This window comes from Streptomyces sp. NPDC031426 (genome assembly GCF_055581585.1).
In genome coordinates, this window is the sequence record NZ_JBVIJE010000031.1 from 54,226 (window position 1) to 96,626 (window position 42,401).

General features: G+C 72.0%; 38 protein-coding genes (1 of these 38 running past the window's edge). 16 read left to right on the forward strand and 22 right to left on the reverse strand.

The features are described 5' to 3' along the window. A protein-coding gene (locus ACZ5NH_RS38350; RefSeq protein WP_451557714.1) for an AIM24 family protein crosses the window boundary here: on the reverse strand, positions 1–122 show its beginning. The gene continues 556 nt to the left of window position 1, outside the view; 122 of the gene's 678 nt are visible here — the first part of the coding sequence; it begins with the start codon at positions 120–122; the stop codon falls past the left edge of the window. 206 nt (positions 123–328) lie between these two features. Here ACZ5NH_RS38350 and ACZ5NH_RS38355 point away from each other — a divergent pair, with 206 nt between their 5' ends. Continuing rightward, positions 329–955: a cysteine hydrolase family protein gene (locus ACZ5NH_RS38355; protein ID WP_468782046.1), complete on the forward strand. Its 627-nt coding sequence runs from the start codon at positions 329–331 to the stop codon at positions 953–955. A 296-nt stretch (positions 956–1,251) separates the two neighbouring features. Here ACZ5NH_RS38355 and ACZ5NH_RS38360 read toward each other — a convergent pair whose 3' ends face one another. Then, positions 1,252–2,427, reverse strand: coding sequence for a serine hydrolase domain-containing protein (locus ACZ5NH_RS38360; protein ID WP_468782048.1), 1,176 nt, complete (start codon positions 2,425–2,427; stop codon positions 1,252–1,254). Positions 2,428–2,745: 318 nt separating this feature from the next. On the opposite strand from ACZ5NH_RS38360, the gene ACZ5NH_RS38365 reads away from it, so the two are divergent. Both ACZ5NH_RS38365 and ACZ5NH_RS38370 read left to right on the forward strand, forming a co-directional pair. Then, on the forward strand, positions 2,746–4,533 hold the full coding sequence (locus tag ACZ5NH_RS38365) for a M4 family metallopeptidase (RefSeq protein ID WP_468782050.1): 1,788 nt from the start codon (positions 2,746–2,748) through the stop codon (positions 4,531–4,533). Between the two features lie 285 nt (positions 4,534–4,818). Further along, the gene (locus ACZ5NH_RS38370) at positions 4,819–6,174 is read left to right on the forward strand and encodes an SGNH/GDSL hydrolase family protein (protein ID WP_468782052.1); all 1,356 of its coding nucleotides are present in this window, start codon (positions 4,819–4,821) and stop codon (positions 6,172–6,174) included. Here ACZ5NH_RS38370 and ACZ5NH_RS38375 read toward each other — a convergent pair. Genes ACZ5NH_RS38375 through ACZ5NH_RS38385 form a run of 3 tightly spaced genes read right to left on the reverse strand, consistent with a single transcriptional unit; the run spans position 6,095 to position 9,598 of the window. Next, positions 6,095–6,448 carry a UBP-type zinc finger domain-containing protein gene (locus tag ACZ5NH_RS38375; RefSeq protein ID WP_468782054.1) on the reverse strand — a complete coding sequence of 118 codons (354 nt, stop codon included), beginning with the start codon at positions 6,446–6,448 and terminating at the stop codon, positions 6,095–6,097. The genes ACZ5NH_RS38370 and ACZ5NH_RS38375 overlap by 80 nt on opposite strands. After that, positions 6,445–7,905, reverse strand: coding sequence for an ATP-binding protein (locus ACZ5NH_RS38380; protein WP_468782056.1), 1,461 nt, complete (start codon positions 7,903–7,905; stop codon positions 6,445–6,447). The genes ACZ5NH_RS38375 and ACZ5NH_RS38380 overlap by 4 nt, the downstream gene beginning before the upstream one ends. A 16-nt stretch (positions 7,906–7,921) precedes the next feature. After that, entirely contained in the window at positions 7,922–9,598 is a 1,677-nt protein-coding gene (locus ACZ5NH_RS38385; RefSeq protein ID WP_388634364.1) for an NAD(P)/FAD-dependent oxidoreductase, read from the reverse strand. A gap of 237 nt (positions 9,599–9,835) precedes the next feature. On the opposite strand from ACZ5NH_RS38385, the gene ACZ5NH_RS38390 reads away from it, so the two are divergent. Then, entirely contained in the window at positions 9,836–10,702 is an 867-nt protein-coding gene (locus ACZ5NH_RS38390; protein WP_468782058.1) for a universal stress protein, read from the forward strand. A gap of 1 nt (position 10,703) precedes the next feature. Here ACZ5NH_RS38390 and ACZ5NH_RS38395 read toward each other — a convergent pair whose 3' ends face one another. The 3 genes from ACZ5NH_RS38395 to ACZ5NH_RS38405 form a co-directional block, all read right to left on the reverse strand. Further along, positions 10,704–11,939 carry a DUF4032 domain-containing protein gene (locus ACZ5NH_RS38395; protein WP_388634369.1) on the reverse strand — a complete coding sequence of 412 codons (1,236 nt, stop codon included), beginning with the start codon at positions 11,937–11,939 and terminating at the stop codon, positions 10,704–10,706. Between the two features lie 31 nt (positions 11,940–11,970). Beyond that, a complete protein-coding gene (locus ACZ5NH_RS38400) occupies positions 11,971–12,717 on the reverse strand; it encodes an MBL fold metallo-hydrolase (RefSeq protein ID WP_388634372.1) in 747 nt (248 codons plus the stop codon). A gap of 78 nt (positions 12,718–12,795) precedes the next feature. Continuing rightward, positions 12,796–13,425, reverse strand: coding sequence for an alpha-ketoglutarate-dependent dioxygenase AlkB (locus tag ACZ5NH_RS38405; RefSeq protein WP_468782060.1), 630 nt, complete (start codon positions 13,423–13,425; stop codon positions 12,796–12,798). 104 nt (positions 13,426–13,529) lie between these two features. On the opposite strand from ACZ5NH_RS38405, the gene ACZ5NH_RS38410 reads away from it, so the two are divergent. Beyond that, a complete protein-coding gene (locus ACZ5NH_RS38410) occupies positions 13,530–14,201 on the forward strand; it encodes a TetR/AcrR family transcriptional regulator (RefSeq protein ID WP_451557370.1) in 672 nt (223 codons plus the stop codon). Between the two features lie 57 nt (positions 14,202–14,258). Then, complete coding sequence (locus ACZ5NH_RS38415; RefSeq protein ID WP_468782062.1) at positions 14,259–15,932, forward strand: FAD-binding dehydrogenase; 1,674 nt, start codon at positions 14,259–14,261, stop codon at positions 15,930–15,932. A 2-nt stretch (positions 15,933–15,934) separates the two neighbouring features. On the opposite strand, the gene ACZ5NH_RS38420 is transcribed toward ACZ5NH_RS38415, so the two are convergent. Then, positions 15,935–16,282, reverse strand: a complete 348-nt coding sequence (locus ACZ5NH_RS38420) for a DUF488 domain-containing protein (RefSeq protein ID WP_468782064.1) — start codon at positions 16,280–16,282, stop codon at positions 15,935–15,937. Positions 16,283–16,441: 159 nt separating this feature from the next. Here ACZ5NH_RS38420 and ACZ5NH_RS38425 point away from each other — a divergent pair, with 159 nt between their 5' ends. From ACZ5NH_RS38425 to ACZ5NH_RS38445, 5 genes are all read left to right on the forward strand, one after another. Then, a complete protein-coding gene (locus tag ACZ5NH_RS38425; protein WP_468782066.1) occupies positions 16,442–17,851 on the forward strand; it encodes a M1 family metallopeptidase in 1,410 nt (469 codons plus the stop codon). A gap of 42 nt (positions 17,852–17,893) precedes the next feature. Then, entirely contained in the window at positions 17,894–18,643 is a 750-nt protein-coding gene (locus tag ACZ5NH_RS38430) for a L,D-transpeptidase family protein (protein WP_468782068.1), read from the forward strand. A gap of 11 nt (positions 18,644–18,654) precedes the next feature. Continuing rightward, positions 18,655–19,359: a response regulator gene (locus ACZ5NH_RS38435; protein WP_468782070.1), complete on the forward strand. Its 705-nt coding sequence runs from the start codon at positions 18,655–18,657 to the stop codon at positions 19,357–19,359. 677 nt (positions 19,360–20,036) lie between these two features. Beyond that, entirely contained in the window at positions 20,037–21,872 is a 1,836-nt protein-coding gene (locus ACZ5NH_RS38440; protein WP_468782103.1) for a sensor histidine kinase, read from the forward strand. Positions 21,873–21,940: 68 nt separating this feature from the next. Beyond that, positions 21,941–22,390 (forward strand): DUF6098 family protein, encoded by a 450-nt coding sequence (locus ACZ5NH_RS38445; protein WP_468782072.1) that lies wholly within the window; start codon positions 21,941–21,943, stop codon positions 22,388–22,390. Positions 22,391–22,413: 23 nt separating this feature from the next. On the opposite strand, the gene ACZ5NH_RS38450 is transcribed toward ACZ5NH_RS38445, so the two are convergent. Together ACZ5NH_RS38450 and ACZ5NH_RS38455 are read right to left on the reverse strand one after the other, a co-directional pair. Further along, positions 22,414–22,665 carry a WhiB family transcriptional regulator gene (locus ACZ5NH_RS38450; RefSeq protein WP_468782074.1) on the reverse strand — a complete coding sequence of 84 codons (252 nt, stop codon included), beginning with the start codon at positions 22,663–22,665 and terminating at the stop codon, positions 22,414–22,416. 364 nt (positions 22,666–23,029) lie between these two features. Next, positions 23,030–23,917 carry a LysR family transcriptional regulator ArgP gene (locus ACZ5NH_RS38455; RefSeq protein WP_468782076.1) on the reverse strand — a complete coding sequence of 296 codons (888 nt, stop codon included), beginning with the start codon at positions 23,915–23,917 and terminating at the stop codon, positions 23,030–23,032. Positions 23,918–23,983: 66 nt separating this feature from the next. Here ACZ5NH_RS38455 and ACZ5NH_RS38460 point away from each other — a divergent pair, with 66 nt between their 5' ends. Beyond that, positions 23,984–24,601 (forward strand): LysE/ArgO family amino acid transporter, encoded by a 618-nt coding sequence (locus ACZ5NH_RS38460; RefSeq protein WP_468782078.1) that lies wholly within the window; start codon positions 23,984–23,986, stop codon positions 24,599–24,601. A gap of 109 nt (positions 24,602–24,710) precedes the next feature. Further along, positions 24,711–26,012, forward strand: a complete 1,302-nt coding sequence (locus ACZ5NH_RS38465; RefSeq protein WP_468782105.1) for an MFS transporter — start codon at positions 24,711–24,713, stop codon at positions 26,010–26,012. A 1-nt stretch (position 26,013) separates the two neighbouring features. Here ACZ5NH_RS38465 and ACZ5NH_RS38470 read toward each other — a convergent pair whose 3' ends face one another. Next, entirely contained in the window at positions 26,014–26,472 is a 459-nt protein-coding gene (locus ACZ5NH_RS38470; protein WP_388634402.1) for a cyclic nucleotide-binding domain-containing protein, read from the reverse strand. Between the two features lie 281 nt (positions 26,473–26,753). Beyond that, positions 26,754–26,996 (reverse strand): hypothetical protein, encoded by a 243-nt coding sequence (locus ACZ5NH_RS38475; RefSeq protein WP_388634405.1) that lies wholly within the window; start codon positions 26,994–26,996, stop codon positions 26,754–26,756. A 136-nt stretch (positions 26,997–27,132) separates the two neighbouring features. Between ACZ5NH_RS38475 and ACZ5NH_RS38480 the strand changes: the two genes are divergently transcribed. Both ACZ5NH_RS38480 and ACZ5NH_RS38485 read left to right on the forward strand, forming a co-directional pair. Next, positions 27,133–27,564, forward strand: a complete 432-nt coding sequence (locus tag ACZ5NH_RS38480; protein ID WP_468782080.1) for an ATP-binding protein — start codon at positions 27,133–27,135, stop codon at positions 27,562–27,564. Positions 27,565–27,803: 239 nt separating this feature from the next. Further along, on the forward strand, positions 27,804–28,658 hold the full coding sequence (locus tag ACZ5NH_RS38485; RefSeq protein WP_468782082.1) for a SigB/SigF/SigG family RNA polymerase sigma factor: 855 nt from the start codon (positions 27,804–27,806) through the stop codon (positions 28,656–28,658). Positions 28,659–28,676: 18 nt separating this feature from the next. On the opposite strand, the gene ACZ5NH_RS38490 is transcribed toward ACZ5NH_RS38485, so the two are convergent. The 4 genes from ACZ5NH_RS38490 to ACZ5NH_RS38505 all read right to left on the reverse strand — a co-directional run bounded on the left by ACZ5NH_RS38490 (position 28,677) and on the right by ACZ5NH_RS38505 (position 35,093). Next, positions 28,677–30,899, reverse strand: coding sequence for an FUSC family protein (locus ACZ5NH_RS38490; RefSeq protein ID WP_468782107.1), 2,223 nt, complete (start codon positions 30,897–30,899; stop codon positions 28,677–28,679). A gap of 119 nt (positions 30,900–31,018) precedes the next feature. Continuing rightward, a complete protein-coding gene (locus ACZ5NH_RS38495) occupies positions 31,019–32,395 on the reverse strand; it encodes an NAD(P)/FAD-dependent oxidoreductase (protein WP_468782084.1) in 1,377 nt (458 codons plus the stop codon). Positions 32,396–32,594: 199 nt separating this feature from the next. Further along, on the reverse strand, positions 32,595–33,029 hold the full coding sequence (locus ACZ5NH_RS38500; protein WP_388634412.1) for an ATP-binding protein: 435 nt from the start codon (positions 33,027–33,029) through the stop codon (positions 32,595–32,597). Positions 33,030–33,194: 165 nt separating this feature from the next. Continuing rightward, complete coding sequence (locus tag ACZ5NH_RS38505; protein WP_468782086.1) at positions 33,195–35,093, reverse strand: AMP-dependent synthetase/ligase; 1,899 nt, start codon at positions 35,091–35,093, stop codon at positions 33,195–33,197. 148 nt (positions 35,094–35,241) lie between these two features. Between ACZ5NH_RS38505 and ACZ5NH_RS38510 the strand changes: the two genes are divergently transcribed. After that, entirely contained in the window at positions 35,242–35,475 is a 234-nt protein-coding gene (locus ACZ5NH_RS38510) for a DUF6480 family protein (RefSeq protein ID WP_468782088.1), read from the forward strand. A gap of 10 nt (positions 35,476–35,485) precedes the next feature. Here ACZ5NH_RS38510 and ACZ5NH_RS38515 read toward each other — a convergent pair whose 3' ends face one another. From ACZ5NH_RS38515 to ACZ5NH_RS38535, 5 genes are all read right to left on the reverse strand, one after another. Further along, a complete protein-coding gene (locus ACZ5NH_RS38515; RefSeq protein WP_468782090.1) occupies positions 35,486–36,574 on the reverse strand; it encodes a glutamate--cysteine ligase 2 in 1,089 nt (362 codons plus the stop codon). A gap of 90 nt (positions 36,575–36,664) precedes the next feature. Next, on the reverse strand, positions 36,665–38,866 hold the full coding sequence (gene glgB / locus ACZ5NH_RS38520) for a 1,4-alpha-glucan branching enzyme (RefSeq protein WP_468782092.1): 2,202 nt from the start codon (positions 38,864–38,866) through the stop codon (positions 36,665–36,667). A 4-nt stretch (positions 38,867–38,870) separates the two neighbouring features. Beyond that, positions 38,871–40,235, reverse strand: a complete 1,365-nt coding sequence (locus ACZ5NH_RS38525) for a maltokinase N-terminal cap-like domain-containing protein (protein ID WP_468782094.1) — start codon at positions 40,233–40,235, stop codon at positions 38,871–38,873. 31 nt (positions 40,236–40,266) lie between these two features. Then, positions 40,267–41,985 carry a maltose alpha-D-glucosyltransferase gene (treS, locus tag ACZ5NH_RS38530; RefSeq protein WP_468782096.1) on the reverse strand — a complete coding sequence of 573 codons (1,719 nt, stop codon included), beginning with the start codon at positions 41,983–41,985 and terminating at the stop codon, positions 40,267–40,269. Beyond that, the coding region (locus ACZ5NH_RS38535; RefSeq protein ID WP_468782098.1) for an alpha-glucosidase C-terminal domain-containing protein at positions 41,982–42,401 on the reverse strand (420 nt) is incomplete at its 5' end. The genes treS and ACZ5NH_RS38535, both read right to left, overlap by 4 nt.

Consider the following 42,401-nt stretch of genomic DNA (forward strand, 5'->3'; position numbering starts at 1 on the left):
CCCTGGCGGGCGTACATCTCACCGTTCACCGCGTACCTGATGCACTTGGCGTTCTCGACGGACATGCCCGGCTCCACGGCCGGCTGCACCACATGCGCACTGGAAAAGAGATCACCCTTCATGCGGGGCATGGTGTCCCGGAGGGTGTCGTTCCGCCAAGATCACGGAAAGTGCGTGCTCCACCACGCGAACGACCGGGCGCGACCGCACGGCCGGGGCCCGATTTGCGGGGTCTGATGGCGCGGCGGAGCATGGGCTGCACGGGCGGAGGCCGGCCCGGCGACATGACCCCGCCTCAGGAATCCCTCCGCAACCGGTGAGGACCATCATGCCCGGAACCTATGACCTCGCCCGCACCGCGATCCTCCTGGTCGACCCCTACAACGACTTCCTCTCCGAGAACGGGAAGGTCTGGCCCGCGGTACGGCACGTGGCTCTTGAGGTCGGGCTCCTCGACCATCTGCGCGCCGTCGTCGCCGCCGGCCGGGAGAGCGACCTGCGGATCTTCTTCGTACCGCACCGGCGCTGGGAGCCGGGCGACTACGACGGCTGGGACCACCCGAACCCCACGCAGCGCAAGATCCAGGAGGCGCACCACTTCGCCAGGGGTTCCTGGGGCGGGGAGTTCCACCCCGACTTCCAGCCGCGACCGGGTGACGTCATCGCCCACGAGCACTGGGGGTCGAGCGGGTTCGCCAACACCGACCTGGACCTGCTGCTCAAGCAGCACGGCATCACCCACGTGGTGGTCGTCGGCCTGCTGGCCAACACCTGCATCGAGGCCACCGCCCGCTTCGCCATGGAGCTGGGCTACCACGTGACACTGGTCCGTGACGCCACCGCGGCCTTCAAGCCCGAGATGATGCACGCCGCCCATGAACTCAACGGGCCGACCTACGCGCACCGCATCACCACGACCGAGGAGCTCCTCCAAGGGCTGAAGAACTCCGGGTAGCCGGCCGGGAGGAGGCACGAGGGACACAACGGTGGTGGTGCCCTGGTCCACACCTGGTCGGCCGTCTCCCGGGCTCGCGGCCGGACTGCCCCGGGTGTGCCGCCTGCAAGGCAGCCCAGTGGTCGTTGACGGCTCGGCGACTTCACCGACGCGCCGAAGACCAGCGCGGCCGACGTGGCGGAGCAGACCATGGAAGCCCTGGTGAACGACCGGATCGAGGTCCTCACCGACGAGCGGACCAGACACGCCAAGCGCGCCCTGTCGCAGCCGCCCGAACGGTGAGCGGACGCCGGTCCCTACCCCTTCGCCGCCTTCCTCCCGCAGAACGCCGAATCCAACGCCCCGGCCAACGCGTCCGAAACTTTCCCGTTGTTGGACGTGTTGGCGACGGCCGTGAGACTCCGCCTGCCGTCCTTCGTGGCGAAGGCGTACGTGGAGTACCCCTGCACCACCCCCGTGTGCCCGTACACGGAGATCCCGCACGGCAGATCACGCCGCCGCAGCCCCAGCCCGTACGCCGTCGTGCCGTTGACCGGAGTGAAGCGTTCCATCTCCGCCAACCGTGCCGAGGACAGCAGCCTGCCCCCGAGCAGCGCGCTGTAGAACGCGTCCAGATCCCGCGCACTGGAGATGATCGCTCCCGCGCTCTGCGCCCATGACACCGTCTGCTCGGTGGAGTCCACCAGCGGGTCGCCGACCTTGTCCGGGGTGAGGTATCCGCGGGCGTACCGGCCCGGGATGCCCGTCGCGGGATGCACGTAGAAGGTGTCCCGCAGCCGCAGCGGCTTGAAGACGCGGTCCTCGTACTCGGTCCGCACCGAGTGCCGGGTGAGCTTCTCGATGAGCATGCCCGCCACCACGAAATTGGTGTTGGAGTAGGAGTACGCGGCGCCCGGTGCGTTGGTGCGGGGCTTCTTCAGGGCGAGGCCGACCAGCTGACGGTAGGTGAAGACCTTGTTCCGCACCGCCTCGAAGCCGGACACGCTGTCGGCGAACAGGCCGTCGGTGTAGTCGTACAGGCCGCTGCGATGACCGAGCAGCTGGCGGACCGTGATGCGGTCGTCCGGCAGCAGCTTGGGCAGATAGCGGTTGACCGGCGCGTCGAGGTCCAGCCGGTGTTCGTCGGCGAGCTGGAGCAGGACGACGGCCGAGAAGGTCTTGGTGACGCTGCCGACACGGAAGCGGTCGGCGGCGCTGATGGCCCGTCGCGTGCTCCGGTCGGCGACTCCGCTCGTCGCCTCGTACGTCCGGCCGTGGTCGTCGATGCGGGCCAGGGCGCCCGGCGCGCCCCGGCCCACCGCGGACCGCACCACCGCGGTGAGGCCGGCGGTGTCGGGTGCCGGCAGGGCCGCCCGAGGGCTCGCGGCCGCCCGGGCGGCCGGCTCTCCCGTCGCGGCCCGCGCCGGGAGCGCGAGGAGCGACAGCGCGACGGCTCCGAGGACCGCGCCTCGCCCCACCGTTGCCGTGACCATCCGTCACCCCCTTTCAGCGATACGAACCGGTACGAGGCGTGATGCGACATCGGTCACATTCCGGCTTCGGAACCTAGGGGATTCAGCGCACGTCTCCACAGCCGACACACAGTTGGTCAGGCAGTGATCACTCTATGGCGCGCATTCGTAAAGGATTGCCATAGAAGGTTGCGAAATCGATCATTCCGCCTTTACGTGGACATGACTGATCCGTAAGGGTTACGCCTTGGGGCCCGACCAGCCCCCGTGACGCGAACGGCGTCATGTCTCAAGGCGGTTGGTGATCCCCGCTGCCTTCGAACGAAGGAACCCTGATCCTTGCGTAGACCGCACATACGCAGCGTTGCCGTCGCCATCGCGGTGACGACCGCTGCCACGGGCCTGGCCGGTACGGCTTTCGCGGGTCCCTCCACGGGGGTGGAGCGGTCCTCGGCGTCCGCCACCACGAACGCCACGGCGGTGGTTGAGGCGGCGCGCACCGCGGCCTTCGCCCACGCCACGGCGACCGGCGTCTCCCAGGGCGACGAACTGCACGCGCAGGACGTGATGATCGACCCCGAGGGCGCCCGGCACGTCCGGTTCGTCCGCACGCACGACGGCATGCCCGTGCTCGGCGGCGACCTCATCGTCCACCTCGACCACAAGCTGGCGTACACCGGCGTGACCCGCGCCGCCGGTCACGCCGTCGAGCCGGCCACCACCGAGGCCAAGCTCACCGCGGACCAGGCCGCCGCCAAGGCCGCCCAGGCCGCCAAGGGCGACGCGGGCACCGCCCAACTGGTCGTCGACGCGCGCGGCGGCTCCTCCGCCCTCGCCTACCAGGTGACCGTCACCGACCAGAACAGCACCAACACCGTCGTCATCGACGCCGTCACCGGCAAGGTGCGCAGCAACACGCCCGACAGCGACGAGTTCCTCTCGCCGAAGCTGCTGGAGAGCCTGCGCAAGCACGGCGAGACCATCGACCCGGCCGCCGGCACCGGCTCCGCCTCCCCGGAGGCCGGCCTGCTCGGTTCCGTCTCCTCGGGCGCCACGACCTACCCGTCGGCCGCCAAGGGCACCGGCAAGACCCTCTTCGTGGGCAGCGTCGGCCTGACCACCACGGCGACCTCGCGCGGCCACTACCAGCTCAAGGACCCGAGCCGGTACGGCACCGAGACGCGGGACGCCAAGGGCTCGTACACGGAGAAGTTCAGCGCCGGCGCGAAGTTCACCAGCACGACCAACGTGTGGGGCAACGGCACGACCAGCAACCGTGCCAGCGCCGCCGCCGACGCCCAGTACGGCATCACCCAGACCCTGGACTTCTACAAGAAGACCTTCGGCCGCAAGGGCATAGCCAACAACAGCAAGGCCGCCCAGGGCATGGTCCACTGGGGCAAGAAGGTCGCCAACGCCTTCTGGGACCCGACCTGCAACTGCATGCTGTACGGCGACGGCGACGGCCAGACCTTCAAGAAGCCGCTCGTCGTCCTCGACGTCACCGGCCACGAGCTGACCCACGGTGTGGTGGACGCGACCGCGAAGCTGGCGCCGACGTACGTCGACTCCGACGGCAACCAGTACGGTGAGCCCGGTGCGCTGAACGAGTCGCTCGCGGATATCTTCGGCTCCAACGTCGAGTTCTTCAGCAACAACAAGAACGACACGCCGGACTACCTGATCGGCGAGAAGCTGGGCCTCGCGCAGAAGTTCCTGCGCCGTCTCGACCACCCGTCGCTCGACAAGCTCGAGGGCACGATCGACTACTGGTCGCCGGACACCTACTACACCGAGGTGCACGCCGGTTCCGGTGTCTCCTCGCACGCCTACTACCTCCTGGCGGAGGGCAGCGGCAGCAAGACGATCAACGGGGTCAAGTACTACTCGCCGACCTACGACAACTCCACGGTCACGGGCATCGGCCGCACCAAGGCCACCGCGATCTTCTACCGTGCGCTCACCCGCTACATGGTCTCCACGACCTCCTTCCACGACGCGCGCGTCGCGACGCTGAAGGCGGCCAAGGACCTGTACGGCGCGAACAGCACCGAGTACAAGACGGTGGACAAGGCGTGGGCCGCGGTCAACGTCACCGCCGCCAACACGCCGGCCGCCCGTCACTGACGCGGCCGCAGCAGCACCGGATGCCCCGCCTCGCGCGGGGCATCCGCATGTCCGGGGTGCGCGCGAACCGCCTCCCGCCGGAGGCGCGCATGCCCCCGATGTCCCCGGCCACCCACCTCCGGCGAGACCACCCACCGTCGCCGACCTGCACCGGCCGGACCGGAAACCCACCGAGGTGCGCATCCGCGGCGGCGGCGGGACCATGACCTGCGTGGGATACGCAGGCCCGTCCCGGACGGTCCGCATGCGACCCGGTCCGTCCGTCGCACTCCGGGACCTCGCGCGATGACCGGCCGGTTCGGACGCGTCCGCCGCGTCGCCGCCGTCCTGCTCATGGCCGTCGTCTGCCAGTCCGCGCCCGGCCGGGCGGCCGCTCTGCCCGCGTCCGCCGAGCATGCCTCAGGGGTCGTCACCTGGGCGGCGAGCGCCGACCGCCTGGGCGAGGGCACCGCCGGACAGGACTACCGGATGATCGTGCGCACCAGCGTCGGCGGCGACGATCTGCGCGTCCGCCTGAGCAACGCCTTCGGTGACCGGCCGCTGACCGTGGACGGCGTCTACGCCGGAGTGCGCGGCGAGGGAGCCGCCCTGCGGCCGGGCAGCAACCGCCGGCTGACCTTCGGCGGCGCCCGTACGGTCGTCGTCCCGGCCGGTGCCACCGCCTGGAGCGATCCGCGGTCAGGCCGGCTGCGCCCCGGCACCGATCTGGTGGTCAGCCTGCACACCCCGGCCGCGGCAGGACCGGCGACCGGTCACGGGCTGGCGATGCAGACCTCCTACACCGGCCAGGGCGACCACACCGCCGAGGAGAGCGCGACCGACTGGACGCAGACCACCGGATCCTGGTGGTACCTCGACGCCGTGTCCGTACGTCCGTCCCGCGGCGCCGGCGCGGCCGTGGTCGCGCTCGGCGACTCCCTCACCGACGGCTGGCACTCCACCGTGGACCTGGACCGCCGCTGGCCCGACTACCTGGCGCGGCGCCTGAACACCGCCCGCGCGGCCGTCCGGGGCGTCGCCGACGAAGGCGTCTCGGGCAACCAGGTGCTCGCCGACGGCGCCGGGCAGAGCGCGCTGCACCGGCTGGACCGGGACGTGCTGTCCCTGCCCGGAGTGCGCACCGTCTTCCTCTTCGAGGGCGTGAACGACCTCAAGGCGCACACCGGCGTCACCGCGCAGGACCTGATCGCCGGGTACCGGAAGATCGCCGAGCGGGTGCACGCGGCGGGGAAGTGCGTGGTCGCCGCGACCATCGGCCCCTTCGAAGGCTGGCCCGAATGGGACCCGGCCGCCGAGGCCGTACGCCGGGAAGTGAACCGGTTCATCCGCACCAGCGGGGTGTTCGACGCGGTCAGCGACTTCGACCGCGCCCTGCGCGGCCCCCACGACTCCGCACGGCTGCTGCCGTTCCTCGACGGCGGTGACCACCTCCACCCCGACGACAACGGCATGCGGGCGCTGGCCGACGCCGTCGACCCCGGCAGCCTCGACTGCCCCCGCTCACCGGCGCTCCGGCCGGCTCACCGTGCCCGACTGGAACGCCCGGAGGGGGCGGGGGCACTCAACCCCGCAGCATCTCCGCCCAGTTCTCCGGCACCCGCCCGGCAGGACCCGGCACCGGCTGTTCGGCGGGGTGACTGACGGGCGGGGCCAGCTGCGGACCCGAGGCGTACATCTCGTCCGTCGCGTAGTCCCAGAACCACTCCTCGCCCGGCTCGAAGCTCCGGATCACCGGATGCCCCGTGGCGTGGTAATGCGCGGTGGCATGCTTCGCGGGGGAGTCGTCGCAGCAGCCGATGTGCCCGCACTGCGCGCACCGGCGCAGATGGAACCACCAGCCGCCGGCCTCCTCGCACTCCACGCATCCCGGACCGCTGGGCGGGACGCCCGGGTCGACTCCGTCGACAGTGGTCATGCGATTTCCTCCACTTCCTCCGCCGGCGTCTCGGCGGTCAGCGGCAGCAGCACCTGGAAGCGGGTGTCGCCGGGCACCGACTCCACGCGCAGGCTGCCGTGGTGCTTGTTGACGACGATCCGCCAGGAGATGTCCAGGCCCAGCCCGGTTCCCTCGCCGACCGGTTTGGTGGTGAAGAACGGGTCGAAGATCCGGTCCTTGATCTCGGGCGGGACACCGGGCCCGGTGTCCTGGAACTCCACCAGCAGCCGCTCGTGGTCGAGCGCGGTCCGCACGGTCAACCTGCCCGTGCCGCCGGCGCTGTTGATGGCCGACACCGCGTTGTCGATCAGGTTGGTCCACACCTGGTTCAGCTCCGCCGGATAGGCGGGCACCGGCGGGAGCGTGCGGTCGTACTCCTTCACGACCTCGACACCGGGGCCGATCTTGCCGGACAGCATCAGCAGGGTGCTGTCGAGGAGTTCGTGCACGTCCACCACGCGGTAGGGCGCCCGGTCCAGCTGCGAGTACTGCTTGGCCGCGTCGACGAGATGCGAGACCCGGGTGGTGGAGTCCTCGATCTCGTTCATCAACAGTTCGGTCTCGATGGTGTAGTTGAGCCAGCCGATCGCACCGGCCAGGATCTCCTCGTCCACGGCCGCCGCTACCTGCTCCAGCCAGTCGACGTCGAGGCCGGCCTGCACGAAGGTGGGCGCCACCTGCCAGCCGGAGTCGATGCCGTGGTCGTCCAGCCAGTCGCTGAGCAGGTCCTCCCGGTCGGCGGTCTCCATCGGACTGAGCACGGGGGCCTTGGCGACCCGTTCGGCGGTGCGCTCCTGGATCTCGATCAGGCTCGCCAACACGTCACGGGAGAAGGGGCCTTCGGCGATCACGGCGAGCTTGCGGCGCATCTTCGCCACCCGTTCGCGGAGCGTGGCCGTCGCCCGTACGGCCGCCGCGGCGGGGTTGTTCAGCTCGTGCGTGAGCCCCGCCGACAGCGAACCCAGCGCCAGCAGCCGCTCCTGCTGCCCGACCGCCGCCTGGGTGCGCTTCGCCCCGAAGAACAGGCCCTCCAGCAGATGCACGGCCATCGGGAACCACTCGGTCATGACGTCCGCGAAGATGTCCGCCGGCAGCACGAAGAACCGCGACGGTTCCGTCACCCGCATCGAGTTGTTGTAGGCCTGCCGCACCCGGTCGCCGAGATAGGCCTGCATCGCGCCCGCGTACACCCCGCGCTGCGAGGTGCGGCTGACCTCCACATCGTCGCCACCGACCCGGCGGGAGAGCACCGCCGTCCCCTCGATCATCACGAAGAAGCAGGTGGCCGGGTCGCCTTCGGTGTACACCGGGCCGGGCTGGAACAGCTCGATCCGCCCCTCGGCGCACAACCGGCCCAACTGTTCGGGACTCAGCTTCTCGAAGAGGAACAGCGAGCCGATCTCCTTGGGATTGCACGGCATGATCTGCCCGCTCATGACTGCTCCAGATCGTTCATGACTGTTCCAGATACCGGTGGACGAGCATCACGGCCATGGCCCCCTCGCCGACGGCGGACGCGACCCGCTTGGCGGACTCGGCACGGGCGTCACCCGCCACGAACACGCCGGGCACGCTGGTCTCGAGGTGGTACGGCGGCCGGTCCAGCTCCCAGCCGGCCGGCGGCCGCCCGTCGGCGGTCAGATCGGGCCCGGCCAGGATGAACCCGCGCTCGTCGCGCAGCACCGCGTCGCCCAGCCAGTCGGTCAGCGGGGCGGCGCCGATGAACACGAACATCCAGTGCGCGTCGACCCGTTCGGTCTCCCCGGTCACGGTGTCACGCAGCGTCAGCTGCTCCAGGCGGTCCGCGCCGTGCGCCGCGTCCACCACGGTGTGCGGGCGCACCGAGATGTTCGGCGCCTCGTTGATCTGCTGGATCAGGTAGTGCGACATGGAGGCCGACAGGTCGGGTCCGCGCACCAGCAGGGTCACCGACTTCGCGCCCCGGGAGAGATACATCGCGGCCTGGCCCGCCGAGTTGGCGCCGCCGACGATGTAGATGTCCTGCCCCTGGCAGGAGGCGGCCTCGGTCAGCGCCGAACCGTAGAACACCCCGCAGCCGGTCAGGTCCACGCAGCCGACGGCCTCCAGCTGCCGGTACTGGACGCCGGTCGCGAGGATCACGCTGTGCGCGGCGATCGCCGTGCCGTCCGCGAACCGTACGACCCGGGCGGCGCCGTTGACCTCCAGTCCGGTCACCTCGCGGGTGGTGAGGATCTCCGCGCCGAACTTGGCCGCCTGCCGACGCGCCCGGTCGGTGAGCTGGGCGCCGGAGACACCGTCGGGGAAGCCCAGGTAGTTCTCGATCCGGGAGCTCTGCCCGGCCTGCCCGCCGGTCGCCGACCGCTCCACCAGCACGGTCCTGAGCCCCTCGGAGGCTCCGTACACGGCCGCACCGAGCCCGGCCGGCCCGCCGCCGATCACGATCAGGTCGTAGAAGTCGGCCGTCGGCATGGTCGCCAGTCCCACTCGCGCGGCCAGTTCCGGCGCCTCGGGCTCGACCAGCGTGGTGCCGTCCGGCGTGATCACCAGCGGCAGCCGCCGCCCGTCCTGCCCGGCGGCCGCGAGCAGCCGCTGCCCCTCGGGTTCCTCCACGGAGTACCAGCGGTACGGCACCTGGTTGCGGGCGAGGAACTCGCGCACGTCCGACGATCGCGCCGACCAGCGGTGCCCGACGACCTTGGTGCTGGGCACGGGCCGGTAGGCGCTGGTGCGCCAGGCCTGCAGCAAGTCGTCCAGGACCGGGTAGAGCTTCTCCTCCGGCGGGTCCCAGGGCTTGAGCAGATAGTGGTCCAGATCGACCACGTTGATCGCGTCGATCGCCGCGTTGGTGTCCGCGTACGCGGTCAGCAGCACCCGGCGCGCACCCGGGTACACGTCCAGCGCCAGTTCCAGGAACTCGATGCCGTTCATCTGCGGCATGCGGTAGTCGGCCAGGATCACCGCCACCAGGTCGCCGCGCAGCTTCAGCTCGCGCAGGGCCTGGAGCGCGGACTCGCCGGACTCCGCGCGCACGATCCGGTACGACTCGCCGTAGCGCCGCCGCAGATCGCGGGCGACGGCACGGGAGACCCCCGGGTCGTCGTCCACGGTCAGGATGACGGTCCGCGCTGCGTCGGCGGCCTGTGCCATACGTCTCCCCACCCCGGGCGTCGGTTCCACGGCTCGGGGTCGTGGGGACCACCGCACCGGTTCGCAGCCATCGTATGTTCGATCCCGCCGGCTCGCCCTGGGATACGTCGGGCAGTGCGCGCAGACCGGCCCGGGGACCGCCGACGGCTCGTGGAGGAGGTCGTCGTGCGCGTGCGCGACCGTGACCGATAGTGGGCACCAGCACCACGAGAGCGGCGACGACGAGGAGGCCCGCGCATGACACGCCCGATCACGGCAGGTGTGGACGGCACCGAGGAGAGCCTGGCCGCGCTGGACTGGGCGGGCCGGGAGGCCGTACGCCGTGGGCTGCCGCTGCGCGTGGTGCACGCCTGGCGGTACGCCGAGTCGCTCCCCACCGCCGACCGGAACACCCAGCGCGGATGGGTGTCGGAAGGGGTGGCGGAGGCCGTGCGGGCCGTCGCCGAGCGGCATCCGGAGCTGGACGTGGGCGTCGACGTGGTCGAGGGCGAGCCCGTGCACGCGCTGGCCCGTGCCGCGGCGGACGCGCAGATGCTGGTGCTGGGCTCGCGCGGGCAGGGGCCCGTCCTCGGTTTCCTGCTGGGCTCGGTCGGCCAGCAGGTGATCGCCGAGGCGACCCGGCCGGTGGTCCTGGTGCGCGCCGGGGACCGGCCGGCGGCCGAGGCCGCCGGGCGGGACGTCGTCGTCGGCCAGCACGGCAACCCGGAGGACAGCGCGGCCGCCCTGCGGTTCGCGTTCGAGACGGCGGCGGCCCGCGGCGCGGCCGTCCGGGCCGTCCGGGCGTGGACCCTGCCACCGGTCTTCGCCTACAGCCCCGGCTCGCTCAAGCTCCTCGACGACGCGGGCGGCCTCGAACCCTACGAGAAGCAGGCCCTGACGGAGGCGCTCGGGCCGTGGCGGGAGCGGTTCCCCGAGGTGCCCGTGGCCGAGCAGGTCGAGATGGGCAGCGCGGGCCAGGTGCTGCTGTCGGTGGCCGGCCGGGCCCAGCTGATGGTCGTCGGGCGCCGGGCGCACCGTACGGCCGTGGGCGCCCGGATCGGCTCGGTCGCGCACGGGATGCTGCACCACGCCGAGTGCCCGGTCGCCGTGGTCCCGCACGAGTGAGCTACTCGGCCTCGGTCGGCTCCAGGCCGGCCCGCGCCGTGGGCAGGACGTTCTCGATGTAGTCCTTGACGGCCGTGTCGAGGCCTATGTCGTGCTGGGCGCGCTCGGACAGGTACCAGCGGTGTTCGAGGAGTTCGTGGTAGATCTCGGCCGGGTCCATCGAGCCACGCAGCTGAAGCGGTACGGCCCGCACGGTGGGCCGGAACACGTCCCGCACCCAGCGGTGGGCCAGCACCTCCGGGCGGGCGGCGAGGGGGTCGCCCGGGGCGTAGTCGTCCTGGGTGGCCATCCAGCTCTCCAGGTCGTTCAGCAGCCGCCGCGCCTGGTTCTCCTCCGTGTCCAGGCCGGTCAGCCGCAACAGCTGCCGTTGGTGGTGTCCGGCGTCGACGACCTTCGGCACGAAGGTGACCGTGTCGCCGTTCGAGGAGTGCTCGATCTGCATCTCGGCCACGTCGAAACCGAGGTCGTTCAGCCGGCGGATCCGGCGTTCGATGTAGTGGTACTTGCCCGCCGGGTACACCGAGGTGCGGGTCAGCTCCTGCCACAGGCCCTGGTACCGGGTGCAGATCTCGTGCCCGAACTCCACCGGGTCCACGGACGGGTGCAGCGCACCGGACGCCTCCAGGTCCAGCAGCTCCCCGCTGATGTTCACCCGGGCCAGATCAAGGTCGTACTCCCGCTGCCCGGGGCTCAGCCGCGGGTGCAGGTCGCCGGTCTCGGCGTCGACCAGATAGGCGGCGTAGGCGCCCGCGTCCCGCCGGAACAGGGTGTTGGACAGCGAGCAGTCGCCCCAGGCGAACCCGGCCAGGTGCAGCCGGACCAGCAGCACGGCGAGGGCGTCCATCAGCCGGTGCATGGTCGCCGGGCGCATGGTCGTCTCGAACATCGAGCGGTACGGCATCGAGCCGCGCAGATGCCGGGTGATCAGCACCGGCTCCAGCGGGGCGCCCGAGCGGTCGGTGCGGCCGGTGACCACGGCGAGGGGGTCGACGGCGGGGATGCCGAGCCGGTCCAGGTCGCGCAGCAGCTGGTACTCGCGCAGTGCGGGGCGCTCGGCGAGCTCCTTGACGGCGATCACCTCGTCGCCGGCGTGCGCGTACCGCACGACGTGCCGGGAGATGCCCCTGGGGAGCGGCACGAGGTACTCCTCGGGCCACTCCTCCAGGGGCACGTCCCAGGGCAGGGCGAGCAGGAGCGCGGGGTGCTCCGGGTTCGTGGCGCTGATCTGCAAGGCCATGGCACGAACCCTAAGGCCCCGTGCGGGTGTTCTAGGAGGCCCGGTCCCGGGCCTGCTCGGCCGCCGCGCGCACCGAACCCCGGTGGACCGGCCCGTGGCCCGGCAGCAGGGTGTCGCCGTCCAGCGCGCCGATCGTCTCCAGGGAGGCCACGACCCCGGCCCGCTCGTGGTGGAAGAAGTCGAGCAGGATCTGCGGCCCCTTGACCCGCGAGGTCGCATGGCCGCTGACCAGGGCGTCGCCGGAGATGACGATGCCCGCGTCGGGGAGGTGGTAGACGCAGTGGCCGCCGGTGTGGCCCGGGGTGTGCACGGGCACGGGGCGGCCGGGCAGGTCCAGCGGCCCCTCGCCGGGGAACGGCTCGGGAGCGGTGACGGGGTTGTGGTCGGTGCCGCCGACGCGGATCACATGGGCCGCCCAGGGAAGGACGCCCGGCCGCCAGGCGTTGCGCACCACGTCGCCGATGGCGGCCTGCTGCAGGAAGTCCCGTCGCGCGTGCGGCACTTCGGCCGGGTGCAGATACACGGGGGTGCCATGGGTGGCGCGCAGGTACTCGGCCGAGCCCAGATGGTCGTTGTGCGCGTGGGTGATCAGCACGGCGGCGACCGCCTCCGGTGAACTGCCCACCTCGGCGAGGGATTCGAGGACTCCCTGGCGGTCTCCCGGATAGCCGGTGTCCACCAGGGTGACGGCGTCCCCGTCCTTCAGGATCACCCAGTTGACGTGGTTGCCGTGCACCAGATGGATGCCGTCGGCGACTTGGTGTACCTCTGCCCGCATGATCTCCCCGAACCCTGTGCGGCTGACCGTCCGGGACAGCCAACCAGATGTGCCGGTGCCCCGCACCGGCGGGGCGCGTCACTGCACGCCGTGCGGCCGGAACTGGATGCTGATGCGCGGCCCCGCGGCCCGGGCGGTCTTCGGCACGCAGTGCTCCCAGGTCCGCTGGCAGGAGCCGCCCATCACGATCAGGTCGCCGTGACCGAGCGGCCGCCGCAGCGTCGTACCGCCGCCGCCCACCGGACGCAGCAGCAGGTCCCGGGGCGCGCCCACCGAGAGAATCGCGACCATGGTGTCCTCGCGGGCACCCCGCCCGATCCGGTCCCCGTGCCAGGCCACGCTGTCCCGGCCGTCCCGGTAGAAGCACAGCCCGGCGGTCGTGAACGGCTCGCCCAGCTCCTCGGCGTAGTGCCGGGACACGGCGTCACGGGCCTCGTCCAGCACCGGATGGGGGAGCGGGTCGTGCGCCGCGTAGAAGGCCAGCAGGCGCGGCACGGCCACCACGTTGTCGTACATCTTGCGGCGCTCCGCGCGCCATGGCACGTCCGCCGCCAGTTTCTCGAACAGGGCGTCGGCCCCGCTCAGCCAGCCCGGCAGGACGTCGATCCAGGCGCCGGCGCCCAGCTCGGTCCGGCGCAGCCCGTCCAGCGGTCCGAGCCGCGGCTCGTCGGTCTGGTCGAACAGGGAGCCCTGGAGTTGCGTGGACATGAACCCAGCGTACTCCTTAATCGAAAGCATGTTCCCTTGTGCTTGCCTGAGGGCATCCGGCTGCGTCACGCCCCTTTCGATACACCGGTGTATCCGATACGTTCATGTATCGAACTTCGGAGGTGGCTGCTGCCATGGAGGAGACGGCCAAGCGCGTCACCCGGCGCCGGGTCCGCACCCGGGCCAGGCTGCTGCAGGCCGCGTTCGAGGTGTTCGCCGCCAAGGGCTTCGGGCGCGTCTCCATCGAGGAGGTCTGCGAGGCGGCGGGCTTCAGCCGTGGCGCCTTCTACTCGAACTTCGCCACGCTGGACGAGCTGTTCTTCGCGCTCTACCAGGAGCGCGCCGAGCTCATCGCCTCCCAGGTGACCGAGGCGCTCTCCCAGGACGGGCCCGGACTCGACGTGCCGACGGCCGTCGACCGTGTCACCGAGGTACTGCTGCTCGACGTGGACTGGCTGCTGGTCAAGACCGACTTCCTGGTGCACGCCGCCCGCGACCCCGAGACCGCCCGGGCCCTCCTCGACCACCGCGCCCGGCTCCGCGAGGCGGTCGCCGACCGGCTCTTCCGGGCCCGCGGCAACACCGAACTGCCCGCCGTGCTCGGCGACGTGGACGGCGCCGCGCACGCGGTGGTCGCCGCGTACGACGGCGTCACCGTCCAGCTGCTGCTGGACAAGGACGTCGAGGCCGCCCGGGCCTGGCTCAAACAGCTCATCACCGCCCTGCTCACGGACGGCAGCACCCCGCACGGCCCCGGCGCGGCCACCCCCGCATGACCCCGCACCGGCCCGCACGACCCCCGCAAGAGGACTTCCAGGAAGGACACAGTCACGATGGACGCGGACGTCATCGTCGTCGGAGCGGGCCTCGCCGGCCTGGTCGCGGCGCATGAACTCACCGGCCGGGGCCGCCGGGTGGCCCTGGTCGACCAGGAGAACGCGAACAACCTCGGCGGACAGGCGTTCTGGTCCTTCGGCGGGCTCTTCCTCGTCGGCTCGCCGGAGCAGCGCCGCCTCGGCATCAAGGACTCCTTCGACCTCGCCTGGAACGACTGGCAGGGCAGCGCGCAGTTCGACCGGCTCGACGACGAGGACTCCTGGGCGGTGCGCTGGGCCCGCGCCTATGTCGAGTTCGCGGCCGGCGAGAAGCGGTCCTGGCTCAAGGGACACGGCATCGAGCTGCTGCCGACCGTCGGCTGGGCCGAGCGCGGCGACCTCAGGGCGACAGGGCACGGCAACTCGGTACCCCGCTTCCACATAGCCTGGGGCACCGGCACCGGCGTGGTCGAGCCGTTCGTGAAGTACGCCCGCCAGGCCGCCCGGGACGGACTGCTGACCTTCCACCACCGCCACCGGGTCGACGAGCTGGTCATCGCGGACGGCACCGCGCGCGGAGTGCGGGGCACCGTCCTGGCCGAGGACCGCTCGCCGCGCGGAGTCGCCTCCAACCGCGACCGCGCCGGCGACTTCGAACTCACCGCCCAGGCGGTCGTCGTCACCACCGGCGGCATCGGCGCCGACCACGACATCGTCCGCCGCTACTGGCCCGCCCGGCTCGGCACCCCGCCGGCCGAGATGGTCACCGGCGTCCCGGCCTACGTCGACGGCCGGATGCTCGACATCAGCGCCGAGGCCGGTGTCCGGCTGGTGAACCGGGACCGCATGTGGCACTACACCGAGGGCCTGCAGAACTGGGACCCGATCTGGCCCGGTCACGGCATCCGCATCCTGCCCGGACCGTCCTCCATCTGGCTGGACGCCCTCGGCCGCCGGCTGCCCGACCCCTGCCTGCCGGGCTACGACACCCTCAGCACCCTCAAGTACCTGCGCACCACCGAGGACATCGCCGGGTACGACCACTCGTGGTTCATCCTCAGCCGGAAGATCATCGAGAAGGAGTTCGCGCTCTCCGGCTCCGAACAGAACCCCGACATCACCGCCAAGGACCGCAGGGGCGTCCTGCGCGACCGGCTGGTCGGCAAGGGCGCGCCCGCACCGGTCAAGGCCTTCCTCGACAAGGGCGCGGACTTCGTGACCGCGGGCAACCTGGAGCAGCTGGTCGGGAAGATGAACGCGCTGACCGACAAGCCGCTGCTGGACGCGACCGAGGTGCGCCGCCAGATCGAGGCCCGGGACCTGCAGATGGCCAACCCCTACAGCAAGGACTCCCAGATCCAGGGCATCCGCAACGCCCGCCGCTACATCGGGGACCGGCTGGGCCGGGTCGCCGCCCCGCACCGCATCCTCGACCCCGCCGCGGGCCCCCTCATCGGCGTCCGGCTGCATGTGCTGACCCGCAAGACCCTCGGCGGCATCCAGACCGACCTCGACTCCCGCGCCCTGGCCGCCGACGGTACGCCGATCGAGGGTCTGTACGCGGCGGGCGAGGTGGCGGGCTTCGGCGGTGGCGGGGTGCACGGCTACAACGCGCTGGAGGGCACCTTCCTCGGCGGCTGCCTGTTCTCCGGCCGGGCCGCGGGCCGGCACGCGGCCGAGCACACCGGCTGACGTCAGCCCTTCAGCAGCTCCAGCAGGACCTGCGCGTGGCTCTGCTCCGGCGTCTTGGACGCGGTCAGCAGGGTCACGCGCTTGCCGCGGGCCGCCTTGCGCAGGCCGTCCAAAAGCTCGGCGGCCTCCGGAGCGTCGAGCTCCGCCTCGTAGCGGCCCCTGAACTCCTCGTAGGAGCCGCCCCCGTGGAACCACTTGCGCAGTTCGTCGGACGGCGTGAGCGCCTTCGGCCACTCGTCCACCCGGGCCGCGTCCTTGGCCAGGCCGCGCGGCCACAGCCGGTCGACCAGGACGCGCAGGCCGTCGTCGGCCTCGGGCGGGTCATAGATGCGGCGCACACGCACGCTCACGGTCGGGCCCCTCTCGGGTCGCGGACGGTCCAGCGAGCGTACTGCGGCTGCCCCCGGCCACCCGGTCACGACGCGGGGCGAGATGACCTGAACAAGACAGTAACCGGGCGCTCGCCACCCCTACTCTGTATCACCCGCCACTTCCTCCAGGAGCCGCATGTGACGCCACCCGGCAGACAGCACCTCCGACGCCCTACCGCGGTCCTCGCCACCGTCCCCGTCGCCCTCGCGGCACTCGTCGGCGCCGCCGGACCCACGGCGCCGGGAACGGCCGGCGCCCCCGGCGCGGGCGACCCCTACTTCCCGCTCAGCGGCAACGGCGGCTTCCACGTCCGGCACTACGACCTCACGCTCCGATACGACACATCCTCCCGGCATCTCGACGGCAGGGCCGTCCTCGACGCCCGCGCCACCCAGCACCTCGGCCGCTTCGACCTCGACCTGAAGGGCCTGAAGGTCACCGGCGTCACCGTCGACGGCACGCCCGCGGCGTTCCGGCGCGACGGCCAGGAACTCGTCGTCACACCGCGCCACACCCTGCCCGCAGGCCGGGGGTTCCGGGTCACCGTCAGCTACGACGGCACCCCGAGACCGGTCACCGACCCCGACGGCAGCGCGGACGGCTGGATACCCACCGACGACGGCGCCTTCGTCGCCGGCGAGCCCCAGGGGGCGATGACCTGGTTCCCCGCGAACAGCCACCCCAAGGACAAGTCGTCGTACGACATCACCGTCACCGTCCCCCAGGGGCGCACGGCCGTCTCCAACGGCATGCTGCTCGGACAGCGCACCGAGCACGGCCGGACGACCTTCCACTGGCGCGAGACCCGGCCGATGGCCGCCTACCTGGCCACCGTCACCGTCGGGGCCTTCAAGGTCGAGCAGTACACCACCCACGACGGCATCCGCGTGTACAACGCCGTCGACCCGCGCGAGGCGAACGCGGCCGCACCGGTGCTGAGGAAGCTGCCGTCCGTACTCGCCTGGGAGAGCAAGCTGTTCGGGCCGTACCCGTTCCGCTCCGCCGGTGCGATCGTCGACCACGCCCCGGCCGTCGGCTACGCCCTGGAGACCCAGACCCGGCCGCTCTACGACTCCGCGCCCGACATCGGCACCCTCGTCCACGAGAGCGCCCACCAGTGGTTCGGCGATTCCGTCTCGCTGACGGCCTGGAAGGACATCTGGCTCAACGAGGGCTTCGCCACCTACGCCGAGTGGCTGTACACCGAGCAGCACGGCGGCGACAGCGCCCAGAAGACCTTCGACGCCCTCTACGCCCGCCCGGCGAGCGACCACCTGTGGGCCTTTCCGCCCGGCGACCCGGGCAGCGGCAAGAACATCTTCGACACGCCCGTCTACGCCCGCGGCGCCATGACCCTGCACGAACTGCGCAAGGCCGTCGGCGACCGGGACTTCTTCCGCATCCTGCGCGCCTGGTCGGCCGCACACCGCGACGGCCATGGCACGACGGCCCAGTTCACACAGCTGGCGGAGCGGATCTCGGGGAAGCGTCTGGACGGGCCGTTCCACACCTGGCTGTTCACGAAGGGCAAGCCGAACAGCGCCTGAACCCTTACCGGTTCCAAACATGTGTCGGCCAGAGTCGACACCATGATCCATCGCAGAACCGCCGTCGCCGTCCTCGCCTCCCCGCTGCTGCTCACCGGCTGCGGCGGCGGAGCCGAGGCGACCGAGCGCCGGACACCCCCCACCGGCCCGGCACCCACCGCCGCGCCCACCCCCGCGGTTCAGGCGGAGCAGGCGCGCCAGGGCATACCAGGTCTCGGCCCTGCCAGGTCGGCGGCCATACCCGACCGCTGCGAGCAGGCCGTCGTGGTCACCGGGCGCGGCATGGACTCCCCGCTCTGCACGGTCGTCCTGCACCAGCGGACCGCCGCCGGCTGGCAGTCCGGCCCCGTCTGGCCCGGCCACAACGCCCTGCGCGGCTGGAGCGCCCACCACGTGCTGGGTGACCTGCGCTCCCCGCTCGGCGTCTACACCCTTTCCGACGCCGGCGGCCTGCTCGCGGACCCCGGCAGCAAGCTCCCGTACCATCGGTCCGGCGGTTTCCACTCGCCGGGTACCGGCTTCGAGGGCGAACCGCTCGAAGGCTGCTTCGACTACGTCATCGCGATCGACTACAACCGCGAGCCCGGCACCTCCCCGCTCGACTGGACCCGGCCGCTCGGCCCGAAGCGCGGCGGCGGAGTGTGGCTGCACGTCGACCACGGCGGACCCACCCACGGCTGTGTCAGCCTCGCCAAGGCCCACATGAGGGAACTGCTGCGCACCCTCGACCCGGAACGGCATCCGGTCGTCGTCATGGGGTACGCCGACTGGCTCGCCGCCTCGGCCGCCTAGGATCCGAACTCGTGTGCGCACATGTACTGGTCGCCGAGGACGACGAGAAGCAGGCCGAACTGATCCGCCGCTCCCTGCTGGCCGAGGGACACTCCGCCACGGTGGTGCACGACGGCGCCGCCGCGCTGGAGGCGGCCCGCCGTCTCCAGCCCGACCTCGTCGTCCTGGACCTGATGCTCCCGGTCCTCGACGGCTTCGGCGTGTGCCGGGCGCTGCGCGGCGGCGCGGACCCGGAGATACCGGTGGTCATGCTCACCGCCCGCGCCGCCGAGGACGATCTGCTGCTCGGCCTCGAACTGGGCGCCGACGACTACATGACCAAGCCGTACAGCCCGCGCGAGCTGATGGCCCGGATCCGTACGGTGCTCAGGCGCAGCGGGCGCGGCGTCGCCACCCGGGACGAGGACCCCGTGGTCCGGGCGGGCGGGATCAGCGTCGATCCCGTACGGCACGAGGTGCGCTGCGACGGTGCGACGGTGGACTGCACGCCCGCCGAGTTCCAGATCCTGCTGGCCATGGCCGCGGAACCGGAACGGGTGTTCACCCGGCGGCAGTTGCTGCAGTACACCCGCGGCTTCGACCGGGCCTCGACCGAGCGGGCCGTCGACGTGCACATCATGAACCTGCGCCGCAAGATCGAGACCGACCCGCGCCGCCCGGTACGGCTGCTGACCGTGTTCGGCGTCGGCTACAAGCTGAGCGGCACCCGGCCATGAGGCGTGGGGGCGGCGTCGGCGTGGCGTGGGTCGGCCGGAGTGGGGTGAGAGGCGCGCGTGCGGCGTGCGCGCCGGGTGGGCGGTGTCCCTGAGACTACGGAGGCTTCGAGAAGGGCGGAGACGCGTGATGCGCCGGCAGGTCCGGGCTCGAGCGGCGCCGTGGGATGTCGGTGGGCCCGAGTTGGGCGGAGGCTTGTGAGGTGTCGGCTGGTCCGGGTTGGGTGGCGGCGTCGTGGGATGTGGGCTGGTCCGAGTTGGGCGGAGGCTTGTGAGGTGTCGGCTGGTCCGGGTTGGGTGGCGGCGTCGTGGGATGTCGGTGGGCCCGAGTTGGGCGGAGGCTTGTGAGCTGTCGGTGGGGCCGGGAGGGGTGGCGGCCCCGAGCTGGGCGGAGGTTCGTGAGGCGTCGGCAGGTAGGGGATGGGTGGCGGCGTCGTGAGATGTCGGTGGGGCCGGGAGGGGTGGCGGCCCCGAGCTGGGCGGAGGTTCGTGAGGCGTCGGCAGGTAGGGGATGGGTGGCGGCGTCGTGAGATGCCGGCGGGCCCGGGAGGGGTGGGGGTGCCCGTGAGATACCGGCAGGTTCGAGACGGGCGGAGGCATCCGTGAGGCGCCGACCGCTGCGGGTCCGGCCCGGCGCGCCCGTACAGCCAGGGCAGGGGGGCGCGGGCCCGCAGGCGCCGGTGAGGCGGTGGATCCCGCTGCGCAAGCGGCTTCTCGTCCGGCTGCTGTCCGTCTCCGCCCTGATCGCGGTCTGCTCGGTGGCCGCCACCGCCTGGCTCGCGGTGACCACCACCACCAGCGCCCTGAAGGAGGAGCAGGGCCAGGACCTCGCGGCCGACAACCGCATCCTGGCCCGGCTCAGCGGGTACGCCGCCACCCACTCCGACTGGACGGACGTCCGCCGCACCGTCCGGCAGCTGGCCGCCGAGACCGGACGCCGGATCGCGCTCACCACCGCCGACCGCACCCTCGTCGCCGACTCCGCGCCCCGCGGCACCCCGCTGCCGCCCCGGCCCGCCGCCACCGTCGACCCGCTGCGCACCGACACCTACAGCGAGACCGGCGCCCAGCTCAGCGGCATCGACCCGCGCGTGGTCGGCCCCTACCTGCTCCCGGCGAAGGAGCGCGCGAATCTGGACGCGCTGGCCGCCAAGCGCAGGCAGTGCTACGAGCGTTACGGCCTCCAGCCCGGCATGGTCCGCACGGCGAGCGGGCGGCCCGTCGTCACCCTCCCGGACGGCACCGACCCGGCCGGCTACGGCGCGGCGGTGTGCGAGGACGGGCTGCTCAACACGCCCACACCGACGGAGCGCAAGGCCCTGGCCGACCTCACCGACCTCGCCCGGCCGTGTCTGAAACAGGCCGGCCTGGACCTCGGCGGGCAGCTCTTCCTCACCTACGACCCCAGCGGCAAGGACCCTTTCGGCGGCGGCTACCTGGTCGCCAAGTACGCCAGGGCGGGCAGGGCGGCGACGGCGCGGGCGGCCCAGCACTGCATCCTGACCGCCCGGCGCACCCAACTGGAGCCCTATGTCGCCCCGGTGGCCGACCTGTTCCTCGGCATCGGCGACCAGAACCCCTCCCGCTTCGACATGTCTCCGGCCAACAAGGCCAAGGTGATCGGCGCCGCCGGACTGGTCCTCGCCGTCACCGTCGCCGTCACCGCCCTCGTCGCCGTCCGGCTGGTACGGCCGCTGCGCGCGCTGACCGAGGCCGCCCAGCAGCCGCCCGACCTGCACGTGCGGGTGCCGGTGACGACCCGGGACGAGACCGGCATCCTCGCCGAGGCCTTCAACGACCTGACCGAGCGCCGCGCCCGCCTGGAGGCCCAGCGCAAGGCGATGGTCAGCGACATCGCGCACGAGCTGCGCAGCCCGCTCACCAACATCCGCGGCTGGCTGGAGGTCGTCCGCGACGGAGTCGTCGAGCCCGACCCGCCCCTGCTGGACTCGCTGCACGAGGAGGCGCTCGTCCTCCAGCGGATCATCGACGACCTCCAGGATCTCGCCGCCGCCGACGCCGGCACCCTGCGGCTGCACCGCGAGCCGCTGCGGGCCGGCGAGCTGCTGGACCAGGTCGCCGCCGCCCACCGGGTCGCAGCCGGAGCCGCCGGGGTCGCCCTGCGCACCGAGGCCGACGCCGGCGCCTGGCTCGACGCCGACCCGGTGCGGATGCGGCAGGCTCTCGGGAACCTGGTCTCCAACGCGCTGCGGCACACCCCCGCCGACGGCACGGTCACGCTCGCCGCCCGCCGGGACGGCGCGGACGTCGTGCTGACCGTGACCGACACCGGCACGGGCATCGCGCCCGAGGACCTGCCGCACGTCTTCGACCGGTTCTGGCGCGCCGAGAAGTCCCGCAGCCGCCGTACCGGTGGCAGCGGCCTGGGCCTGCCGATCGTGCGTCACCTGCTCGCCGCCCACGAAGGCACGGCCGAGGCCGCGAGCGAGCCCGGCGGGGGCGCGGTCTTCACCCTGCGGCTGCCCGCGGCCGGCCCACCCGCGGACCCCACCTGATCGTCTCCGATTCCCCGCGCGCACCAGGGGTACTCCGGTCGCGCGGCGCAGTCGAAGGAGATCAGGCCATGAGCACACCGGAGGACCTGCCGGTCGTGTCCACGCTCGCCGAGCTGGCCCGCCTGGTGGACGAGCAGCAGGGCCTGTACGTCCGCTGGTCCCTGGGGCCCGGCACCGACCTCGCCGAGGTCTCCAGCACCGACGACCTCACCGGCGTACCCATGCCCGGGCTGTCCGCCAGTCCGCTCGACGTCGAACGCTGGTGGGCGGACCGGTCGGTGGAGCTGTGGGTGGCCCGCCGTCTCTACGACTACGCGCACCTGCCGCACGACAAGGGGCCCGGTGTACGTCCCTGGGTCCTGCGGGGCCGGGAGGCCGGCCGGGGCCCCGACAACGAGCCGCTCGTCACCGATGCCGAGCCGCTGTGCTGGATCGCGGACGAGGTGACCGACGCGGCGAAGGAGCAGGTGGCCCGGCAGGAACGGGAGTGGGGCACGCTGCGCCGCGGTGGCAGCTGAGGCCCGGACCGCGCACGCCGGGGTCAGCCGGAGCGCGGCCGGGAGCGGACCGGGCGGTGCAGGGCCCGGCGCTCCGACTCGGTCGTCCCGCCCCAGATGCCGATGCCCTGGCCGGTTCCCAGCGCCCAGTCCAGGCACTCCTCCCGGACGGGGCACCGGCCGCAGACCGCCTTGGCGCGCTGGGTCTGCACCTGCGCCGGACCGGTGGTGCCGATGGGGAAGAACAGGTCGGGATCCTCGCGACGGCACGCGGCATGGTCGCGCCAGTTGTCCATGGAAGTCTCCTGGATCCGATCGAAGTCGTCCGTGCCTGTCGAATGCGTACTGCGGCTTCGGGTGACCGGTCGGGGCGGTGTGAAACGGCGTGTGCGACAGGGGGATCGTGCGACGACCGCGATCCGGCCACGGGCGCGCGTACGGTCCGCGGCGAGCCGTGCGCGCTCAACGGGCCGGGAACGGGGCGGACGGACCACCGGGCCGTGGGCACCCGTGCCCGACCGGGCACCGGGGGCGCGGAGTTGGGGGCGGGAACCGGCCGGGACCGCCGTCCGCCGCGCCACCGCCCGACCACCGTACTCCGCAGGGCCCTTCCGTCGGGGCGGAACGAATAAAACGTCAACGGATGAACGTGTCCGGCCGTCAGCGGCGCAGTGCCTCGGCCGCAGTCGCCGTCACCGCCGCGGCGAGCGCGGCCAGCGCGGGGGAGTCCAGCCTCCACTGCTGCCAGTACAGCGTGACGTCCATCCACTCCCCGGGCGCGAGAAGCACCAGCCGGTCCTGCGCCAGCAGCGGACCCGCCTGGACCTCCGGCACCATGCCCCAGCCGAGTCCGGCGGCGACCGCGTCCAGGAAGCCCTCCGAGGTGGGCACGAGGTGCCTGAGCGGGCCGGCGGAGCCGCGGCCCAGCCGGCGTACGAAGGCGTCCTGGAAGTCGTCCTTGCGGTCGAAGACCACGACGGGGGCCTCGGGCAGCGCCTCCGGCAGCGGCCGCCCGCCGAGGTGGGCCGTGGTGAACTCCGGTGCGGCGACCGGCAGATACCGCATCCGGCCGAGCGGCCGGACCGTGCAGCCCGGCACCGGATCGGCGGCGGTGGTCACCGCCGCCATCACCAGACCCTCGCGCAGCAGGGCCGCGGTGTGGTCCTCGTCCTCCCGGTGCAGTTCGAAGCAGAGCCCCGCCACCCGCGTCAGCGCCGGCAGGAACCAGGTCGCCAGCGAGTCCGCGTTCACCGCCACCGACACCCGCGTCGGCTCCCCGGCGCCGCTCAGCCCGAGTTCGCCCCAGGCGTCCCGTTCCAGCCGGGCGAGCTGCCGGGCGTACCGCACCAGCACCGCGCCCGACTCCGTCGGCCGCACCGGCTTGGTGCGCTGCAGCAGCACCCGGCCGGTGCGCTGTTCGAGCGCCTTGACCCGCTGGCTGACCGCCGACGGGGTCACATGCAGGGCGGCCGCGGCGGCGTCGAAGGTGCCCTCGTCCACCACGGCGAGCAGGGTCCGCACCTGCTCCAGGGGAAGCTCGGTCATCACAAGCGCTAAGGGTACGTAAGAATCTTTAGCTGTACTTGCGGGGCACCGGCTTCTTAGGTTCGAGGCATGAACCACGCCCTGACCGCCGCGGCCGCCGGATTCGGCACCGGCCTCTCCCTGATCGTCGCCATCGGCGCCCAGAACGCCTTCGTCCTGCGGCAGGGGGTGCGCCGGGACGCGGTCCTCGCCGTGGTGGGCATCTGCGCCCTGTCCGACGCGGTGCTCATCGCGCTCGGCGTCGGCGGGGTGGGCGCGGTCGTGGTGGCGTGGCCGGGCGCGGTCCGGGCCGTCGGGATCACCGGCGGTCTCTTCCTGCTCTGCTACGGCGTCCTCGCCGCCCGCCGGGTGCTCGGACCGGGCGCGGCCGGCCTGAGCACCGAGGGCGAGGCCGCGGGCTCCCGGCGCCGGGCGGTGCTCACCTGTCTGGCGATGACCTGGCTGAACCCGCACGTCTACCTGGACACGGTGTTCCTGCTCGGCTCCCTCGCCGCCGACCGGGGCGCGCTGCGCTGGACCTTCGGGCTCGGCGCCGCGCTCGCCAGCCTGTGCTGGTTCGCCGCCCTGGGCTTCGGCGCCCGGCTGCTCGGCCGCTTCCTGGTCCGGCCGACGGCGTGGCGGGTCCTGGACGGCCTGGTAGCCGTCACCATGCTGGCGCTGGGGGCCACGCTCATGGCCGGATCCTGAGGCCGGATGCCGAGCAGAACCCGTTCGGTGTGCACAGGGACTGCCGAGATAGTTAGGCTCTCGAATCGAAAAGATGCAGCGAGCAACCTCCATCGGCAACAGGACACCCGTGGACACCAGCGAGAGCAGCAGCACCACCGAATCCGGCGCCGCGCCGGACGCCGCCGCGCCACCCCGGCGCGGCTGGCGCCGCTGGGCGATGGACACCCGTCCACTCAGCATCCCGGCCTACCGGCGCCTGTGGACGTCGACCATCGTCACCGCCGTCGGCAGCCAGCTCACCGCCGTGGCCGTGCCCAAGCAGGTCTACGACGTCACGCACTCCTCGGCGTGGGTCGGCTACGCGAGCCTGGCCGGACTCGTGCCGATGGTGGCGTTCGCGCTGTGGGGCGGCGCGGTCGCCGACACCGTGGACCGCCGCAAGCTGCTGCTGGTCACCAACACCGGTATCGCGGTCACCTCGCTGCTGTTCTGGGCCCAGGCCGTCACCGGGACGGACTCCGTCGCCGTCCTCATGGTGCTGCTCGCGTGCCAGCAGGCGTTGTTCGGCCTCAACTCCCCGGCCCGCAACGCCTCCATCGCCCGGCTGGTCCCCGCCGAGCAGTTGCCCGCCGCGGGCGCGCTCGGCTCCACCGTGATGCAGACCGGCATGGTCGCCGGGCCGCTGCTCGCCGGTGTGCTGATCCCGGTCATCGGGCTGCCCGAGCTGTACCTCATCGACGCGGTGGCGCTGTGCGTGACCGTGTGGGCCGTCTTCCGGCTGCCCGCGCTGCCCCCGCTCGGCGCGGCCGCCGCCCGCCGGGCCGGGGTGCGTGAAATCGCCGCCGGGTTCAGGTACATCTCCCGGCACAAGGTCCTGCTGCTGTCCTTCCTCGCCGACATCGTCGCCATGGTCCTCGGCATGCCCCGCGCCCTGTTCCCGCAGCTCGCGGCGCAGACGTACCACTCCTACGGCGAAGGGCTCGCGCTCGGTGTGCTGTTCGCCGGCATCCCCGTCGGCGCGGTGCTCGGCGGCCTGTTCTCCGGGGTGTTCTCCCGGGCCCGCCGGCACGGCTGGATGGTCGTCGGGGCGGTCGTCGGCTGGGGCGTGGCCGTCGCGGGGTTCGGGCTGAGCCGCAATCTCTGGGTGGCCCTGGCCTTCCTCGCCGCGGCCGGTGTCGCCGACATGGTCTCGATGGTCTTCCGCGGCGCGATCCTCCTGTCGGCCGCGACCGACGAGATGCGCGGCCGGATGCAGGGCGTGTTCACGGTGGTCGTCGCGGGCGGGCCGCGCCTGGCCGACGTACTGCACGGCACGGCCGGCTCGGCCTTCGGCCCGCGCGCCGCGGTGGCGGGCGGTGGCGCGCTGGTGGTCGTGGTGATGCTGGCCCTGGCCGCCGCCGTACCGGCGCTGCGCCGCTACCGGATCTGAGTCACACCAGGCCGCCGCGCCCCTTGGTCATGTACTGGTCCATCAGCTTCCCCCGGGTCGTCTCCAGGCGGTGGGCGAGGATCTCGGCCACCGTCCGCACCAATGAGAGCCCGAGCAACGGGTCTTCCACGCACAGCGCGAGCACCGAGGGCCCGTCGAACTCGTAGGCCCGTACATTGCTGAAGGCCACCGCGCCGAAGTCCCACTGGTACGGCGGGAACAGCCAGGACCAGCCGAGCATGTCGCCCGCGCCGAGCGTGGCGACGGTGACCCGCTGCCGCGAGGTGACCTGCTGGTCCAGGTGGACCGCCCCGGAACGGATCACCCAGAACCGGTCAGCGGTGCCGCCCGCCTCGAAGATGCGGGTGTCCTCCGGGAACGAGACCTCCTTGGCCAGTTCCATCAGGCGCTCGCGCTGCGCATACGGCAGGGCGGTCAGCAGTTTTATCGCTTTGGTCATGGCGCGGGGCTCCTCGCCGAGGGGGTTCGGGGGTGCTTTCCCTAAGCCCATTTCAGCCGCTGCCGCCCCTGCGGGCACCTCGAAGGGCCTGGATTTCCTCGGCGCGTGCCCGGCCCCGCGCCGGTTGCGGGCAGCAAGAAGCCCTGGCTGGACGGGGGAGGCCAGCCAGGGCCGTCTGCGGTGACGCCATGGGGGGAGGAAGGACGGTTCCGGTCACCCCCGGCATCACGTATGTATGAACGATAAACCATCCGGCGGGTGTTCTACCAGTCGGTAGCAGGTCACGTGACCTGTTTCACGCCTTCCGCGGGATCCCGCGGTCCACCCGGGCAGACGATCTCCTCCAGCACCCGCGCCACCGCCTCGAACGCCCAGGCCCGGGCCGTCGCTTCCCGAGCACCGTCCGGATCCGTCGCCGTCAGGTTCTGTGCGCGTTCCCGCCAGGCCCGCTCCTCCGCGGCCGCGTGCTCCCGGCCGCGCTGGATGCGCCGCAGCAATTCATCCGCGTCCACGACATCGGTCATACCGGTCTGGTACCCGCATGGCCGCAGTGATGACACGGGCACCGACGGTGTTTGACAGCTCCGGAAGGGGTGAGGCGGAAAGCAGGGAGCCCGGCAAACCGGGCATTCATCTTGGCATCGCCTCAGGGAGGAAGGGATGCGCGACAAGCACCGGACCAGCTGCCGCGCGACGCTGCGGGAACCGCGCCGCCGCCTGCCGTGCCGGCCGGCCGAAGCCCGCAGAACCGTGGAGAGCGTGGTGGCCGAGCGATGCCGGGCCCGCGCCATCCCCTGCGGTGCGGCGGCCATGGAGGACGCCCTGCTGGTCACCTCCGAACTCACCACCAACGCCATCCTGCACGGCGGTGGCATCACCGGCTTCGACGTCGACGTGGACTCCGGCGGCGTACGGGTGTCGGTGAGCGATCGCAGTGACGACGTGCCGGTGGCCGCCCCGGCCGCAGAGCGGGGCCCCGCCCGGCTCGGCGGCCGGGGCTGGCCCATTGTCTGCCGCCTGGCCCGGGACGTCCGGGTCGCCCAGCTGCCCTGTGGCGGCAAGCGCATCACGGCCGTCGTACCGCTGCGCTGAAGCCGTGCGGAAGGCGAAGGTTCGCGTCCGGCGTGTTTGCTCCCCGGAGCGAGGGGCAGGCGGAGTCTCGTGCTTCGGACCGGAGGCGCGCGCCCAGTGGGAACCGTACGACTGCCTGGGTCCCCCTCTCGTCGGACCGGGCGAGCGACCCGCGGCGAACCCTGACACCACCGTTCGGGCCCGGCCCCAGAACCCTTTCCGGCCGCGCGCCCTGAAACCACGTTCAGGAGCGATTCCGCATGCTGACCGACATGTCGACAAGCCGTCCCGGCACCACCACCACGGACTCCGCCGCTGCCGCTCCCGCGCGGCGGACCCATGACGACGCCCCCGACACCGCCGCCCTGTTCGCCCGGCTGGCGGCACTGGACGACGGCCCCGAGCGCGACGGCGTACGCGACGAACTCGTCGCCGCCTGGCTCCCCATGGCCCACCGGATCGCCGGCCGCTTCCGGGACCGGGGCGAGTCCGTCGAGGACCTGCGACAGGTGGCCGCGCTCGGGCTGGTCAAGGCCGTCGACCGGTTCGACCCGTCCCGCGGGGCCTTCGAGAGCTACGCCGTGCCGACCATCACCGGCGAGGTCAAGCGGCACTTCCGGGACCGGATGTGGGCCCTGAGGGTGCCGCGCCGGGTGCAGGAACTGCGCAACCGGGTGCGCGTGGCCCGGCGCGAGCTCACCCAGCACCCGGGCAGCCCCGAACCCACCCTCGCCGACATGGCCGCCCACACCGGCCTCACCGAGGAGGAGGTCGGCACCGGCCTGGAGGCCCTGGAGAGCTTCAGCACCCTGTCCCTGGACGCCGAACTGTCCACCGGGGACGACGGCTACAGCCTCGCCGACACCCTCGGCGCGACGGACACCTCGTACGATGTCGTGGTCGACCGCGAGGCCGCCAAGGAGGGACTGCGCCGGCTGCCCGAGCGGGAACGGGCCATCCTCTACATGCGGTTCTTCGAGGACATGACGCAGAGCCGCATCGCCGACCGGCTGGGCATCTCCCAGATGCACGTCTCCCGGCTGATCAGCCGCAGCTGCGCCCGCGTCCGCGACGAGGCCATGGGCCGGCGCGCATGCGGCACGGACCCGGCATGAGCGCACGTCCGGCGGCCGTCACTTCTTCGGCCGGTCCGCGCCGCTGGTGAGGCCCAGCGGCCGGGCCAGGCCCGAGACCGCCTCGTCCAGCCGCTGCAGATGGCGCAGCACCCGGTCGGTGACCCGGCCGTAGCGCGGGGTGCGCAGGGTTCCCGGCTCCAGCATCGAGGCGATGCTGGAGCCGGTCTCGATCTCCGCCGTGGCACGCGGGTCGGCGACATGCGCGGCGATCGCCTCGATGTTGTGCACGATCCGCGCGCCCGCCCCGCGCAGGCGGGGATCCGCGGCGATCGACGGATGCGTCGGCAGCAGCTCGGCCGTGGCCGCGAGCGAACGCCCGTGGTAGGCACAGGTCTCCAGCAGCGCCACCACGTACCGGGCGGTGTCCCGGCGGGAGCGCAGCGGGGTGATCGGATGGGTCAGCGGCTGGGTGGCCGCGCGCAGGTCGGCCAGCGCCTGGTCCAGATCGCGCGCCTGCTCCACCAGATCGGCGCCCGCCCCGCCGCTCAGCTGGTCCACGGCGGCCCGGGTGACATCGGCGAGCCGGTCCAGGACCGTCACGAGCAGTTCGTTGGTACGGCGGTCGGTGCGGATCGGCAGCACCACCGCCGCCGCGACCACCCCGCAGGCCGCGCCCAGCGCCGTCTCCTCCACCCGCAGCACCAGCACCGACATGCTGTAGGTGTTCAGCAGCGTGTACAGCAGGCCCAGCATCGCCGTCACGAAGAACGACATCAGCGTGTACGACAGCGGCGCGGTGTAGAACATCGCGAAGATGAACACCAGCACCAGGCCGAACGCCGTCCAGGTGTGGTGCCCGACCAGACCGGCGAGCACGATACCGGCCAGCACGCCGAGGACCGTGCCCAGCAGCCGCCGGTAGCCCTTCACCAGGATCTCGCCGGTCGAGGCGGTGTTGAGGAACACGATCCAGCAGGTCAGCACCGCCCAGTACCAGCGCTGGCCGGACAGCAGCTCGCCGCCCGCGATGGCCAGCGCGGAGCCGACGCCCACCTGGACCGCGGCCCGTGTCGTGGGCCGCTGCAGACCGCTCGGCCCCGGCTCCTCCGCCTCGGCCTCCTCGCCCGCCTCGATCGCGGCGTCCTCCGCGTCCAGCTCCTCGCGCGAGCGGGTCGTCGCCGGGGTGTCGTCGGACTCGTCCTGCGGCCCGTCCAGCGCGACCCGCAGCCCCAGCGAGGCCCTGGCGGCCTCGCCGAGCCCACGGAAGACGTCCTGTACCGCCGGCGAGGCCTTGGGGAGGTTCTCCTCCTCGCGGTAGCCGAGCAGCCGGTTGCGCACCTGGGCGAGCGCGGTGCCCCGCGCCTCGCCGACCGGCCGCAGCATCAGCAGCCGCAGCGCCTGCAGATCACGGCGCAGCGCCGCCGTGGCCTCGTCCCGCACCGGCAGCTCCCCGCCGGAGGGCAGTACGGCGCCCGGCAGATGCAGGGTGAGGGTGTCGGTCCGCTCGGCGCTGCGCGCGGTGAGCAGCAGCAGCCCGAGCCGCTCGGAGGCGATCTCGGCGTCCGCGATCCGGCGCTGCAGCAGGCGGCCCACCGCCGCGTCGGAGGTGCCGTCCTCCAGCCGCCCCTGGATCAGCAGCGCCGTCTCGTGCAGCCGAGCGGTGGCGGTGCGCAGAGCGTCCAGGACCTTGTCCACGTCGTCCGGTCCGGCGTCCAGCAACTCGGTCTGTACGGCGATCAGCTGCGCGAGCCGGGCGCGGAACGCCCGCCGCAGCCGGTCCAGGGTGCCCGCCGGGGTCTGCGGCAGCAGCACGAAGCGCGCGGTGGCGCTGCACGCGAAGGCCACGCAGATGCCCCCGTACAGCGCCGGCAGCGCCGCGGTGGTGGCGTGCACGAACAGGGAGAGGAAGTAGATCTGAAAGCCGATCAGGCCGAGCGCCGTGCCGCGGTCGCCGAACCGGCGGCTGTAGACGGCACAGAAGATGAGGACGACGAAGAACAGGTCCCCGACGACAACCCGTTGGTTCAGCAGTGCGCCCAGCGACACCGACGCCAGTGCCACCGGCAGGCCGAGCGCGAGCGTCACGGCCTGCGCCGAGCGCTGCTTCTCCCGGATGGCGAAGGTCGACACCATCGCCGCCATGGCACCGGCGACCAGTTGGGGCACCGGCACCCGCAGGGCGGCCAGCACGGCGAGGGTGAGCGCGATCGCGGTGACCGTGCGCAGCCCGGCGGTGAGCCGGAGCAGCCCCGGATCGGACGCCGCGAGCCGGTCCCACATCCGTACCCGCCCAGGTCGTCCCGCTGTGCTCACGCCGCCGCGCTCTCTCCCGTGCCGGAAATCGATCTCCGACCCAGCATCGCACGACGGCCTGGGCTACTTGTGTCCCCTCCTCACCCTCAGGCGCTCCCGGCGCTCGTGCCCTCCACCCGGGCCCGCACCTGTTCCGGGGACAGATACGAGTCGGTGAACTCGAAGTCCTTCAGCCGGGCCGGCTTGCGGGCCTGGAAGCCGGTGCGCACGAAATCGTCGCCGGCGACGGCGTTCAGCAGCCAGTTGGTCATCACCCGGGTCTTGGCGACGTTGGTGCGCAGCGCCGACCAGTGGTAACCGCGGGCCACCACCTGGGCCGGCAGCCCGCGCAGCTCGACGCCGAGCGGCTTGGACACCGCGTCCTTGCCGCCGAGGTCGACGACCAGACCCAGATCGTGGTGCACATACGGCGTCAGCGGCTGCCCCCGCAGGGTCGCGATGACGTTGTCGGCGACCTTCTTGCCCTGGCGCATGGCGTGCTGTGCGGTGGGCGGGCAGACCGCGCCCGGCTCGCCCTTGGCCTCGTCGGGCACGGCGGCCGCGTCCCCGAGCGCGAACACGCCGTCGTGACCCGGGAGGCACATCTCGGCGGTCACCGCCAGCCGGCCGCGGACCGTCTCCGCGCCGAGCGTGCCGATCAGCGGGCTGGCGACCACACCGGCCGTCCAGATCAGTGTGTGCGTCGGCACCACCCGGCCGTCGGTGAAGGTGACCTCCTCCGCGCCGGCCTTGTCGATCGACACGCCCAGCGACACCTCGATGCCGCGCCGCCCCAGGATCTCCTGCGCGCTGCGGCCGAGCTTCTCGCCCAGCTCCGGCATCAGCTTGGGCGCGATGTCGATCAGATGCCACCTGATCAGGCCGGGATCCAGACGCGGATAACGCTGTACGGCGGCGTGCGTCAGCCGTTGCAGACAGGCGGCGGTCTCCGTGCCGGCGTATCCGCCGCCCACCACCACGAACTGCAGCCGCGCCGCCCGCTCCACCGGGTCGTCGCTGGCGTCCGCGAGATCGAGCTGCGAGATGACGTGGTCACGTATGTAGGCGGCCTCGGCCAGGGTCTTCAGCCCGAAGGCGTGCTCGGTCAGCCCCGGGATGTCGAAGGTACGGGTCACGCTGCCGGGGGCCAGCACGATGTAGTCGTAGGGCTCGTTGACGATCTTGTCGGTGATGGTGCGGACGACGCACACCTTGGACCTCAGGTCCACGCCGATCGCGCCACCCGGGATGATCCGGGTGCGGTACTTCTTGCTGCGGCGCAGGCTCAGGGCGATCGACTGCGGCGTGAGCACGCCGGAGGCGACCTGGGGCAGCAGGGGCAGATACAGCTGGTAGGAGTACGGCGTCACCAGGGTGACGTCGGCCTCGGCGGGAGCGAGTTTCCGCTCCAGGCGGCGGACGCACGCCACTCCGGCGAAGCCTGCGCCAACCACCAGGATCCTGGGTCGTGTCACGGTGTTCATCCCTTTCTGCGGCTCCAGGCGGTCCGACTCCACGCCGTTCGCCTGCCCTGATCGGTGGCACCAGCTTTGATCCCACCGTGCCCTGAGCCGTTCCGCCAGCCGGGCGCGGCAGGCAGACGAACGCGTGGGCACCAGCATGCCCCCGCTGCGGCTGGAGTAACCGGTTGCCGCACAGGTACACGTCGTACACACATCGCGGTCACCACGGCAGGAACACATGGACGTCCTTGCCCTCGTCGTCGACGACGACGCTGACCTGCGTGCACAGCGTGTGCACCAGATGCCAGCCGATGCCGCCGCCGCCCGTGCGCGGATGGAAGGGCCGCGGTTCCGGCTTGGTGGTGCTCGTGTCGCGCATCGTCACATGCACGCCGTCGAAGGTGCGGCGCATTCGCAGACCGAACGGCCCGGGCGCGTACTGGATCACGTTCGCGGCCAGCTCCGTCACCACCAGCAGTATGTCGTCCCAGTACTCGGGCGCGGCGGGCGGCGCCTGTGTGGCGAGCGCGCAGAGGAAGTCCTCCGCGGCGAGCCGGGCCTCCGTGACATTGCGCAGCTCACCGGCGAAGGAGAAGGTGCGCTCGTACCCGTCCTCCGCGGGCGGTGTGTCGTCCCCACGTGGCTGCGTCGCCATCTCGCAATCCCCGATCCTGGGCGGTCGGGGGCGCGGCGGGACCCCCCGGCCAGGACGGCTGTCGGTGCCGATCTCATTCTGTGCTGCGAGTTCCCGCAGCCGGGCGGGATATCCGTCCGACCCGGTTCATGCCCCCCTTCGGATGCTCCGACCCGGCGGACGGCGTCAGCGGAAGACGTCGTCCGGCTCGTCCCAGTCCGCCGGCTCCTGCGCGACACGCGCCGCCCGGGACCGCGCCTGATACATCGCGTCGATCTCGGCGGCGTAGTGCCGCACGATCACGTCCCGGCGCAGCTTCATCGACGGGGTGAGCAGTCCGTTGTCCGGGGCGAACGGCTCCGGGAGCACCCGGTAGACCCGGATGGACTCCGCGCGGGAGACGGCGCTGTTGGCCGAGGCGACGGCCCGCGCTATCTCGTCCCGCAGCGCGTTCTCCTCACGGCTCTCCCGGCCCGGACTGTCGCCCTGGAGCGCCAGGGAGCCCCGCCAGTGCGCGAGGAAGTCCGGGTCCAGGGTGATCAGGGCGCCGACACAGGGCCGGTCGTCGCCGATCACGACCGCCTGGTGGAGCAGCGGATGCATGCGCAGCCGCTGCTCCAGGGGGGCCGGGGCGACGCTCTTGCCGCCGCTGGTGACGATGACGTCCTTCTTGCGCCCGGTGATCGTCAGATAGCCCTCGGAGTCCAGCCGCCCGATGTCCCCGGTGGCCAGCCAGCCGCCGCGCAGCGCGGCCCGCGTCGCCGCCTCGTCGCCGACATAGCCCTGGAACACCGACGGGCCGCGCACCAGGATCTCCCCGTCGTCGGCCACCTGGACCTCGGTGCCCGGCAGCGGCCGGCCGACCGTACCGGACTTCTCCCGGCCGAGCGGCTGCATGGTGATCCCGCCCGAGGCTTCGGTGAGGCCGTACCCGTCGTGGACGAACACCCCGATGCCCTCGTAGAACAGGCTCAGTTCCCGGCTGAGCGAGCAACCGCCGGAGGTGCCGCGCACCGCCCGCCCGCCGAGCGCCGCGCGCAGCCTGCGGTACACCGTCCGCTCGTACAGGGCGTGCTGCAGCCTCAGCTCGAAGCCGGGCCCCGGCCCGGTGCCCAGCCGCTGGCGCTCCAGTGCCTGGGCGAAGTCCCGCGCGGTCTGCGCGGCCCGCTCGAACAGGGCACCCCGGCCCGCTTTCTCGGCCGCCTGCAGGAACTTCTTGTAGAGCTTCTCGAACACCGACGGGACGCCGTACAGATACGTCGGCCGGAACGTGGTCAGGGCCGAGGCCAGCGACGCCTCGGTCAGCTCCGGCTCGTGCCCCATCAGGACGCCGCCGCGCACGCACATCAGCATGATCATGAGGCCGTACACATGGGAGAACGGCAGAAAGGCCAGCACGGAGGGCTGTACGCCCGGCGGGGCCGCGGTGTGCAGCCAGCCGGCCAGCAGCGTGTCGCAGGGGTAGGCGAGGTTCCGGTGGCTCAGCGCGCAGCCCTGGGGACGGCCCGAGGTGCCGGAGGTGTAGACGACCGCGGCGGTCGCGTCCGGCAGCACGATCCGGCGCAGCGACTCCACCGTGGTGTCCGGCACGACCGTGCCCCGCTCGACGATTTCCGACAGCGCGCCCGCGTCCAGCTGCCAGACGTGGCGCAGCCGCGGCAGCCCGGTGCACACCGTGCCGACGGTCATGACGCCCTGCTCGTCCTCCAGGACCACGGCCACACAGCCGGCGTCCCGCAGGATCCACTCGACCTGGTCCCGTGAGGAGGCCGGATGGATCGGCACCACCTCGGCGCCCACGGCCCACAGCGCATGGCTGAACACGGTCCACTCGTAGCGGGTGCGGGACATCAGGGCCACCCGGTGGCCGGGGGAGATCCCGGTGGCGATCAGCCCCTTGGCCAGGTCGACCACCTGGTCGCGCAGCTCGACGGCCGTCACCTCCTGCCACACGGTGGCGGCGGGATCCACGCGATGGGCGAGCACCGGCAGGGCGGGACTGCGCTCCGCGGTGTCGAAGACGCTGTCGGCGAGGCCGCCGGTGAGCGGCGCGGCAACGGCGGGAGCGAGGGCGACGTCGCGCATGCGCTGCTCCTGGATGTACAGAGGGTCACCGCCGATCGGCTCATTGTCGGCGGTGCTCGAATGTAGCCCAGCGGACCGCGTTCGGTGCCGGGAACGGGCAAGTCGTGATCGACTGATGATGTGGACGTGTCCTGGGGACTCGGCAGACATGAGTCATGTGAACCCCGATCCCGAACCCGAGCGGACCACCGGGCTGGAGCCCGGCGGCTCGGTACCGCCCGGCGAGACCCCGCCCGCCGAGAGCAGCCTGCCCGGGGCCGGGCCCCGTGAGACGCACAATCCACCGCGGGGCTGGGCCAAGGTGCCGCTGACGCTGATCCTCGTGCTCGTCGTCCTCGTCGCGCTGTTCTTCCTGGCCTACGCCCTGGTGCTGATCGTCTGACCGCGGGCGGTCAGCCCTGGGTACGCCGGACGCACTCGGTGACGACCCCCCGCAGGCCGCCGCCGTGCTCCAGCAGCCGACGCTGCTCGCGCGCCCCGTTGCCGCGCCGCAGCAGCTCCGTGATGCCCTGCTCCGCGCGGTCCGCGTCGTCGGCGGCGGTGAGCGCGTCCTGGGTGTACGCCAGCAGCGACCGCAGCACCTGCGGGGCGGGTTCGGGCCGCATGGCCACCGGGTCGAGCAGATTCTCCTCCAGGCCGAACCGGGCGGCCTGCCAGTCGGCGAGCCGCAGCAGGCTCACACTGTGGCCGGGCGCCGGCCGGCCGGCCCGCCAGTCCCGCGCGGCCGTCTCCACGAGCGCCCGGGTCAGCGTCGCGATCAGCACGGCGGTGTCCGCACCGAGACACACGTCCGCCACCCGGACCTCCACGGTCGGATAGCGGGCGGACAGCCGCGCGTCGAAGTAGACCATCCTCTTGTCCAGCACGGCACCGGTGGCCACCATCTCCGCCACCCGCCGGTGATACCGCTCGGGGGACCCGAACGGCTCGGTCGGCCCGGCCGACGGCCAGCGGTCCCACACCCGGCTGCGATAGCTGGCGTAACTCGTGTCCCGGCCCTGCCAGAAAGGCGAGTTCGCACTGATCGCGCGCAGTACCGGGAGCCATGGGCGGATCCGGTCCAGGACGGCGATGCCCTCGTCGTCGGACTCCACGCACACATGCACATGGCAGCCGCACACCAACTGCTCCCAGGTCGGTATCCCGTAGTGCTCGGCCAGCCACTCGTACCGCTCGTTCACGCTGAGGGCGGGGCTGACCGGCAGAGGAGACGTGGCCAGCGCCGCGACCGTGCAGCCGAGCTCCCCGGCGTGCCGCGCCGCCTCCTTGCGGCAGCGCACGATCTCCTCGCCGAGGTCCGCCATGTTCGCCTGTGGATGCGTGGCGAACTCCAGCATCTGCCGGAACAGCTCCTTCTCGAAGACGTGCTGCCCCGGATCGTCATGGGCGACCCGGGCGAGGACGGCCGCCGCCAGCGCCTTCGGTTCGCCGGTTTCCGGGTCGACCAGAAGGAGTTCCTCCTCCACTCCCACGGTGCGCACGTGGTGCCACCTTCCGTGTCCATGCCACGACGGGCAGGCCTGGTTCTACGCCCCCCGACTGCCCCTGGGCGGGCCGCCGACACCTGGTTTTCAGCGCTCGGGCGCCAGCCAGACCGTGGCGAGCGGCGGCAGCGTGAGCTTCAGGAACCCGTCCTCGGGCTTCAGCAGCCCCTGGGCGCCGACCCCGCCGCCGCCGTAGCGGACGTCGTCGGTGTTCAGCTCCTCCTGCCAGGCGGTGATCTCGTCGGGTACCCACAGCCGGTAGTCGTGCCGTACCACCGGTGAGAAGTTCGACACCGCGAGCAGGGGAGAGCCGTCCGCGGCGAAGCGCAGGAACGCGAAGACGTTGTCGTCCGCTGCGTCGCACAGCACCCACCGGAACCCGCCCGGGTCGGAGTCCCGCTGCCACAGCGCCGGCGTCTCCCGGTACGCGGTGTTCAGGTCCCGCACCAGATCCTGCACGCCCCGGTGGTCCCCGGCCGAGTGGTAGTCGTCGTCGAGCAGCCACCACTCGGGGCCGTGCGCCTCGGACCACTCCGCCCCCTGGGCGAACTCCTGCCCCATGAACAACAGCTGCTTGCCGGGATGGGCCCACATGAAGCCCAGATAGGCGCGATGGGTGGCCCGCCGCTGCCACCAGTCGCCGGGCATCTTCGACACCAGCGCCTGCTTGCCGTGCACCACCTCGTCGTGGGAGATCGGCAGCACATAGTTCTCGCTGTAGGCGTACACCATCGAGAAGGTCATCTCGTTGTGGTGGTACTTGCGGTGCACCGGCTCCTTCTGGATGTACTGCAGCGAGTCGTGCATCCAGCCCATGTTCCACTTCAGCCCGAAGCCGAGCCCGCCGCTGTCCGTCGGCCGGGTCACCCCGTCCCATGCGGTGGACTCCTCCGCGATGGTCACCACCCCCGGGCAGCGCCGGTAGACAGTGGCGTTCATCTCCTGCAGGAAGGCGACCGCGTCCAGGTCCTCCCGCCCGCCGAACACGTTCGGCTCCCACTGGCCGGAGTCGCGCGAGTAGTCGAGGTAGAGCATCGAGGCGACGGCGTCCACCCGCAGCCCGTCGATGTGGAACTCCTGGCACCAGTACACCGCGTTGGCGACGAGGAAGTTGCGCACCTCGGTGCGGCCGTAGTCGAACTCGTACGTCCCCCAGTCAGGGTGCTCGGCGCGCGTCGCGTTCCCGGGCTCGTACAGCGGATCCCCGTCGAACCGGGCCAGCGCCCAGTCGTCCTTGGGAAAGTGTGCCGGCACCCAGTCCATGATCACGCCGAGGCCGGCCCGGTGCAGCGCGTCCACCAGGTACCTGAAGTCGTCCGGAGAACCGAGGCGGGGCGTGGGCGCGTAGTAGGAGGTGACCTGGTAGCCCCAGGAGCCGCTGAACGGATACCCGGCGACCGGCATCAGCTCGACATGCGTGAAGCCCATGTCCTTGACGTAGGCGGGGAGTTCCTCGGCCAGCTGTCGGTACGTCAGTCCGGGCCGCCAGGACGGCAGATGGACCTCGTACACCGAGAACGGCGCCTGGTGCACGGGGGTGTCGCCCCGGTGGGCCATCCACTCCGCGTCGCCCCACTCGTACCGCGAGACCGCGACGACCGACGCCGTGTCCGGCGGCACCTCCGTGCACCGGGCCATCGGGTCGGCCTTGAGGAACCGATGGCCGTAACGCGAGGTGATCTCGAACTTGTAGCGGGCGCCCTCGCCGATCCCGGGCAGGAACAGCTCCCACACACCGGACGCGCCCAGCGACCGCATCGGGTACTGCGTGCCGTCCCAGTACGTGAAGTCCCCGGCCACCCGCACCCCTTGGGCGTTGGGCGCCCACACGGTGAAGCGGGTGCCGGTCACGCCCTGGTGCGTCATCGGTTCCGCACCGAGCGCCTGCCACAGCTGCTCGTGCCGGCCCTCCCGGATCAGATGCAGGTCCAGCTCGCCCAGGGCGGGCAGGAAGCGGTACGGATCGTGCACCTCCTGCTCGGCGTCGTCGTAGGTCACCAGCAGCGTGTACGGCGGGATCTCCGGGTAGGGCAGTACGGCCGCGAAGAGACCGTCGCCCTCCGAGCGCAGGGGGTTGCGCATCCCGTCGACCACGACGCTCACCGCGCGCGCGTTCGGGCGCAGGGCCCGGAACAGCGTGCCGCCCGGCACCGGATGGGCGCCGAGCAGGGCGTGCGGATCGTGGTGGGCGCCGCCCAGCAGCCGGCCGCGATCGGCCGCGTCCAGGGGCAGGGCCGCGGCCGGCGCGCGGCCGGCGGCCTCCGGGAGCGAGGTGTCGCGCAGAGCCATGACGTCATCCTCCCCACACGGCGAGCCGCTTGATCGCCGCCATCGGTACCGGCAGCCAGTCCGGCCGGTGTCTCGCCTCGTACAGCACCTCGTAGACCGCCCTGTCCGTCTCGTGCGCGCGCAGCAGCGCGTGCTTCTTGCGTGGATCCCAGCCGGCGCGGGCCGCGTAGCCCGCGCAGAACGCCTCCCGGCAGCGGCGCGCCCATTCGGGTCGCCAGGGGCGGCGCTGCCGGGCCGCGTAGTCGAAGGAGCGCAGCATCCCCGCCACGTCCCGCACCGGGGACTGCGGGATCTGCCGCTCGGCGAGCGGCCGGGACGGCTCGCCCTCGAAGTCGATGACGAACCAGTCGCGGCCGGCCTGCAGCACCTGCCCGAGGTGCAGATCGCCGTGGATGCGCTGCGCGGGCGGCCCGGAGTCGCAGGTGGCGAGCGCACCGAACGCGGCCCGCAGCCCCGGCACGAAGGGCAGCAGCCCCGGCACGGCGTGCGCGGCCGCGTCCAGCCGTGCGCACATCGCCTCGGCCGTACGGCCGTTCTCGCTCGGCCCGGCCGGCGGGAACGCCTCGGCCAGCGCGAGGTGCACCTCGGCCATGGCCCGGCCCAGTGCCCGGGCCTCGGCGGTGAAGTCGTCGCCGGCCGCGAGCGCGTGCAGCGCGAGCGTCCAGCCGTCGGTCGCGTCCGGCAAGAACGGTTGCAGCACGCCGAGCGTGGCCGGCTGCGGCGCGGACGTACGGAACCAGGCCACCGGTGCCGGCACCCGGGTGCACCCCTGCGCGGCCAGCGCGGCCGTCACCTCCAGGTCCGGGTTGACGCCCGGCTGGATCCGGCGGAAGACCTTCAGGATGTACGCGTCGCCGTACACGATCGACGAGTTGGACTGCTCGGCGTCCAGCAGGCGCGGCGGCAGACCGCCGGGCAGATGGGCGGCCGGGTCGACCTCGAACCGCAGCGGGCCGACCGCTCCGGGCTGCCGCAGCCGCTCCAGCAGCAGGTTGGCCGAGCGCGGGTCGTGCAGCGCGTCGTACACCGCGAGCCCGGCGAACGGGCCCCGTTCGGCCCGCCCGATGTAGGCCCGCTCCAGTCGTGGGTTGAGGTGTTCGCGCAGGCCGAGCAGCAGTTGGTAGCAGTCACCGGGCGGGGGAGTGCCGCCCGGTGCGGGCACGGGCGCGTGCGAGGCGTGCACCAGCAGATGCAGACATCCCGGGAACAGCTCGGTCAAGGAGAGCACTGTCAGATCGGTGACGGGCCGGTCCTTGCCCGCGAACCAGCGTTGCCTCGGCAGCCACTGGCGCAGCAGCTCGCCCAGCGAGACCTGCGGCCCGTCGAGGCCGACCGCGGTTCTCGGTCGGTCAGTGATGGTCTTCGGCATGGTGACGCGTCCTTTCCTCGGCGCCGCTCGTTCAGCGGCGGCGGCCGATGCGGGATGCGACTCGGGTGAGCCGGAACCAGTAGAAGCCGTGGCCTTGCAGGGTCAGCAGGTAGGGAAGTTCACCGATGGCGGGGAAGCGCACCCCGCCGATCAGCTCGACCGGGTGCCGGCCGTCGTAGGTCCGCAGGTCGAGCTCGGTGGGCTGGGCGAAGCGGGAGAAGTTGTTGACGCACAGCACCAGGTCGTCGCCGTACTCGCGCAGGAACGCCAGGACCGCCGGGTTGGAGGACTGCAGTTCGGTGAACGAGCCGAGTCCGAAGGCGGGGTTCTGCTTGCGGATCTCGATCATGCGCCGGGTCCAGTGCAGCAGCGACGACGGCGACGACATCGACGCCTCGACGTTGGTGACCTGGTAGCCGTAGACCGGGTCCATGATCGTCGGCAGGTACAGGCGTCCCGGATCGCTGGTCGAGAAGCCGGCGTTGCGGTCGGGGGTCCACTGCATCGGGGTGCGCACGGCGTCGCGGTCGCCGAGCCAGATGTTGTCGCCCATGCCGATCTCGTCGCCGTAGTACAGGATCGGCGAGCCGGGCAGGGACAGCAGCAGCGCGGTGAACAGCTCGATCTGGTTGCGGTCGTTGTCGAGCAGCGGCGCGAGGCGGCGGCGGATGCCGATGTTGGCGCGCATCCGCGGGTCTTTCGCGTACTCGGCCCACATGTAGTCGCGCTCTTCGTCGGTGACCATTTCGAGGGTCAGCTCGTCGTGGTTGCGCAGGAAGATGCCCCACTGGCACTTCGAGGGGATGGCCGGTGTCTTGGCGAGGATCTCGGAGACGGGGTAGCGGGATTCACGGCGTACGGCCATGAAGATGCGCGGCATGACCGGGAAGTGGAAGGCCATGTGGCACTCGTCGCCGCCGGAGGAGTAGTCCCCGAAGTAGTCGACGACGTCCTCCGGCCACTGGTTGGCCTCCGCCAGCAGCACGGTGTCGGGGTACATCGCGTCGATCTCACGGCGGACCCGCTTCAGGAACTCGTGGGTCGCCGGCAGGTTCTCGCAGTTGGTGCCCTCCTCGGCGTAGAGGTAGGGCACCGCGTCGAGCCGGTAGCCGTCGATCCCGAGGTCCAGCCAGAACCTGAGGGCCGCCAGGATCTCCTCCTGCACGGCCGGGTTCTCGTAGTTGAGGTCGGGCTGGTGCGAGAAGAAGCGGTGGAAGTAGTACTGGCCGCGCACCGGGTCGAAGGTCCAGTTGGAGGCCTCGGTGTCGACGAAGATGATCCGGGCGTCCTGGAACTGCTTGTCGTCGTCGGCCCACATGTAGTAGTCCCCGTACGGGCCGTCGGGGTTCTTGCGGGACTCCTGGAACCACGGGTGCTGGTCGCTGGTGTGGTTCATGACGAAGTCGATGATCACGCGCATGCCGCGCTGGTGGGAGGCGTCCACGAACTCCACGAAGTCGGCGAGGTCACCGAACTCGGGCAGTACGGCGGTGTAGTCGGAGACGTCGTAACCGCCGTCCCGAAGCGGTGACTTGAAGAACGGCGGCAGCCACAGGCAGTCCACGCCGAGCCACTGCAGATAGTCCAGCTTGGCGGTCAGACCCTTCAGGTCACCGACGCCGTCGCCGTTGCTGTCCTGGAAGGAGCGGACCAGGACCTCGTAGAAGACGGCGCGTTTGAACCACTCCGGGTCCCGGTCCTTGACGGGCGTGTCCTCGAAGGTGTCGTGTACGGGTTCGTTGACGGTCATGAGGCCGCGGGCCCTCCGTTCCGGGGCGTCGACCGCCCAACGTGGAGAACATGCGCCGGCGCGCAGCCGGGCGTCAGGCGCACGTAGTTGGTCCTGCCCCAGCGGTACGTCTCACCCGTCAGTTCGTCGTGCACGGACAAGGCGGAGTTCCAGTCCAGTCCGAGTTGCGGCATGTCCAACGAGACCGAGGCCTCCTGGGTGTGGTGCGGGTCGAGATTGACGACCACGATGACCGTGTCGGTACCCGTGCTCTTGCTGTAGGCGAGCACGGCATCGTTGTCAGTCAGGTGGAAGCGGAGGTTCCGCAGGCGCTGTAGCGCGGGGTGCTGCCGTCGGATGGTGTTGAGCCTGGTGATGAGCGGCGCGATGGTCCGGCCCTCGCGTGCCGCAGCCTCCCAGTCCCGGTGCCTGAGCTG

Coding starts and splice junctions, on each gene's coding strand:
- ACZ5NH_RS38355 (WP_468782046.1), top strand. CDS start 329: ATGCCCGGAACCTATGACCTCGCCCGCACCGCGATCCTCCTGGTCGAC.
- ACZ5NH_RS38360 (WP_468782048.1), bottom strand. CDS start 2,427: ATGGTCACGGCAACGGTGGGGCGAGGCGCGGTCCTCGGAGCCGTCGCG.
- ACZ5NH_RS38370 (WP_468782052.1), top strand. CDS start 4,819: ATGACCGGCCGGTTCGGACGCGTCCGCCGCGTCGCCGCCGTCCTGCTC.
- ACZ5NH_RS38375 (WP_468782054.1), bottom strand. CDS start 6,448: ATGACCACTGTCGACGGAGTCGACCCGGGCGTCCCGCCCAGCGGTCCG.
- ACZ5NH_RS38380 (WP_468782056.1), bottom strand. CDS start 7,905: ATGAGCGGGCAGATCATGCCGTGCAATCCCAAGGAGATCGGCTCGCTG.
- ACZ5NH_RS38385 (WP_388634364.1), bottom strand. CDS start 9,598: ATGGCACAGGCCGCCGACGCAGCGCGGACCGTCATCCTGACCGTGGAC.
- ACZ5NH_RS38390 (WP_468782058.1), top strand. CDS start 9,836: ATGACACGCCCGATCACGGCAGGTGTGGACGGCACCGAGGAGAGCCTG.
- ACZ5NH_RS38395 (WP_388634369.1), bottom strand. CDS start 11,939: ATGGCCTTGCAGATCAGCGCCACGAACCCGGAGCACCCCGCGCTCCTG.
- ACZ5NH_RS38400 (WP_388634372.1), bottom strand. CDS start 12,717: ATGCGGGCAGAGGTACACCAAGTCGCCGACGGCATCCATCTGGTGCAC.
- ACZ5NH_RS38405 (WP_468782060.1), bottom strand. CDS start 13,425: ATGTCCACGCAACTCCAGGGCTCCCTGTTCGACCAGACCGACGAGCCG.
- ACZ5NH_RS38410 (WP_451557370.1), top strand. CDS start 13,530: ATGTATCGAACTTCGGAGGTGGCTGCTGCCATGGAGGAGACGGCCAAG.
- ACZ5NH_RS38415 (WP_468782062.1), top strand. CDS start 14,259: ATGGACGCGGACGTCATCGTCGTCGGAGCGGGCCTCGCCGGCCTGGTC.
- ACZ5NH_RS38430 (WP_468782068.1), top strand. CDS start 17,894: ATGATCCATCGCAGAACCGCCGTCGCCGTCCTCGCCTCCCCGCTGCTG.
- ACZ5NH_RS38445 (WP_468782072.1), top strand. CDS start 21,941: ATGAGCACACCGGAGGACCTGCCGGTCGTGTCCACGCTCGCCGAGCTG.
- ACZ5NH_RS38450 (WP_468782074.1), bottom strand. CDS start 22,665: ATGGACAACTGGCGCGACCATGCCGCGTGCCGTCGCGAGGATCCCGAC.
- ACZ5NH_RS38460 (WP_468782078.1), top strand. CDS start 23,984: ATGAACCACGCCCTGACCGCCGCGGCCGCCGGATTCGGCACCGGCCTC.
- ACZ5NH_RS38470 (WP_388634402.1), bottom strand. CDS start 26,472: ATGACCAAAGCGATAAAACTGCTGACCGCCCTGCCGTATGCGCAGCGC.
- ACZ5NH_RS38475 (WP_388634405.1), bottom strand. CDS start 26,996: ATGACCGATGTCGTGGACGCGGATGAATTGCTGCGGCGCATCCAGCGC.
- ACZ5NH_RS38480 (WP_468782080.1), top strand. CDS start 27,133: ATGCGCGACAAGCACCGGACCAGCTGCCGCGCGACGCTGCGGGAACCG.
- ACZ5NH_RS38485 (WP_468782082.1), top strand. CDS start 27,804: ATGCTGACCGACATGTCGACAAGCCGTCCCGGCACCACCACCACGGAC.
- ACZ5NH_RS38490 (WP_468782107.1), bottom strand. CDS start 30,899: ATGTGGGACCGGCTCGCGGCGTCCGATCCGGGGCTGCTCCGGCTCACC.
- ACZ5NH_RS38495 (WP_468782084.1), bottom strand. CDS start 32,395: ATGAACACCGTGACACGACCCAGGATCCTGGTGGTTGGCGCAGGCTTC.
- ACZ5NH_RS38500 (WP_388634412.1), bottom strand. CDS start 33,029: ATGGCGACGCAGCCACGTGGGGACGACACACCGCCCGCGGAGGACGGG.
- ACZ5NH_RS38505 (WP_468782086.1), bottom strand. CDS start 35,093: ATGCGCGACGTCGCCCTCGCTCCCGCCGTTGCCGCGCCGCTCACCGGC.
- ACZ5NH_RS38510 (WP_468782088.1), top strand. CDS start 35,242: ATGAGTCATGTGAACCCCGATCCCGAACCCGAGCGGACCACCGGGCTG.
- glgB (WP_468782092.1), bottom strand. CDS start 38,866: ATGGCTCTGCGCGACACCTCGCTCCCGGAGGCCGCCGGCCGCGCGCCG.
- ACZ5NH_RS38525 (WP_468782094.1), bottom strand. CDS start 40,235: ATGCCGAAGACCATCACTGACCGACCGAGAACCGCGGTCGGCCTCGAC.
- treS (WP_468782096.1), bottom strand. CDS start 41,985: ATGACCGTCAACGAACCCGTACACGACACCTTCGAGGACACGCCCGTC.